General features: G+C 69.9%; 51 protein-coding genes and 1 pseudogene (2 of these 52 running past the window's edge). 13 read left to right on the top strand and 39 right to left on the bottom strand.

Annotated elements, in window-relative coordinates:
• The 3 genes from AB0M02_RS37415 to AB0M02_RS37405 all read right to left on the bottom strand — a co-directional run.
• Positions 1–1,728: the 5' portion of a sodium-translocating pyrophosphatase gene (locus tag AB0M02_RS37415; protein WP_364235944.1), read on the bottom strand. It extends 687 nt beyond the left edge of the window; only the first 1,728 of its 2,415 coding nucleotides appear in the window; the start codon lies at positions 1,726–1,728; its stop codon lies beyond the left edge, outside the window.
• Between the two features lie 359 nt (positions 1,729–2,087).
• Positions 2,088–2,528 carry an ATP-binding protein gene (locus AB0M02_RS37410; RefSeq protein WP_364235941.1) on the bottom strand — a complete coding sequence of 147 codons (441 nt, stop codon included), beginning with the start codon at positions 2,526–2,528 and terminating at the stop codon, positions 2,088–2,090.
• Positions 2,525–2,881 (bottom strand): STAS domain-containing protein, encoded by a 357-nt coding sequence (locus AB0M02_RS37405; protein WP_045740520.1) that lies wholly within the window; start codon positions 2,879–2,881, stop codon positions 2,525–2,527. The genes AB0M02_RS37410 and AB0M02_RS37405 overlap by 4 nt, the downstream gene beginning before the upstream one ends.
• Positions 2,882–2,992: 111 nt before the next feature.
• Here AB0M02_RS37405 and AB0M02_RS37400 point away from each other — a divergent pair, with 111 nt between their 5' ends.
• A complete protein-coding gene (locus AB0M02_RS37400; protein WP_364235938.1) occupies positions 2,993–5,359 on the top strand; it encodes a DEAD/DEAH box helicase in 2,367 nt (788 codons plus the stop codon).
• Here AB0M02_RS37400 and AB0M02_RS37395 read toward each other — a convergent pair.
• From AB0M02_RS37395 to ssd, 8 genes are all read right to left on the bottom strand, one after another.
• A complete protein-coding gene (locus tag AB0M02_RS37395) occupies positions 5,345–5,695 on the bottom strand; it encodes an Rv3654c family TadE-like protein (RefSeq protein WP_364235935.1) in 351 nt (116 codons plus the stop codon). The genes AB0M02_RS37400 and AB0M02_RS37395 overlap by 15 nt on opposite strands.
• Positions 5,692–6,054, bottom strand: a complete 363-nt coding sequence (locus AB0M02_RS37390; RefSeq protein WP_364235932.1) for a TadE family type IV pilus minor pilin — start codon at positions 6,052–6,054, stop codon at positions 5,692–5,694. The genes AB0M02_RS37395 and AB0M02_RS37390 overlap by 4 nt, the downstream gene beginning before the upstream one ends.
• Positions 6,051–6,179 (bottom strand): DUF4244 domain-containing protein, encoded by a 129-nt coding sequence (locus AB0M02_RS37385; protein ID WP_364235999.1) that lies wholly within the window; start codon positions 6,177–6,179, stop codon positions 6,051–6,053. Before AB0M02_RS37385 ends, AB0M02_RS37390 begins: the two co-directional genes overlap by 4 nt.
• Before the next feature lie 166 nt (positions 6,180–6,345).
• Positions 6,346–6,972: a type II secretion system F family protein gene (locus AB0M02_RS37380; protein ID WP_364235996.1), complete on the bottom strand. Its 627-nt coding sequence runs from the start codon at positions 6,970–6,972 to the stop codon at positions 6,346–6,348.
• 65 nt (positions 6,973–7,037) lie between these two features.
• A complete protein-coding gene (locus AB0M02_RS37375; protein WP_364235930.1) occupies positions 7,038–7,214 on the bottom strand; it encodes a hypothetical protein in 177 nt (58 codons plus the stop codon).
• Entirely contained in the window at positions 7,211–7,879 is a 669-nt protein-coding gene (locus tag AB0M02_RS37370) for a hypothetical protein (protein WP_364235927.1), read from the bottom strand. Before AB0M02_RS37370 ends, AB0M02_RS37375 begins: the two co-directional genes overlap by 4 nt.
• Positions 7,876–9,060, bottom strand: a complete 1,185-nt coding sequence (locus tag AB0M02_RS37365; RefSeq protein WP_364235925.1) for a TadA family conjugal transfer-associated ATPase — start codon at positions 9,058–9,060, stop codon at positions 7,876–7,878. Before AB0M02_RS37365 ends, AB0M02_RS37370 begins: the two co-directional genes overlap by 4 nt.
• On the bottom strand, positions 9,057–10,124 hold the full coding sequence (ssd, locus tag AB0M02_RS37360) for a septum site-determining protein Ssd (RefSeq protein WP_364235922.1): 1,068 nt from the start codon (positions 10,122–10,124) through the stop codon (positions 9,057–9,059). Before ssd ends, AB0M02_RS37365 begins: the two co-directional genes overlap by 4 nt.
• A 171-nt stretch (positions 10,125–10,295) precedes the next feature.
• Here ssd and AB0M02_RS37355 point away from each other — a divergent pair, with 171 nt between their 5' ends.
• Positions 10,296–10,661 carry an STAS domain-containing protein gene (locus AB0M02_RS37355; protein ID WP_364235920.1) on the top strand — a complete coding sequence of 122 codons (366 nt, stop codon included), beginning with the start codon at positions 10,296–10,298 and terminating at the stop codon, positions 10,659–10,661.
• A 321-nt stretch (positions 10,662–10,982) separates the two neighbouring features.
• Complete coding sequence (locus AB0M02_RS37350; RefSeq protein ID WP_364235917.1) at positions 10,983–11,786, top strand: HAD-IB family hydrolase; 804 nt, start codon at positions 10,983–10,985, stop codon at positions 11,784–11,786.
• 370 nt (positions 11,787–12,156) lie between these two features.
• Here the strand turns inward: AB0M02_RS37350 and AB0M02_RS37345 are convergent, their stop codons facing one another.
• On the bottom strand, positions 12,157–12,630 hold the full coding sequence (locus AB0M02_RS37345; protein ID WP_364235915.1) for a PH domain-containing protein: 474 nt from the start codon (positions 12,628–12,630) through the stop codon (positions 12,157–12,159).
• A gap of 20 nt (positions 12,631–12,650) precedes the next feature.
• Positions 12,651–13,382, bottom strand: coding sequence for an oxidoreductase (locus tag AB0M02_RS37340; RefSeq protein WP_364235913.1), 732 nt, complete (start codon positions 13,380–13,382; stop codon positions 12,651–12,653).
• Positions 13,383–13,590: 208 nt separating this feature from the next.
• Here AB0M02_RS37340 and acs point away from each other — a divergent pair, with 208 nt between their 5' ends.
• The 4 genes from acs (at position 13,591) to AB0M02_RS37320 (ending at position 19,826) form a co-directional block, all read left to right on the top strand.
• Positions 13,591–15,582, top strand: a complete 1,992-nt coding sequence (acs, locus tag AB0M02_RS37335; protein WP_364235911.1) for an acetate--CoA ligase — start codon at positions 13,591–13,593, stop codon at positions 15,580–15,582.
• Between the two features lie 245 nt (positions 15,583–15,827).
• The gene (locus AB0M02_RS37330; protein ID WP_364235995.1) at positions 15,828–18,215 is read left to right on the top strand and encodes an immune inhibitor A domain-containing protein; all 2,388 of its coding nucleotides are present in this window, start codon (positions 15,828–15,830) and stop codon (positions 18,213–18,215) included.
• Positions 18,216–18,338: 123 nt separating this feature from the next.
• Positions 18,339–18,833, top strand: a complete 495-nt coding sequence (locus tag AB0M02_RS37325; RefSeq protein WP_364235908.1) for a hypothetical protein — start codon at positions 18,339–18,341, stop codon at positions 18,831–18,833.
• A gap of 66 nt (positions 18,834–18,899) precedes the next feature.
• Positions 18,900–19,826: an alpha/beta hydrolase gene (locus AB0M02_RS37320; protein ID WP_364235905.1), complete on the top strand. Its 927-nt coding sequence runs from the start codon at positions 18,900–18,902 to the stop codon at positions 19,824–19,826.
• 513 nt (positions 19,827–20,339) lie between these two features.
• On the opposite strand, the gene AB0M02_RS37315 is transcribed toward AB0M02_RS37320, so the two are convergent.
• From AB0M02_RS37315 to AB0M02_RS37300, 4 genes are all read right to left on the bottom strand, one after another.
• Positions 20,340–20,705 carry a hypothetical protein gene (locus AB0M02_RS37315; RefSeq protein ID WP_364235903.1) on the bottom strand — a complete coding sequence of 122 codons (366 nt, stop codon included), beginning with the start codon at positions 20,703–20,705 and terminating at the stop codon, positions 20,340–20,342.
• The gene (locus AB0M02_RS37310; RefSeq protein ID WP_364235900.1) at positions 20,702–21,859 is read right to left on the bottom strand and encodes an SseB family protein; all 1,158 of its coding nucleotides are present in this window, start codon (positions 21,857–21,859) and stop codon (positions 20,702–20,704) included. The genes AB0M02_RS37315 and AB0M02_RS37310 overlap by 4 nt, the downstream gene beginning before the upstream one ends.
• A 2,936-nt stretch (positions 21,860–24,795) precedes the next feature.
• Positions 24,796–25,089 carry a WXG100 family type VII secretion target gene (locus tag AB0M02_RS37305; protein ID WP_364235898.1) on the bottom strand — a complete coding sequence of 98 codons (294 nt, stop codon included), beginning with the start codon at positions 25,087–25,089 and terminating at the stop codon, positions 24,796–24,798.
• 16 nt (positions 25,090–25,105) lie between these two features.
• Entirely contained in the window at positions 25,106–25,423 is a 318-nt protein-coding gene (locus AB0M02_RS37300) for a WXG100 family type VII secretion target (protein WP_364235895.1), read from the bottom strand.
• 215 nt (positions 25,424–25,638) lie between these two features.
• Between AB0M02_RS37300 and AB0M02_RS37295 the strand changes: the two genes are divergently transcribed.
• The 3 genes from AB0M02_RS37295 to rarD all read left to right on the top strand — a co-directional run bounded on the left by AB0M02_RS37295 (position 25,639) and on the right by rarD (position 29,027).
• Entirely contained in the window at positions 25,639–27,471 is a 1,833-nt protein-coding gene (locus tag AB0M02_RS37295; RefSeq protein ID WP_364235892.1) for a type VII secretion protein EccE, read from the top strand.
• Between the two features lie 76 nt (positions 27,472–27,547).
• Complete coding sequence (locus AB0M02_RS37290) at positions 27,548–27,928, top strand: phage holin family protein (RefSeq protein ID WP_364235890.1); 381 nt, start codon at positions 27,548–27,550, stop codon at positions 27,926–27,928.
• 142 nt (positions 27,929–28,070) lie between these two features.
• Positions 28,071–29,027 carry an EamA family transporter RarD gene (gene rarD / locus AB0M02_RS37285; RefSeq protein WP_364235888.1) on the top strand — a complete coding sequence of 319 codons (957 nt, stop codon included), beginning with the start codon at positions 28,071–28,073 and terminating at the stop codon, positions 29,025–29,027.
• A gap of 14 nt (positions 29,028–29,041) precedes the next feature.
• Here rarD and AB0M02_RS37280 read toward each other — a convergent pair whose 3' ends face one another.
• Both AB0M02_RS37280 and AB0M02_RS37275 read right to left on the bottom strand, forming a co-directional pair.
• Positions 29,042–29,761, bottom strand: coding sequence for a zf-HC2 domain-containing protein (locus tag AB0M02_RS37280; protein WP_364235886.1), 720 nt, complete (start codon positions 29,759–29,761; stop codon positions 29,042–29,044).
• 126 nt (positions 29,762–29,887) lie between these two features.
• A complete protein-coding gene (locus AB0M02_RS37275) occupies positions 29,888–30,682 on the bottom strand; it encodes an IclR family transcriptional regulator C-terminal domain-containing protein (RefSeq protein ID WP_364235883.1) in 795 nt (264 codons plus the stop codon).
• A gap of 198 nt (positions 30,683–30,880) precedes the next feature.
• On the opposite strand from AB0M02_RS37275, the gene AB0M02_RS37270 reads away from it, so the two are divergent.
• A complete protein-coding gene (locus AB0M02_RS37270; protein ID WP_364235880.1) occupies positions 30,881–32,020 on the top strand; it encodes an MFS transporter in 1,140 nt (379 codons plus the stop codon).
• Between the two features lie 173 nt (positions 32,021–32,193).
• On the opposite strand, the gene AB0M02_RS37265 is transcribed toward AB0M02_RS37270, so the two are convergent.
• The 20 genes and pseudogenes from AB0M02_RS37265 to mqnC all read right to left on the bottom strand — a co-directional run bounded on the left by AB0M02_RS37265 (position 32,194) and on the right by mqnC (position 54,076).
• Positions 32,194–33,153: a polyprenyl synthetase family protein gene (locus tag AB0M02_RS37265; RefSeq protein ID WP_364235993.1), complete on the bottom strand. Its 960-nt coding sequence runs from the start codon at positions 33,151–33,153 to the stop codon at positions 32,194–32,196.
• Between the two features lie 145 nt (positions 33,154–33,298).
• Positions 33,299–34,234 carry a pyridoxamine 5'-phosphate oxidase family protein gene (locus tag AB0M02_RS37260; protein ID WP_364235879.1) on the bottom strand — a complete coding sequence of 312 codons (936 nt, stop codon included), beginning with the start codon at positions 34,232–34,234 and terminating at the stop codon, positions 33,299–33,301.
• Between the two features lie 88 nt (positions 34,235–34,322).
• Entirely contained in the window at positions 34,323–35,861 is a 1,539-nt protein-coding gene (gene nuoN / locus AB0M02_RS37255) for an NADH-quinone oxidoreductase subunit NuoN (protein WP_364235877.1), read from the bottom strand.
• Positions 35,862–35,864: 3 nt separating this feature from the next.
• Complete coding sequence (locus AB0M02_RS37250) at positions 35,865–37,403, bottom strand: NADH-quinone oxidoreductase subunit M (protein WP_364235876.1); 1,539 nt, start codon at positions 37,401–37,403, stop codon at positions 35,865–35,867.
• Positions 37,400–39,328 carry an NADH-quinone oxidoreductase subunit L gene (nuoL, locus tag AB0M02_RS37245; RefSeq protein WP_364235874.1) on the bottom strand — a complete coding sequence of 643 codons (1,929 nt, stop codon included), beginning with the start codon at positions 39,326–39,328 and terminating at the stop codon, positions 37,400–37,402. The genes AB0M02_RS37250 and nuoL overlap by 4 nt, the downstream gene beginning before the upstream one ends.
• A gap of 11 nt (positions 39,329–39,339) precedes the next feature.
• Positions 39,340–39,639 (bottom strand): NADH-quinone oxidoreductase subunit NuoK, encoded by a 300-nt coding sequence (gene nuoK / locus AB0M02_RS37240; protein WP_364235873.1) that lies wholly within the window; start codon positions 39,637–39,639, stop codon positions 39,340–39,342.
• A complete protein-coding gene (locus tag AB0M02_RS37235) occupies positions 39,636–40,376 on the bottom strand; it encodes an NADH-quinone oxidoreductase subunit J (RefSeq protein ID WP_364235871.1) in 741 nt (246 codons plus the stop codon). Before AB0M02_RS37235 ends, nuoK begins: the two co-directional genes overlap by 4 nt.
• Entirely contained in the window at positions 40,376–40,984 is a 609-nt protein-coding gene (nuoI, locus tag AB0M02_RS37230; RefSeq protein ID WP_364235868.1) for an NADH-quinone oxidoreductase subunit NuoI, read from the bottom strand. Before nuoI ends, AB0M02_RS37235 begins: the two co-directional genes overlap by 1 nt.
• Before the next feature lies 1 nt (position 40,985).
• Positions 40,986–42,344 carry an NADH-quinone oxidoreductase subunit NuoH gene (nuoH, locus tag AB0M02_RS37225; RefSeq protein WP_364235991.1) on the bottom strand — a complete coding sequence of 453 codons (1,359 nt, stop codon included), beginning with the start codon at positions 42,342–42,344 and terminating at the stop codon, positions 40,986–40,988.
• 8 nt (positions 42,345–42,352) lie between these two features.
• On the bottom strand, positions 42,353–44,851 hold the full coding sequence (locus AB0M02_RS37220; protein WP_364235865.1) for an NADH-quinone oxidoreductase subunit G: 2,499 nt from the start codon (positions 44,849–44,851) through the stop codon (positions 42,353–42,355).
• The gene (gene nuoF / locus AB0M02_RS37215; protein ID WP_364235862.1) at positions 44,851–46,167 is read right to left on the bottom strand and encodes an NADH-quinone oxidoreductase subunit NuoF; all 1,317 of its coding nucleotides are present in this window, start codon (positions 46,165–46,167) and stop codon (positions 44,851–44,853) included. The genes AB0M02_RS37220 and nuoF overlap by 1 nt, the downstream gene beginning before the upstream one ends.
• A 38-nt stretch (positions 46,168–46,205) precedes the next feature.
• Positions 46,206–46,916: pseudogene (gene nuoE, locus AB0M02_RS37210) on the bottom strand (NADH-quinone oxidoreductase subunit NuoE); the annotation flags it as partial.
• Entirely contained in the window at positions 46,913–48,238 is a 1,326-nt protein-coding gene (locus tag AB0M02_RS37205) for an NADH-quinone oxidoreductase subunit D (RefSeq protein WP_364235860.1), read from the bottom strand. The gene AB0M02_RS37205 and the pseudogene nuoE, both read right to left, overlap by 4 nt.
• On the bottom strand, positions 48,235–48,954 hold the full coding sequence (locus AB0M02_RS37200) for an NADH-quinone oxidoreductase subunit C (protein ID WP_364235859.1): 720 nt from the start codon (positions 48,952–48,954) through the stop codon (positions 48,235–48,237). Before AB0M02_RS37200 ends, AB0M02_RS37205 begins: the two co-directional genes overlap by 4 nt.
• On the bottom strand, positions 48,951–49,622 hold the full coding sequence (locus AB0M02_RS37195; protein ID WP_364235856.1) for an NADH-quinone oxidoreductase subunit B family protein: 672 nt from the start codon (positions 49,620–49,622) through the stop codon (positions 48,951–48,953). The genes AB0M02_RS37200 and AB0M02_RS37195 overlap by 4 nt, the downstream gene beginning before the upstream one ends.
• 6 nt (positions 49,623–49,628) lie before the next feature.
• Positions 49,629–49,988, bottom strand: coding sequence for an NADH-quinone oxidoreductase subunit A (locus AB0M02_RS37190; protein WP_360189985.1), 360 nt, complete (start codon positions 49,986–49,988; stop codon positions 49,629–49,631).
• Between the two features lie 89 nt (positions 49,989–50,077).
• Entirely contained in the window at positions 50,078–51,373 is a 1,296-nt protein-coding gene (locus tag AB0M02_RS37185; RefSeq protein ID WP_364235855.1) for a geranylgeranyl reductase family protein, read from the bottom strand.
• 117 nt (positions 51,374–51,490) lie between these two features.
• The gene (locus tag AB0M02_RS37180) at positions 51,491–51,751 is read right to left on the bottom strand and encodes a hypothetical protein (RefSeq protein ID WP_364235852.1); all 261 of its coding nucleotides are present in this window, start codon (positions 51,749–51,751) and stop codon (positions 51,491–51,493) included.
• Between the two features lie 48 nt (positions 51,752–51,799).
• Positions 51,800–52,495, bottom strand: a complete 696-nt coding sequence (locus AB0M02_RS37175; RefSeq protein WP_364235850.1) for a demethylmenaquinone methyltransferase — start codon at positions 52,493–52,495, stop codon at positions 51,800–51,802.
• Between the two features lie 294 nt (positions 52,496–52,789).
• Positions 52,790–54,076, bottom strand: coding sequence for a cyclic dehypoxanthinyl futalosine synthase (gene mqnC / locus AB0M02_RS37170; RefSeq protein WP_364235848.1), 1,287 nt, complete (start codon positions 54,074–54,076; stop codon positions 52,790–52,792).
• 112 nt (positions 54,077–54,188) lie between these two features.
• Between mqnC and AB0M02_RS37165 the strand changes: the two genes are divergently transcribed.
• Both AB0M02_RS37165 and AB0M02_RS37160 read left to right on the top strand, forming a co-directional pair.
• On the top strand, positions 54,189–57,194 hold the full coding sequence (locus AB0M02_RS37165) for a DEAD/DEAH box helicase (protein ID WP_364235846.1): 3,006 nt from the start codon (positions 54,189–54,191) through the stop codon (positions 57,192–57,194).
• A gap of 1 nt (position 57,195) precedes the next feature.
• A protein-coding gene (locus AB0M02_RS37160; protein WP_364235844.1) for an SWIM zinc finger family protein crosses the window boundary here: on the top strand, positions 57,196–57,671 show its 5' portion. The gene runs 343 nt beyond the window's last position; the window shows 476 of its 819 coding nt (coding positions 1–476); its start codon is at positions 57,196–57,198; its stop codon lies beyond the right edge, outside the window.

Below are 57,671 nucleotides of genomic sequence, written 5' to 3'. Positions count from 1 at the left end.
GTTGATCGCCAGGCCGGAGAAGAGGAACACCACTGCCGAGCCGATCAGCAGGCCGACCAGGCTGCGCGGGTTCGAGATGTTCAGCTGGGCGAGGATCTCGTTGCCCACATCGGTCACACCGGCGTCGGCCAGGGAGCTGGCCAGGCTGTTCGTGTACGACCCGAACAGCGCCGTGGCGGCGAGGACCGCCGTGGCGATCGCGATGCCCTTGGTGATCGCCTTCGTGGTGTTGCCGACCGCGTCCAGCTCGGTGAGGATCTGCGCGCCGCGCTCGTCGACGTCACCGGACATCTCAGCGATGCCCTGCGCGTTGTCCGAGATCGGGCCGAACGTGTCCATCGCCACGATCACGCCGACCGTGGTGAGCAGGCCGGTGCCGGCCAGCGCCACCGCGAACAGCGACAGCGTCAGCGACGATCCGCCGAGCAGGAAGGCGCCGAAGACGCCCGCGCCGAGCAGCAGGGCCGAGTAGACCGCGGACTCCAGGCCGACGCTGATGCCGGCGAGCACCACGGTGGCCGGGCCGGTCTGCGACGACTTGCCGATGTCGCGTACCGGGCGCCGCTCGGTCTCGGTGAAGTAGCCGGTCAGCGCCTGGATGGCGGCGGCCAGCACGATACCGATCACGACCGCGCCGACCGCGACCCAGCGGGGGTCCTGCCCGCTGTTCACGATGTCCTCGGCGATGCCCGCGTCACCGAAACCGGCGAAGGTCGCCGGGAGGTAGGTGAAGCTGACGATCGCGACGGCGACCGCGGCCAGTGCGGCGGAGATGTAGAACGCCCGGTTGATCGCGGTGAGACCGTTGCGGTCACTGGCACGCAGCCGGGTGATGAAGACGCCGACGATCGCGATCACCACACCGATCGTGGAGACGATCAGCGGGAAGATCAGGCCGTCCTGCCCGAACGCGGCCGAGCCCAGGATCAGGGCCGCGACCAGGGTCACGGCGTACGACTCGAACAGGTCGGCGGCCATGCCGGCGCAGTCGCCGACGTTGTCGCCCACGTTGTCCGCGATGGTCGCCGCGTTGCGCGGGTCGTCCTCGGGGATGCCCTGCTCGACCTTGCCGACCAGGTCCGCACCGACGTCGGCGGCCTTGGTGAAGATGCCGCCGCCGACCCGCATGAACATCGCGAGCAGCGCGGCGCCGAAGCCGAAGCCCTCCAGGACGGTCGGCGCGTCACCCTTGAAGATCAGGACGACCAGCGCACCGCCGAAGAGGCCCAGGCCGACGGTGAGGAAGCCCACCACACCACCGGTGCGGAAGGCGATACCCATCGCCTTCTCCCGTCCGCCCTCTTCGCCGGCGGCCGCGGCCACCCGCAGGTTCGCCCGGGTGGCGAGGGCCATGCCGGCGCCACCGATGAACGAGCTGAACAGCGCGCCGACGATGAAGAAGAGCGACCTGCCGATCTTGACCAGCGTCTCGTTATCGGTCTCGTGAACCGGCAACAGGAAGAGCAGGACGACCGCGATCACGACGAAGATCCCCAGTGTTCTGAACTGGCGGATCAGGTAGGCCGAGGCGCCCTCCTGCACGGCGCCCGCGATCTCCTGCATCTTCGGAGTGCCGCGCGCGGTACGCAGCACCGATTGGACGAACATCGCAGCGAAACCGAGCGCCACAAGGGCGAATACGAGCGCGACGATGACGAATGTGACGTTTGAACCGCTGAGGGACACTCCACCGCCATCGGCGGCGAGGTTTTGCGAGGCCCCGGACATCAATGTCCTCCTGTACACCGAACCGCACCCGGACGGCGGACGAGACCTCCGGGCGCATTCCCCGGGGAGCGGGGAACGACCAGCCGGACCCGCGGACGCGGGACCAGCAGTAGCTGACAACTCGCGTACTGTATAGGCCTCGCGTGGCGATCGTCACATGCGCCACCAGCCGTGTCTCGGTGATGTTCGCCGCTGTGTTATCGCTGGGGCAGGCGGGTATAGGGCGTAGTTGATCTCCCGCCGCAGGTCGGCGGGCATGCTGAGTCCAGCTTGCTGGGTGGTTTTTGATCTCGGCTGCATCTCGGCGAATTTCGCCGGAGTGTTCCCGCTTCGGGGTGTCTCTGCGGGTCTTCGCCGGTTTAGCGGCGGTTTACCGGCCAGACCATGCGGACCTCGGTGCCGGGGCCGTCTTCCACCGGGCGCACCTGAAGGTCGTCGACAAAACCGGCGAGGAGGGCGAAGCCGACACCGGTGGTGAGGGCCTCGTCCGTCAGGGACTCGTCGGCGAGTTCGTCCGGGGGCAGCTTGGCCAGACCGACGCTCGCCTCGATCGGGGCGTGGTCGATGACCCGGACGGTGTAGGAGTCCGAGTCGGACATCTCGACGGTGACCAGATCGGGCAGGCCGTACTGGCGGTGCAGGGCCACGGCACGCGTGCACGCCTCACCGATCGCCAGCCGGACCTCGTCGAGCAGGTCCTCGGCGACCCCGGCGCGGCGGGCCACGGCGACGCCGACCAACCGGGCGGTACGCACGTGGACGGGCGCCGGCGAGAAGGAGAGCCGAACAGTCGCCATCACGAAGCGGGACCGCTGCCGTCGCGTTCTGTGGCCGCCTCGACAGTCGGGAAGATCGGGAAGACCTGGTCCAGCGCGGTGATCCGGAAGATCTTGAGCAATGGCTCCTTCGCACAGACCAGCCCGAACGTCCCGTGCGCGGTTCGCAGGCGCTTCAGCGCGCCGACGAGAACGCCGAGCCCGGTCGAGTCGAGGAACTCGACCCGCTCCAGATCGACGACGACGTCGCGTGCACCCGCGTCGACCAGCTCGATGAGACGCTCACGCAGGCGAGGGGCGGTGTAGACGTCCACCTCACCACCGACCTCGAGCACTGTGTGCTCAGCGACGGTACGGGTCGCCAGCGACAGCTCCATCGGTCCTCCTCCCTGATCTCCCCCCGCGAAATCTAACCATCGACCTGTACCCGGCGACGCGTGGCACCCACCGTCCTACCCGTTTGGGGTTCGGGCCATTCCGGTGACAGAGTGCTATGCGTGACCTCCACCGCCTTCGGTCCTGCTGAGCTGCTGCTTCGGCTGCGGGATCGCGGGTCCGCGGCAGCGGCGTCCCCGATCACCCACGTCGAACGGGTGCCCGCCCGGGCCGGACGAACCGCGCCGTGGCCCGCGTGGACCGATCCCGCGGTGCGCGACGCGTTCGTCGCGCGGGGGATCGCCGCACCCTGGGACCATCAAGCGGCAGCCGCCACCCTCGCCTGGGGAGGCACGCATGTCGTGCTGGCCACCGGCACCGCATCGGGCAAATCCCTCGCGTACCAGCTGCCCGCGCTCAACGCGCTGACAACGGACCCTAAGGCGACTGCGCTCTATCTGTCACCTACCAAAGCGCTCGCGGCCGACCAATTGCGGGCAATCACCCGGCTCGGGATCGATGGTGTTCGCGCCGCGACGTTCGACGGGGACACCGGGCGTGAAGAGCGAGAATGGGTACGGCAGCACGCACGGCTGATCATGACGAATCCGGATATGTTGCATCATTCCCTCCTGCCGGGGCACGGCCGTTGGGGTGTGTTCCTGCGTCGTCTGGCGTTCGTGGTCGTCGATGAATGTCACACCTACCGGGGCGTGTTCGGCTCGCATGTGGCACATGTGCTGCGGCGCCTGCGCCGGGCCGCGGAACGCTACGGCGGCTCACCCACCTTCGTGCTTGCCTCCGCCACGACGGGCGATCCGGCCGGCACCGCCTCCCGGCTGATCGGCATGCCGGTCACCGCGGTGACCGAGGACGCCTCACCCCGGGGAGCGGTGACGTTCGCCCTTTGGGAACCACCGCTGCTCCCCCCGTCGAAGTTGTCCATGCCCGCGGCTACGGAAGAGAACGACGGCTTCGTCGACGTCGAGTTGCCGCCGATCCGGCGGTCCGCGCTGCGGGAGACCGCCGACCTGCTCACCGACGCCGTGGTCGCCGGCACCCGTACCCTCGCCTTCGTCCGCTCCCGCCGTGGCGCCGAGCTGGTAGCGAGCATGACCCGCCGCGCCCTGGACGAGGCGGTGCCGGGCCTCGGCGATCGGGTCGCCGCCTACCGCGCCGGCTACCTGCGCGAGGACCGCCGTGCGATCGAACGCGCCCTGCTCTCCGGCGACCTGCTCGCGCTCGCCTCCACGAACGCCCTCGAACTCGGCGTCGACCTGGTCGGCCTGGACGCCGTGCTGATCTGCGGCTATCCCGGCACCCGGGCCTCGCTCTGGCAGCAGGCGGGCCGCGCCGGGCGGGCCGGCAACGAGGCGCTCGCGGTCCTGATCGCGCGCGACGACCCCCTCGACACCTACCTCGTGCACCACCCCGAGGCGGTCTTCGGCCGTCCCGTCGAGGCGACCGTGCTCGATCCCACGAACCCGTACGTCCTCGGCCCACAACTGTGCTGCGCCGCGTCCGAGGCCGCGCTCACCGACGCCGACCTGGACCTGTTCGGCGGCCCACCGGCGGTCGCCGCCGCACAGGCGCTGGCCGAGCAGGGTGTCCTCCGGCGCCGGCCGTCCGGCTGGTACTGGACCCACCGCGGACGGCCCGAGGTGGACCTGCGCGGCACCGGCGGCGCACCGGTCTCGGTCGTCGAGACAGCGACCGGCCGGCTGCTCGGCACGGTCGACCCCGCGTCCTCCCACGCCACCCTGCACACCGGCGCCGTGCACCTGCACCAGGGCGTGTCGTACGTGGTCGACGACCTCGACCTCGAAGACGCGATCGCCCTGGTCCACCAGGAGGAGCCGGACTGGACCACACACGCTCGGGACGTCACGAACCTCTCGGTGGTGAGCGTCCGCTCGTACGTGGACGCCGGCCCCGTCGGCCTGTTCCTCGGCGAGGTGGACGTGACGAACCAGGTCGTGTCGTACCAGCGACGGCGGATCGGCAGCGGCGAGGTAATCGACACTCGGCCCCTGGATCTGCCGGTGCGCGAGTTGCGTACGGTCGCCGTCTGGTTCACCGTCTCGCCGGACGCCCTGGTCGCCGCCGGGGTGGAACCGGCCGACTTCCCGGGCGCCCTGCACGCCGCCGAGCACGCCGGCATCGGCCTGTTGCCGCTGATCGCCACGTGTGACCGCTGGGACATCGGCGGCCTGTCGACGGCGAACCACGCGGACACCGAGGCGCCGACGGTCTTCGTCTACGACGGGCATCCGGGCGGCGCCGGGTTCGCGGAGAGGGCGTACGGCACGGCGGCCGAGTGGCTCCGCGCGACCCGCGAGGCGATCGCGTCGTGCGTGTGCGAGGCCGGGTGCCCGTCCTGTGTGCAGTCCCCCAAGTGCGGCAACGGCAACAACCCGCTGAACAAGGCCGACGCGGTGAAGGTCCTGGACACGGTGCTGGCCGCCCTACCGCCCGCCTGATCCACCCGGCACCGGCCCCGCTCGGGCCGCCGCGACGGCCGCACCCACCTCCACCCGGATGACGATCTCCAACCCGGTGACCGTGCAGGAGGTCATCCGGCCGCCGTTGGCGCGGGCGTAGCGAGCGGCCTCGGCACACGCGGCACTCTCCCCTTCGAGAGCACGCCGCCCACCGGCCAGGGCACCGAGGTCCGCCGCGTTGCGCGCCTCGTGCCGAGCAACCCGCACGGCTCCCACCGCCGCCCCGAACAGCCCGGCAGTTACCAGCACCAACCCGACAGCCAGCACGAAGATCGAGGCAGCACCCCGATCCGGCTCGGTCAGAACCCGGCTCACAGCCGGACCGGCTCGGGCTCGCGAGCGGCGACAGCCTTCGCCCGGACCGTGACGCCGGGCAGATCCCCACCGAGGACCCGCACCCGCGCCGACACCACCGCCGTGACCGACTCTACCCCGAAACTAACCGATATATCCGCATCCTCGGGAGCAGTAGCGGCCGCGACGGCCAGCGACGGCTCCCCGCGTGCCGCCGCCAGCGCCGCCTCCCGGGCCGCGTCCAGGCACTGCGCCTTGACCATCACGGCGGAGACGGCCGCCATCCCGACGAGGAGAAGCAGGACGAGCGCCGGCAGCCCGGCCGCGAGTTCGGCGGTGAACGCTCCCCGGTCCCGGCCGGGCCGCCGGCGCCCACTCACTTCAGCGCCCTGCCGATCAGGCCGGTGAGCGCCGTCTGCACGGAACTGCTGCTGATCACCTTGAGCAACACCCCGGCGAACGCCACCGCCGCGAGCGTGCCGACCGCATACTCGGCGGTGCTCATCCCGGCATCGGCCGCCTCGGCCCGCAACCGCCGAAAGCCGGCGACGAGTTTGTACACGTTGACCTCCTCGAATCGATCGATGCAGCGCCCGACACGCCACACCGCGGATCCCGGGACACAAGACAGCGCCCGGCGTTTCACAGCCGTCACCAAGGACGGCAACAACTCACAGCACGTCGCCCAGGACGGCGACCACGACCGGCCCCAGCCCGGCGAGCAGGAAGGCCGGCAGGAAGCACAGGCCGAGCGGCAGAACGATGAGCACCGCGGCCCGCTGCGCCGCGGCCTCGGCGGCAGCCGAGCGGTCGGCACGCAGGTCGCCGGCGAGGCGTTCCAGGGCACCGGCGAGCGCGCCACCACTGGCGCTGGAACGAACGGCCGCCGCCACGAGTCGATCAGCTCCGGCGACACCCACGAGGTGCGTCCAGGCCTCACCCGGTTCCGCACCGAGCCGCAACGACCGCGCGGCACGCTGGAGACGATCACCCAGCGGCCCGCCCAGGGCATCAGCCACCGCCGCCGCGGCGCGATCCACCGGCGCACCGGCCCGAAGAGCGGCAGCGAGCAGATCAGCGGCGAGCGGGAGATCGGACTGCGCCCGCAGACGATCACGCTTGACCTCGGCGGGTTCGCGGCGCCGCAGGTACCGCTCGGCGCCGATCCCGGCCACCAGCCCGGCCACGAGGCCCCACCAGGTGCCCACGAACCCGGCGACAGCCATTCCCGCCAGGCTGGCCAGCAGAAGCCGGGTCCGGTCAACCGAGCGGCGAACCCTCGGCAGCCGATATCCCACCGACGCGGGTGGTAGGACCAGGACCACCGCCGCCAGCACCGCGCAGAACGCCACGACCAGGGCTGTCACCGGTGCACCGCCGCTTTCGGCTCCGGCCGTGGCACCTCGGCCTCGGCGAGCGCCACACACCCGCTCGTAGCGAAGTCCACACCGATCAGCGCCGCCGCACAGCACTCCCGCAGCGGAACCCGAACCGGCCCGCCCTGCCGCAGAAGCTCAGCCGCACCGCACTCCCGTTTCACGGGACGGGCCCGTCGACGAGGTGCCCGGCCCACCGCAGCCCGGCGCACTGCAGCGCCACCGCCGCCACCGCGCACCCCTCACCCACCGGTGTCCGGAACAGCACATACAGCGGATCCGCCCCGATCGCGTAGCCCAGCGCGATCCCGCCCAACGGCAGTCCCGCCAGGAGCATCGCCGTCGCCTGTGCACCGGCCGCCTGTGCCGCCGCCGCCCTGGCCGCCCGGTCCGACGCCCGCGCGTCCGACTCGATCCGGTCGAGCAGATCGGCAGCCGGCGCACCGGTCTGCTCAGCAAGCCGCCACACAGCCCCCGTCAGCCCAGCGAGCCGCCCATCCCCGCCGACCACACCCACCGGAATCCCGGCTCGAAGATCAGCGACGACCGAGCAGAGCCCGTCCAGAGCCGCCGCCCTGTTCGCCGCAGCCCGCCGGGCAGATCGCCGACGCGCAGCCTCCCGAGCCCCCAGCCACGCATAGGCAGCCACCACCACCCCGGCCACCGGCCCGCCGACCGACAGGGCCGCCGCCACCGCCACTCCCCCAGCGCCCAGCGACAGGTGGCGCCGGGGGAGGGCGGGCAGCGACCAGGAAGCCAACCGCCGAGGACGACAGGCCCGAGGCCACAGCACCACCACAACCGCCACGACGAGAGCCACCCAGCTCATGCGGACCCCACCGGAGGGCGCAGCGCCGCCGGCACCGCCACCCCGCGCTCCACCAACATCCGCCCCAGGACGGCCGCACCGGGCCCGGCACCACGACCCACCTGCCACGCCGGCACGACCCCGGTCACCCGTTCCGAGCCGGAGACCACCGGCTCGAGCACGCTGATCGACTCCAGCACGCGTCCCCGGTCGGTACGGCGTACCTGAACGACCACCTGCAACGCCGCCAGAACCTGGGCGTGCAGGGCCGCCCGCGGCAGCCCGCCCAGCATCCCGAGCGCTTCGAGCCGGGCCGGCACATCACCGGGCGCGTTGGCGTGCAGCGTCCCCGCGCCGCCCTCGTGCCCCGTGTTCAGCGCACCCAGCAGGTCGACGACCTCCGCGCCCCGGCACTCCCCGACCACCAGCCGGTCCGGCCGCATCCGCAGCGCCTGCCGGACCAGATCCGTCAGCCCGACCGCGCCCGCACCCTCAACGTTCGCCGTACGCGCCTGCAACGCCACCACATGCGGATGAACCGGCCGGAGCTCCGCCGCGTCCTCGACGAGCACGATCCGCTCCGACCGCGGAACCATGTTGAGCAGCGTCGACAGCAGAGTCGTCTTCCCGCTGCCCGTGCCGCCCGTCACCAGGTACGCCAACCGCGCCCGCACCACAGCCGCCAGCACCGGAGCCGCCGTCACCGCCACCGTCCCGCACGACACCAGGTCGTCCAGGCTGAACGGCCGCTGCCGGAACGTCCGCAACGACAGGTAGGGCCCACAGGTCGCCACCGGAGGCAGCACCGCGTGCAGGCGGGTCCCGTCCGGGAGGCGTGCGTCCGCGTACGGCTGCCCGTCGTCGAGCCGCCGCCCGCAAGCCGCCACGAGGCGCTGCGCGAGTCTCCGTACGTCATCGGGGTCTTGAAAACGAACGGCCGCGCGTTGCAATCCCGCGCCTCGATCCACCCAGACCTGCATGCCGTTGACGAGCACGTCAGTGACCGAATTGTCCGCTAAGAGCGGTGCCAGCGGCCCCGCACCGACCAGCTCGCCCCGCACCTGGTCGGCCAGCCGCAGCACAGCCGTGTTACCGAACACCCCGGTCTCGCCGCGGACCGCGTTCACCACCGCCGCCGGTGTCGCCTCCACCCCGTCAGTCGCGAACCGGCGCCGCACCCGACCCACCACCTGCGCGTTCATGCCGCAGCCCCGGTCCGGACGAGCTCCCCGATCAGCCGCTGGCAGAGTTCCGCGAGAGGGCCCTTGCCGTCGGCCGCCGGCGCCGTCCCGTGCTCCAGCGCCTGGCAGATCGCCCGCTCCGGCCGCAGCGTGCCGGCGAGCGGAAGTTTGAGCGCGCGGGCGACGTCCCGTGCTCGCAACCGTCCCGGCGCGGGCCCGCGCACCACCAACGCCACGTCCTCGCAGTGCGGAGCGACCGCCGCCGCCGTCCGCCTCGCCGACGCCGTGGCCCGCAGCTCGGCCGGAACCACCAGCAGCGCCCGATCAGCCGACTGCAGCGCGATCACCGCCGCGTCGTCCAGCCTGCGCGGCAGGTCCGCGACGATCACATCCCGCCCACGCCGGGCCGCGTCCATGGCCGCCGCCATCGCCTCTGCAGGTATGCCGGGAAGCTCCTCCCGGTCGAAGGAGAGCAGCACGAGGTCGCCCCGGCGCGGCAGCGCGCCGAGCAGTTCCGGCGGGTCCACCCTGCCGTCCGCACCGGCCAGCGCACGCCAGCGCAGACCGTCCAGCTTCTCCCAGCCGAGCGCGAGGTCGAGCCCGGCACCAAGCGGATCCGCGTCGAGCAGCAGAGTCCGGTGGCCGGCGCGCACCGCGGTCGTCGCCAGCCCCGCCGCCAGGATGCTCGCACCGGCACCGCCCCGGCCGCCGATCACCGCGACGGTCCGGGCGGTCACGGTCGCCTCCGGCCGCCCGGCGAGCTGTTCGGCCACCCACGACTCCGCGGCCGGCAGGATCACCAGGTGCTCGGCACCGATCAGATCGGACACCTTCCAGACGTCGTCGGCGATCTCCGCGCGCCCCACCACGATCACTCGCCGCCGGCGTGGCAGGCGGGCGCGCAGACTGGCCACCACCTGGTCGGCCCCGATCAGCACGAGCGGCGCGCCCGGATATCGGGCCCGCGCGGCCGCGGGGTCGGGCGCGACGTCGACCTCGGTGCCGCCGGCAGCGGCGAGCCGGAGCAGATCGTCGAGCAGATCCGGGTCGGCGGTCACGACCAGGGGACGGCGCGGGGCGGGCATCGCTACCTCCAAGCTTGGGGCGCCCACCGTCGCCGCGCGGCCTCGGACCGCGCCACCGGACCTCGCCAAGCTGTGGAAAACCGACCCGCTTGTGGACAACCCGCACTGAGCCGGTTTCTCTGGTAACGCGTTGGGTATCTTGGTCAGCCGACACGGACCGATGGAGTTGGAATGGAAAACTCGATCCGGACCACGCTTGCCGACGACGGCACGGTTACCGTCGCCGTGCTGGGAGAGATCGATTTCTCGAACGCCGACGAGGTGGCCCAAGGCATCCGCGATGCCGTTCTTGACTGGTCGCCGCAGACCGTCCATGTGGACCTGCGCCGCGCCACGTTCATCGACTCGACCGGGCTGGGCGCTCTGATCGAGGGCTATCGGGCCGCCACCGAGCGGGACATCGACTTCGCCGTGGTCAACCCGAGCGAGACGTTCCGGCGAGTGCTCACCGTGACCGGACTCTCGGACTTCTTCGGCCTGATCGAGGTCGACACGACCACCGAGGGTGCGGAGCCGTCGCAGGCCACCGGAGCCTGAGTGGGAACGACCCCCGTCGGGGGAGACGGGGGTCGTCCTTGGATTCGGCTCCGGGGGGGTCGAGCCGAATCAACTCGGCTGATCGCGGGGGGCGCGACCGCCGAGGGCCGGTTCACTTGCGTTGACAGGACGCGACGGTAACAACACGCATCCCAGTCGCAAACACAAGTCTGCCTCAGAATTGGCCTCGGCGTCGAGTACCGAATGTTACCCGATGCCATGCCTCCTGCCCGTCTGACCGTTTTCACAGCCCGTCACCATCGAGTGCGAGGCGTGATCGGGTCAGCCGCGACGAGCCCCGTGCGGCTACACTTTCGGCCCGTGGGCCTGAGCGCCGCGTTTTTCGACCTCGACAAGACCGTCATCGCCAAGTCCAGCGCCCTGGCCTTCGGACGGCCTTTCTACCGTGATGGCCTGATCAGCCGCCGTGACGTCGTGAAATCCGCCTATGCGCAGCTGATGTTCCGGCTGGGCGGCGGCACCGACGAGCAGGCCATGGCCCGCACCCGCGACTACCTCGCCGCCCTCTGCAAGGGGTGGAAGGTCGAGCAGGTCCAGCAGATCGTCGCCGAGACACTCAACGATTTGATCAACCCCTATGTCTACGCCGAGGCCGCCGCGCTGATCGCCGAGCACCAGGCGGCCGGTCGCGACGTCGTGCTGGTCTCCGCGTCCGGCGACGAGATGGTCCGCCCGATCGGCGCGCTGCTGGGCATCACCGACGTCATCGCGACGCGGATGGCCATCGTCGACGGGCGTTACAGCGGCGAGGTCGAGTTCTACGCCGCCGGTCCGGCCAAGGTCGTCGGCGTCCGCCAGCTGGCCGCCGAGCGCGGTTACGACCTGGCCGACTGCTTCGCCTACTCGGACTCCAGCAGCGATCTTCCGCTCCTGGAGGCGGTGGGTCACCCGAGTGCCGTCAATCCGGATCGCGCGCTGCGCCGGGTCGCCGTGGAGCGTTCCTGGCCGGTGCTCGAGTTCCGTCACCCGGTCGCTCTGGGCAGGCGGTTGCGCGATCGCCCGGCGGTTCCGGTCGCTGCCGCGGCACTCGGCGTGGGGGTGGGCGTGGCCATCGGCTTCGCGCTTTACGGGCGCCATCGCCGGCTGCGGGCAGCGGTCGCTTAATTTTGGGTACGCGACGACCGACCAGCTCTCGAGAGTCACCGCGACCAGCTGCAACACCGGGCCGCCCGGCGACCGCCGGGACACCTGCACCCTTTGGTCTGAGTAATTGGGGTTACGCCACCTTTGCCTGATGAAACCTGGCGATCATGTGGCAAGCGGCGTAGAAAGGAGTCGCGGACCCGGAACCTCGGGAACCGTGCACGGCCACCGGGAACCCACGCGCGATCAGCCACGGCAGGCACGTTGCGGCGGGACCTCTGTCAATGGGCAGCTGGACCGTCGACAACGACCCAGGTGCACGCTTGTTAACCCGGTCCGGACGCGCAAAAGCCGGCGCCCCTCAAGGGACGCCGGCTCTTCCTGTTCCGACCTACTTGCCCCAGGCCAGATGCCGATTCCGCAGCTCGTGGTAAACCGCGCGGAACAGCGTGGGCCGCGAGTGGAAGTCCACACCCTGCGCCCACAGCTCGGTGTTGACCGTCCCGCCGTCGAGGCGCTCGATCAGCACGGTCAGCCCGCTGTCGATCTCCCACCGGCCGAGCCGATGGGACGCCTTGTGCAGCCGCACGCCCTCGATCTCCGCCCACGGCACGACCCGCGAGCGCAGCAGGCCGCGGATGAGCACGCCCTCGGTGCCCACGTACACACCGTGCTGCAGGATCCGCCAGGAGCCGATCACCCAGACCACGGCCAGCACACCGGCCACCGCGCGCATGCCGTGACCGATGAGGTCGAACGTCTGGACGGTGGCCCACGTCAGGAAGACGAGTGCGGCCGCCTCCCAGGCGATCACCAGCCAGCGGCCGGCGCCGGGCGTGTACGGGCGGATCCAGTCTTCAGCCACGCAGTGAAGTATGCCGCCGCTCAGACGGTCGCCAGGACACTGTCTCCGATGTCCGCGATTTCTCCCGCACCGGCCGTGACCGCCGACGCGTAGTGGCGCAGCCAGGACCGCACGCCGTCCGGTGTGCCCGTGGCGTAGGCGCCGGCCGATCCCACGTACTCCGGCTCACGCTGGAGGTGACCCACCTCGACCGTGACCAGGCCGCGAGGATCGAATCCCCGCCCGATCAGCGTGAGGCGCGCCGCGGCGCGGGCCACGACGCCGGCCGGGCCCGCGAACGGCCGGAGCGTGAGCAGCTCGGCGTGCACGATCGCGGCGAGCAGCAGCGGCGGGGTCTCCTCGTTGCCGGCGACGAGACCGGCCAGCGCGTCGATCCGCTCCGCGCCGCCGGTGAGCCGGCCCAGGTCGTGGTCGTGGACGACACCCCGGGCGGCGAGGACGTGCAGCTTGGCGAGCACCTGACGGGGCGCGCGGGGCCAGAGGTCGACGAGCCCGCCGAGTGCCTCGGCGACCCGCAGCGCGCCCTGCACGACCGGGTCGGTGACCGTGCCACCGCGTACCTCGTCGAGGTCGTAACGGTTGCCCTCCAGCGCCGCACTGGCGACCGCGGCGCGCAGGCTCGCCTCCGCGGCGACCTGTCCGCCGTGCCGGCGCAGGGCGCGGTGCCGCATCGCGGCGTCGACGGAGTTGCGGGCTTCGGCGAGAGCGGGCGCGACGTCAGCGAGGTCGAGCAACGGAGCAAGTGGATCCACGTGAACACGGTAACCGGTAAAACAGCGGAAACACGGGGTGCACAAACCCGCTTGGAACTGGCAAGATTCGCGCAAGAGCGAGCATCGACTCGTCAGTCGGCGCGCGTACGACACCATCGGGCGCGCTCCGCCGCGCAAGCCTTCGCCGGACCCTCCGGCAGAACTAGTGTGCAACGAAAAGACCCGGTCAGGCAGAGGAGCCGCCTCCATGAGCGAGACACTGGAGAACTTGTACTCGGAGACGCGGCAGTTCCCGCCGCCAGCGGACCTGGCGGCAGACGCCAACGTCAAGGCAGAGGCGTACGAGGAAGCCGCGTCGGACCGGCTCGCGTTCTGGGCGCGTCAGGCCGAGAGGCTGACCTGGGCCAAGCCGTGGGACCAGATCCTGGACTGGTCCAACCCGCCGTTCGCCAAGTGGTTCGTCGGCGGCAAGCTGAACATCGCGTACAACTGCGTGGACCGGCACGTCGAGGCCGGCAACGGCGACAAGGTCGCGATCCACTGGGAGGGCGAGCCCGGTGACGAGCGTGCGGTCACGTACGCGGAGCTGCTGAAGCTGGTCAGCCAGGCCGCCAACACGCTGACCGACCTCGGCGTGACCGCCGGCGACCGCGTGATGATCTACATGCCGATGATCCCGGAGGCGGCGGTCGCGATGCTCGCCTGCGCCCGGATCGGCGCCACCCACAGCGTGGTGTTCGGCGGGTTCTCGGTGGACGCGCTCGCCACCCGGATCAAGGACGCCGCCGCCAAGGTCGTGATCACCTCCGACGGTGGGTACCGGCGGGGCAAGCCGTCGGCGCTCAAGCCGACCGTCGACGAGGCGGTGGCGCGCACCGAGGGCATCGAGCACGTGCTGGTCGTCCGGCGTACCGGTCAGGACGTCGAGTGGACCGACAAGGACAAGTGGTGGCACGAGACGGTCGAGCAGGCCAGCACGGAGCACCACGCGCAGGCGTTCGACTCCGAGCACCCGCTGTTCATCCTGTACACCTCCGGCACCACCGGTAAGCCGAAGGGCATCCTGCACACCACCGGTGGCTACCTGACCCAGGCCTCGTACACGCATCACGCCGTCTTCGACCTCAAGCCGGAGACCGACGTCTACTGGTGCACCGCCGACATCGGCTGGGTGACCGGGCACTCCTACATCGTCTACGGCCCGCTCTCCAACGGCGCGACCCAGGTGATGTACGAGGGCACGCCGGACACGCCGGACCGCGGCCGGTTCTGGCAGATCGTCGACAAGTACAAGGTGTCGATCCTCTACACCGCGCCGACGCTGATCCGCACCATGATGAAGTGGGGCGACGACATCCCCGCCAAGTACGACCTGTCGTCGCTGCGGGTCCTCGGCAGCGTCGGTGAGCCGATCAACCCCGAGGCCTGGATGTGGTACCGGGAGAACGTCGGCCGCGAGCGCACCCCGATCGTGGACACCTGGTGGCAGACCGAGACCGGCGCGATCATGATCTCGCCGCTGCCCGGCGTGACCGCGACCAAGCCCGGTTCGGCCATGACCCCGCTGCCCGGCATCACCGCCGACGTGGTGGACGACCAGGCGCAGTCGGTGCCGAACGGCGGTGGCGGCTTCCTCGTCCTGCGCGACCCGTGGCCGTCGATGCTGCGCACGATCTGGGGCGACGACGAGCGGTTCCTGGAGACGTACTGGTCGCGCTTCGGCGCCGGCTCCGGCCAGGGCTCCTCGGACGAGTGGATCTACTTCGCCGGTGACGGGTCCAAGAAGGACGACGACGGCGCACTCTGGCTGCTCGGCCGGGTCGACGACGTCATGCTGGTCTCCGGCCACAACATCTCGACCACCGAGGTGGAGTCGGCGCTGGTGTCGCACCCGGCGGTGGCCGAGGCGGCCGTGGTCGGCGCGACCGACCCGACCACCGGGCAGGCGATCGTCGCGTTCACCATTCCGCGCGGCAATGTGGTCACCGACGGCGAGGCCGGCGAACAACTGATCAAGGATCTTCGCAACCACGTCGCGAAGACGCTCGGCCCGATCGCGAAGCCGCGTCAGATCATGCTGGTTCCGGAACTGCCGAAGACCCGGTCCGGAAAGATCATGCGGCGGCTGCTGCGTGACGTCGCCGAGAACCGCTCGCTGGGCGACGTGACCACGCTGCAGGACTCCGCCGTTATGGATCTCATCTCGTCCGGCCTGAAGACCGGAAAAGCCGAAGACTGACGATCTTCTATAAGAGCTGGCGGCGCCCTTGTGCCGCCAGCTCTTTGCCGTCTATGCCGGTTTCGGTGTTATGCCATGGTCATATCACGTAACTGTTGTTCATCAATCTGTCTGCCGTCTCGCACCCATCGGTTCGTTTGCATACGTTCACCTACAGTCCCGAACCCCGGGGCCGTTTGACGCCGGCGCGCTGCACACAGCGCCCGGCCGCATAAACGGAGGTAAACGTAGTGCGCAAGGTGGTCGTGGGACTGCTCGGCGCCGCAATGGTCACCACCGTCGGAACCGCGGTTCCGGCAGCGGCCCTCGCGGCACCGCCGTCAGATCCGGCGCCGGCGGCTCAGGTCGAGCAGGCGGCGCCGATCGATGACCTGCCAAACCCGCTGGAGGACAAACGCCGGGCGCTGCGTGAGCAGGCTGTCTCGGAGGTCGTCAGCGGCAAGGCCCAGGTCGAGACCCGAAACGGCAGCAAGGTCGTCAATCTGGGCAAGACGTACGGCAACGGGGGCTTCGGCCACCCGGGCAAGAACCAGTACGTCGAGCTCGCCCGGGAGCAGACCGACCGGATCTTCGTGATCCTGGCCGAGTTCGGCAATGAGCGGCACCCCGATTTCCCGGACAAGGACACCACGGCGGCGTTCGCCGGACCCGCGACCTTCGAGGGCCCGCTGCACAACGCCATCCCGGAACCGGACCGCAAGGTGGACAACTCCACCATCTGGCAGAAGGACTACTCGGCCGACTACTACCGGAAGCTCTACTTCGGCACCGGTAAGGACACCGAGTCGGTCAAGACCTACTACGAGACCCAGTCGTCCGGGCGTTACAGCGTCGACGGCGAGGTCACCGACTGGGTGAAGGTCCAGTACAACGAGGGGCGGTACGGCCGCTCCAACGACAACCCGGCCGAGAACGGTGACGACCCGGCGGTCTGCGCCAGCAGCAACTGCCAGAACGTCTGGGCCCTGGTGCGCGACGCCGCCAACCAGTGGGTCGCCGACCAGAAGGCCCGTGGCCTGTCGGACGCCGAGATCGCCGCTGACATGAAGTCGTTCGACAAGTACGACCGCTACGACTTCGACGGCGACGGCAACTTCAACGAGTCCGACGGCTACATCGACCACTTCCAGATCGTCCACTCCGGCGGCGACCAGGCCGACGGTGACCCGTGGCAGGGCGAGGACGCCATCTGGAGCCACCGGTGGTACGCGTACGTCACCGACGCCGGTCGCACCGGCCCGTCCGGCAACCTGCTCGGCGGCACCCAGATCGGCAGCACCGGCATCTGGATCGGTGACTACACCGTCCAGCCGGAGAACGGCGGCCTGAGCGTCTTCGTCCACGAGTACGGCCACGACCTCGGCCTGCCGGACGACTACGACACCAGCGGCCTCGGCGACAACAACAGCGAGTACTGGACGCTGATGGCGCAGAGCCGGCTCGGCGCGAAGAAGGACCAGGGCATCGGTACCCGCCCCGGCGACCTCGGCGCGTGGAACAAGCTGCAGCTGGGCTGGCTGAACTACCAGGCCGTCGACGCGGGTGACAAGAAGATCGTCAACCTCGGGCCGCAGGAGTACAACACCTCGAAGAAGCAGGCCATCGTGGTCAACCTCCCGGACAAGGAGGTCACCCGTGACCTGGGTGCGCCGTTCGCGGGCACCAAGCAGTTCTTCTCGGGCAACGCCGACGACCTGAACACCTCGCTGTCGAAGTCGATCGACCTCACCGGGAAGTCGTCCGCGAGCGTCTCGCTCAAGGGCCGCTACTCGATCGAGATCGACTACGACTACCTGTACGCCGAGGCGTCCACGGACGGCGGGGCGAACTGGACCAAGCTGGACGGCACCGTCGCCGGTGCTCCGTTCATCAAGGACGGCAGCAACAACCCGGCGGTCAGCGGCACGTCCGGTGGCGCGTGGGTCGACATCAACGTTCCGCTCAACGCGTACGCGGGTCAGAAGATCGACTTCCGCCTGCACTACGTGACCGACGGTGGTGTCTCCGAGGGCGGCTTCTTCGGTGACGACCTGACCGTCACGGCGGACGGCGTGGCGTCGGTGGACGGCGCCGAGGGCACCTCGACGTGGACCCTCGACGGCTGGACCATCGTCGGCGCGACCACGACCGACCTCTTCCCGAACTACTACATCGCCGGTTACCGGAGCTACACCTCGTACGACAAGTACCTGGAGACCGGGCCGTACAACTTCGGGTGGGCCAACACCAAGCCGGACTGGGTGGAGCACTACAACTACCAGACCGGTCTGCTCGTCTCGTACTGGGACACCTCGCAGGCGGACAACAACACCAACGTCCACCCCGGTGAGGGTCGCAACCTGTACATCGACGCGCACCCGAAGCCGATGCTCAACCCGACCGGTGTTCCGTGGCGGTCCCGTGTCCAGGTCTACGACGCTCCGTTCAGCCTCTACCCCACCGACGGGATGACGCTGCACCTGAACGGCGCTTCGTCGGTCATCAAGGGCCAGTGGGGCGACCCGATCTTCAACGACAAGGACAAGTACTTCTACGAGGAGCTGCCGAACCACGGCGTCAAGCTCCCCGCGGTCGGTGTCAAGATCGCAGTGCTGACCCAGCTCGGCACCTCGATGACTGTCGCGGTCTACTGACGCGACAACCCGCACCACAGCGGCGCCCGGGGAGTCTCTCCCCGGGCGCCGTCCCACTTCAGGGAACCGTCGCGGGCCGTCATTCGTCCCATCTCATACGTCTTGCGCGGGAAGGATGAACAGATGCGCGATTCCGCCACGTTCCGGATCGGCCTGGTCATGGCCGCGGGTGCCGTCCTCGCCGGCTGCGCCGGCACCACGGGGTCCTCCACCGCGACACCGACCGACTCCGCCACGGCCGCCTCGTCGGCACCTGTCCTGGAGTCCAGCCCGTCCGCGCCCTCCACGGTGCCGACGTCGCCCGCGCCCACCACGGTCTACACCTCACCACCCGCGTCCGGGCTCCCCACGCTCACGAAGCCGACCAAGCCGCCCCGGGAGCCCACCGACAACCTGCCCAGCACCGGCTGGGTCGCCGGAATGGTCACCCGTGGGGGTAAAGGTCCCTGCTACGGCCTCGTCGCCGACGACGGCACGCAGTACGCGCTGTACTCCACCGCCGGCACCGAGCTCACCAAGGGCGACCGGGTCAAGGTGAACCTGGAGACCACGTTGCTGCGCATCTACTGCGGCCCGGGGAAGCTGATGTCGATGGTCGAGGCCCAGAAGATCCAATGATCACAGTCGGGCTCCGCTTCGCCGGTGCCCGACTTCCCGCGTGACAACGACACATAGGCTGACGACATGGGCGGTCGGGTGGACGAGTCGGTGGTGTTGACGGAGGGGCCGTGGAGCCACCGCTTCGTCGGCGCCAACGGGAGCCGGTTCCACGTCGCGGAGGTGGGCACCGGCCCGCTCGTTCTGTTCCTGCACGGCTTTCCCGAGTTCTGGTGGGCCTGGCACGACATCATGCTCCGCGTCGCCGACGCGGGCTTCCGGGCCGCCGCAATCGACCTGCGCGGCTACGGCGCCAGTGACAAGCCGCCCCGCGGCTACGACGGGTACACGATGGCCGCCGACGTCACCGGCTTGATCCGGGCCCTCGGCGAGCGGTCGGCGACGGTGGTCGGCGCGGGCGCCGGCGGCATGATCGGCTGGGCGGCCGCCTCCTTCCACCCGAAACTGGTCAACCGCCTCGTGGTGCTCGGCGCGGCACACCCGCTGCGGCTGCGCGCGGCCCTCTTCGCCGACCCGCGTGGCCAGCTCTCCGCGTCCTCGACGGTCCTGCGCTTCCAGGTGCCCCGCTTCGAGCACGTCCTCACCCGCGACGACGCCGCTCTCGTGGGCGAGCTGATGACTCAGTGGAGCAGCCCACGGTGGGCCGTGACGCCCGAGTTCGGTGATTACTCCGGGCGCTGCCGGCAGGCCATGCAGATCCCGCAGGCGGCCTTCTGCGCCCTGGAGGCGTACCGGTGGGTGGCCCGCAGCGCGCTCCGGCTCCAGGGCTACCGGTTCGTCAAGCTGATGCAGAGGCCGTCCGGCGTGCCGACGCTGCAACTGCACGGCGAGCTGGACACCGCGGTGCTCCCCCGGACCGCACAGGGCTCCGGCCGATACGTGACCGCGCCGTACGAATGGCGCCTCATCCCCGAGGCGGGACACTTCCTGCACCAGGAAGCCCCGGACGTGGTCACCGGCGAAATCCTCCGCTGGCTCAAGACGCCGTCCTGATAAGTCGCTTATTGATCACTTAAGTGATCTTTAAGTGGACCCCGCCCGCGCCCTCGGTTCTCGTAAGGTCTTCTTCGGCCAGCCGGGCGCCCCAACGCCCGGCCGGCAGGCAGGTAACGGAAGACCGCTCGCCGATCCCCCCACCACGGCGCCCCGATTTCGGCACCTGCCCTACGCCGCTCCGATTTCTCCGATCCCCGGTCGGAGCGGACGGTTGCCCCGGGCCCCACCGGGCAAACGAAAAGGCTCCCCGTCACGCCACGGGGAGCCTTTCGCTTGTCTTCACCGCCTTGCGGCGGCCCTGCCGCCCTGGGGCACTGCCGACCTGCCGACCTGCCGCCGTGGGGCACCGCCGCCGTGGGGCACCGCCGCCGCGAGGCACTGCCGGCCTGGGGCACCGCCGCCTGGGGCACTGCCGGCCTGGGGCACTGCCGGTCCGCCGCCTTGCCGGTCCGCCGCCTTGCGGCCCTGCCCCCTGGCCTGTTGCGTTGCCGCCCTGCCGGCCTGTTGCCTTCAGACGCGGTGCTCGTACCGGTCGTGCACCTCGTGAGCCGGCGCCCAGCCCTGGTAGACGCCGTAGTCGAACTCCTCGAGGCCCAGGTGGCGGGCCACCGGAGCACGGCCACCCGTGTACTCCAGGCGCAACCAGCTGTCCGCCTCCGCGAGGACGACGAACGGCTCACCGCGCCAGGTGCAGATCGTCCGGACATAAGCGATTTCGTCGTACTCCTCCGGCTCCAGCACCCGGACGTAACGCCCCGGCTTGACCTCCTGGAAGCCCTCGGCCGGGCTGCTCGCATAGATGCGCACCCGATCCCCGTCGGGCGCCGCGTCGTACTCCCGGCCCTGCCAGGTCACCACGTAGCCGTCACGCATCACTGCTCACCCACCCGGCGCCACAGCGGCCCGTCCGCGTCGAAGATCGCCATCATCCGCTCGTTGCCGTCGGCGTCGATGCGCCACAGCTGAGCGCCGTGCGGGAGCCGGACAGTGTCCACCTTGAACTCGGCGATGACGTCGTTGCCCTCACCGGGCGCGAAGCCGTTGCCACGGAACGGCGGCCGCTCGATCACCCAGCCGTCCATCGCCCGCAGCGCCTGCTCGTTCTGCCCGCCGTAGGGAATTCGGTACAGACTCGGCCGGTAAGCCGGCCACCGCAGCACGAACGCCTCCTTGACGTCCGGCTGGAACGGCGACGAGTCATAGTTGAGCCCCAGAGCCCCGAACAGCTCGCTCGGCGTCCGCAGATGCTCGACCTCCGAGGCCCGGTGCACGAACCCGGCCACCCGGTCGTACCCACGGTCCAGGTAGTAATCGACCTGCTCGGCGGAGATGGTCTTCTGCATGACCGTCGCCTGCTGAGCCTCGTCGCTGGCCGGTTCCGGCGCCGGCACCGGAGCGGCCAGATCGTCGGCGACCGGCCCGTCGGCAGGCTCCGCCCCGAGACCCGCCTCGGTGGCCCAGTTGGCCAGCGCGATGATCTGCGCACCCGGGTACTTCGCACCAACCGGCGTCCCCGGGTTGACCGCAAATGACCATGCCGGGTCGGGCCAGTTCCGAATCAGCTCATAGAAGCGGACCCCGACCGTCCGAGTCGGCTCGCCGAAGTGCTCGGAGAGCCGGTCCTTGCTGGTGAAGACGATCAGGAAACGCTCGCCCTCGACCTCCTCGGGCAGGAACGCGAAGCCCGACTCGCCCGGCGAACTACCCGGCCGCGAGTGGTTGGCGACCGGCACGAGCACGTTCGCCAGCAGCAGCGTGGAGAGGAAGACGTCGGTGTTACCCGCGTCGGCGGCCTCCCGCAGATCCCGCTCCACGTCGTTGGCCGGAACAAAGTCCGCCGCGACCTGTTCCCGCTGCGGCGCACCACCCGACAAAGTCCGCGACCCGGTAGCCGACCCGGCGACACCGAGACCGGACGAGGCGGCAGCCCCGTACCCACTCTGCGCCAACGGCAGAGCCTGCGTGGCAAACGCGTTGGAACCGAGCGACGGGTTCGCATAGGCCGCAGCCGGGCTACCCTGCGGCGGCATCCCAGGAATCGGCGGAGCCGGCGGCGCACTGTACCCAGCCACCACCCCAAACCCCGAAGCCGAACCACCAGGAACCGCGGACCCGAAGCCCGGAGCCGGACTACCAGGTGTCGGGGAGCCGAAGTTCGAAGCCGGACTTCCAGGAGCCGAGGACCCGAAGTTCGGAGCCGGACTGCCAGGAGCCGACGAGCCGAAACTCGGAGCCGGACTGCCAGGAGCCGACGAGCCGAAACTCGGAGCCGGGCTACCCGGAACCGGGGAACCAAAACTGGGTGCCGGGCTGGCCGAAACCGGACTGTAGCCGGGTCCGGCGTATCCGGAGGCCGGGCCGCCCGACGTCGGGCTGTCGGCGCCAAACCCGGACGACGAGGTCGGCGGCGGGTAGCCGGCGGGCGCCGGATAGCCCGGGCCCGAACTGGAAGCCGGGTAACCGGGCGCCGGAGCACCCGAGACCGGCGGGGTCATGCCGCGGTCGATGCCGGGCGCGCCCGGGATGACGGGCGGCAGCAGAGCGGGCCTGACCGGCGACTCCTCGCCCCCGACCGGGTGCGGCTGGATCGACGGCGGAGGCCCAGACGGCCCGAACCGATCCGACGGCGGAGGCCCGGACGGGTTGAACCGGTCCGACGGCGGTGCCGGTTCGGTAGGCGGCTGGCGGTTGGCGCCGAGCGCCTGAGCAGCGGCCGCCATCGAGGTAGGCCGCTCCGAGTCCGACGGCACCTGCCGCCGAGGCAGCGCGTTGCCGGGGCCGCCCTGCGCGCCACCACCCTGCGCACCACCCCCGTGCGCAGCCAGCGCCTGCGGAGAAGCCGGCCCCTGCGGGAACGACGAAGAAGCAGCAGACCCGGGCACCGATCCAAACCCCGACGCCGAAGCCGCAGCAGAACCCGGCGCCGATCCAAACCCCGACGCCGCCGCAGAACCCGGCGCCGAACCGAACCCGGGTGAGGAGGCCGGCGCGGCACCCGGCGAGGAGCCGAAGCCCGGGCCGGACGCGGGCGCGCCGTTGCCAGCCGACTTAACCGGGACGAACCCAGGCATGCTGGACATCTGCCCCGCACCCGATGACTGGCCAGGCTGACGGCGCGGCAGGGCCTCCCTGGCGGGAGTCGCCGGCGCCGGCGCGGCAGCAGCGGGAGGAGCCGGGGTGGCACCGCTGGGGGCCGCCCAGTTCGGCGTGAAGGGCGTCTCGGCCGGGTCATAGGGCTTGACGTGTTCGGGCACGGGCGGCGTGTTGGCCATCGGGGTACGAACCGGCAGCGGCGCCTTCAGGTCCTGCATCGGCCCGCGCGGGTCGTCGTCGGACCGGAACGGCGTCCCGGCCTTGTCCCAGCCCGGCGTAGCCGATCCCGCACCAGCGCCACCAAACCCGGCACCTGCGCCACCGAACCCAGCGCCCGGTCCCGCACCGGCGGCACCGAACCCAGTGCCCGGTCCCGCACCAGCGGCACCGAACCCAGCGCCCGAACTCGCACCGGCGGCACCAGCCCCGGCGCCCGAGCCGGGACGGCCCGGAGCCGGCCCGCCCGAAGACGGTGCCGCACCGGGCGGAGGTCCGAAGTCACGCGGAATCGCCGGAGGCTGATAGCCCGCCGGCGGCTCATCAGGCGCAGGCGGGGACGACCACGACGGCAGCCCACCCGAACCCGCCGGCGGCAAACCCGGTGCAGACGCGGCCGAACCCGGAGCGGAAGTAGGAGTCCTGGTCGGCAGCCCACTCGGCGCCGGCACTCCAGGCGCCCGAACCGGCAGCCCACCGGGCCCGACCGGCGGCTGGAACCCGCCCTGCCCACCGGGCCCACCCGGACCCTGCGGCCCACCCGGACCGCCGAACCCGCCAGAGCCGGGGCCACCAGAGCCGAAGCCGCCAGTGCCGGGCCCACTAGTGCCGGGGCCGCCAGAGCCGGGGCCACCAGAGCCGGGGCCACCACCGAAGCCAGGCTGAATTCCGCCCGGGCCGTGCGACATCCCGCCTGGACCGCGCGAAGGAGGGCCGCCGGGGACAGCCGGGGCGAAGCCGGTGCCCGGTCCGGAGGCCGGGGGTGCGCTCATCGGGGACGACGGGGCGCCGACCGGAGGAATGGGTGCGACCGCCGGGGCGATCGGCTGACCAGGTGCCGGGCCACGGCCGGCGCTGGCCGCCAGGGGTGACGGTGCGCCCGCGCGGTCGTAGGTCGGGCCGCCGGGTGCGTCGCCGTTGCGGCTCGCGGCCAGCGCCGCGGCGCCGATTTCCTGGATCTTGGAGCCGCCCTGGGCCTCACGTCCCGGGCCGCGGGTCGGCAGGCGCAGGTCGCCCCGGGCCAGCTGCGCGACGAACCAGGCGGGCAGGTATCCCTCGATGGGCAGGCCGGGGTTGACCGCCAGCCACCATTCGAGGTTCGGCCAGGTGTTGGCTAACTCCGCATATGGCACTCTGCGGGATGAACCGGTGTAATCGGACAGACAGGAGCGCAGCGCCTCCTGCGAGGTGAACGCCAGTACATGCGTTCGCCCACCGGTGCTCCATGTTCCCCAGCCGAGCGGTGCCAGGCCGGCGAGAGCCTCGGCCGAGACTGGTAACAGGAGGTCGACACCAGCGAGAATGCGGAAGTAGGACTCCTGGTCATCGGTGCGCAACGCATCGCGCATCGCAACCTCGGCGTCCGTAGCCGGTTCCCACTCGGACACGTCCACCTCTCCCCACGCGTGCCAACGAGCCAACTCAACGCGTATAACCTACAAGGTCAGGCCGTAATCACAATGGGCGGCGGCGTGCTGACAGTCGAGTCGCATGAACAGCTCACCCAACGCGAGATCTCACAGGCCCCGCGGACGGCTCCTGATCGCTTTCCGCGATCATCTGACAACTGATGGTAGCCGTGGATTTCGGCCTGGCCATTACGCGAACGGGCGACCCCGCATCCGACAAAACGGACCACCCGGCCACCCGCCCGGCGTCATCGGAACCGCTGAGTGGCCGCCCGCTCGGTCTCGGCGTAGTCCTGAACCGAGTCGTCCAGCGCGACCCTGATCTGACGCAGGATGCTCTGCAGGTCCTCGGAGGCCGCGCGCCAGGACGACTGTCGCTGCGAATACGCCTCGCGCGCCGCACCCACCCACGTCGCCACCAGCGGGCCCGCGTCGCGCTCCAATTGATCGAGCTGCACCCGCAACGTCGCCAGGGCCTTGTCGATGTCGGCACTCGCCTGCCGCAGCGCGCCGAACCTGACCAGCAGAAGACCGTCGTTCATGATTTCTCCCCGTGTCTCAGAGGGGCAGCGTGTAGGTGCCGGCGGCCCGCGCGACGCGAGCGGCGGCCTCGGTGTCGGTGACCTGGTAGCTCGCGCCCGCCGAACGGATCGCCTCGGCCGTCTCCGCGAGCGCCTGGTTGAGGCGCTTGAGATCCGCCGCATATTGCACCCGGACCTGCTCGAACGCCGTGGCGCCGAGGCCTCGCCAAGCACCGTTGAGGACCGACAACTCGGTCATCAAGGTATTCAGCATGCTCTGCAGTGCGACATTCGCCTGATCGAATTTCCCCGCGGTGCTCGCCATCACCGCGGCTTCGGCCTGTGTCTGCGCCATCCGGAAGTCACCCCTCTCCCGTGCCGGATCCGATGTGGATTCGGCCGACCCATCGACGCGAGTCATTTCGGGCGACGGTAACGGCCCGATTACTCGACGCGGTAGTGCCGCATCACAGCCTGTGGATAACCCCGATCCTGTGGATAACTCGAATACCGCGTCGGCACTGCCATACGATGACTGTCGATGCCCGCTCAGCGGACGGGGGATCAGTGATGAGAGCCCGATCAGCCGCTGTCCTGAATAGACAGCGCTTCGGCGTACGCATGAATCAAATCGTCCTCACCCAGGCCGCATTAGCCCTCCTGCTCGCCGGTGCCGCTCTCGGCGGCGCACCGCTCCTCCTCACCGCGCTCTGCACCGTGCTCGTCATCGCTCTGACCTGGGCCCGCGCCCACGGACGCTGGGTGTTCCGCTGGCTCGCCGCCTATCTGCGCTTCGCCGTCCGCCGCCGCGCCGCACGGATCAGCTCGCCCGCCGCAGTCCTGACCTTCGCCGCGCCCCGCACGCTCGTGTCCACGATTGATCTGGCCGGCACCCCCACCGCGGTGCTCACCGACGAGCTCGGGCTCACGATCCTCGTCGAGTTGACCGAGCCGACCACCGAGCTGCCACCGCTACGAACGCTCCTGACCGACAACGATCAGCCTCCGACGAGGCTTCAGCTGGTGCTGACGGGCGTTTCCGCGCACCGCGGCCCCGGTCCGGTCGCCGGTTCCTACCGGGAGATCGGCGGCGGTCTCGCCCAGCTCAGCGCCGTGTTGGCCTATCGCGTCCTCCGGGCCGACGGCTGGTCCAGCGACGATCTCCGGCGCACGCTGACGACGCGGGCACGCCGGCTGGTGCGGCGCCTTCAGCCATGGGCGCCGCGGCCTTTGGACAAAGCTTCAGGGGTACGAGTGATCGCACACCTGGCACAGGCCGACACCACCCCGGTGGCGCGCGAGTTCTGGCCGGGTGTCCGCCTCGGCGGCCTCCTGCAGGCGACGTTCCAGTGCACTCCGAGTCCCGGCGCCACCCTCCCCTCGCACCTCATCCCCCACCTGTTGCTCCTGCCCGCCACCGCGACCACCCTGACCGTGACCACCGATCTCTCCCCCGGCGGCACAACCTCCCTGATGATCCGGCTCGCCGCACCCGGCGCCACCGCGCTCACCAACGCCGCCCAGTTGCTCCGGAACCACCTGGCACCCCTCAGCATCGACGTCCAGCGGTGGGACGGTGCGCATCTGCCCGGCCTAGCCGCAACCCTGCCCCTGGCCCTGAGTCCCGACGTGGACGATTCCCTCCCCGACTTCGCGATTCCACCCGTACCCGCGGGCCTGCTGGTGGGACGAAACCGGCAGGGCGAACCCGCACCCGTCCCCTTCTTCCGTCCAGACCCGACACTCGCCCTCGTGGCCGGCGGCCTGGCCTGCGCACAAATGCTGACCTTCCGGGCACTGGCCACCGGCGCGCGGGTGACCGTACGCAGCAACCGCACCTCGTCCTGGTCCGCCTTCACCCGCGCGACCGGCAACGCGATCACCGTCCTACCGCCCGGCCGCCCGGTGAACGCGTCACCCGGCTCCCCGCTCCACCCGACCCTCGTCGTCCTCGACACCGGCACCGCACCGGCACTGCCCGCCGGCACAGCCGAGGCCCCGGCAGAGAAGGATCCGGTGACGATCTGGCCCGGACTCACCGAGACGTCGTCAACGCCACCTCCACGCCCGAGGCCACTCAGCGCCCCGGCGCCCGACCCGGATGATCGATGGCGGACAACCCTGGTCGTCCGCGACACTCTCGCCGAGACCGATCTCCGCACCGCGACCAGTGCCGACCTCCTCATCCTGCAGCCGTTGAGCACCGCCGAGGCGGACCTCCTCGGCGAAGCTCTCCAACTCGGCGAGACCGCGACCCTGCTGACCCGGATGCGGCCCGCGATGGTCGCGATGGTGAGCCGGAGCACGGTCCGCTGGGCGGCCCTGGCCCCGACACCGACGGAGAAGGCGCTGATCGGCGACCTGACTCGGCCATCGCTGAGCGATAAGTCTCGATATGACTGATTTTCCGGCGACGGGTGGATGAAGATCGCGGAGTGTCGTACCCGCAGGTGGTCCGGCCGTGGCACCATGCCTGGCCATGGGCATCCTCATCCGGCTGGCGATTACAGCCGTCTCACTGTGGATCGCGACCCTGGTGATCGACGGAATCGACCTCACCGCTGACTCCGCTGCCGGCAAGGCCGGCACGCTGCTGGCGGTCGCGGTGATCTTCGGTCTCGTCAACGCGATCCTGCGGCCGATCATCAAGCTGCTCGGTTGCGGCCTCTACGTCCTCACGCTCGGGCTGATCGCGCTCGTCGTCAACGGCCTGCTCTTCATGCTCACGAGCTGGATCGCCGGCGAACTCGACCTCGGCTTCCACGTGGACGGTTTCTGGCCCTCCGCGGTTCTGGGCGCGCTGCTGGTCGGTGTCGTCAGCTGGCTGCTCAACATGCTGGTCCCGGACGGCGACAACTGACCGTCGAAGCAAGTGGTGGGGGCGTCCTTCGGGGCGCCCCCGCCGTCTTTGCCGGAAATGCAGGCCACCTGGCCGGAATTGGCCTCGTGAGCTAACACATATGCAAGGACCGCTCTCCCACCCTGGCCTTACGGTGGTGGGCATGAGCGACGAGCGGCGTGGATATGTGTATGGCCTCACCGCGTACACTATGTGGGGTTTCTTCCCGATCTACTTCAAGCTGCTCCAGCCGTCCCCAGCGCTGGAGATCCTCTCCCACCGGATCCTCTGGTCCGTGGTGTTCGTCGCCCTTCTCCTCACCGCCATGCGCAACTGGCGTTTCCTCAGCCGGCTGATCCGCACCCCGCGCAAGCTCGGTGGCGCCGCGGTGGCCGCCGTGCTGATCGGCGTCAACTGGGGCACCTACATCTACGCGGTCAACTCCTCGCGGGTGGTGGAGACCGCGCTGGGCTACTTCATCACTCCGCTGGTCGTCGTGCTGCTCGGCGTCTTCGTGCTGCGTGAACGCCTGCGAACCTGGCAGTGGGTCGCGGTCGGTGTCGGCGCACTCGCCGTCGCCATCCTCACGGTCGACTACGGGCGGCTGCCGTACATCGCACTGACTCTTGCTGCCTCGTTCGGCTGCTACGGACTGATCAAGAAGCGCATGTCGCTGCCGCCGGCGGAGGGGCTGTTCGTCGAGTCGGCGGTGCTGGCGGTGCCCGCGCTGGCGTACCTCACCTGGTTGAACATCGACGGCGGCGCGCAGTTCGGGCACGTCTCGGCCACGCACACCGCTCTGATGCTCTTCGCCGGCGTCGCCACCGCCGTTCCGCTGCTGCTGTTCGCCGGCGCGGCCAACCGGGTGCCGCTGGTCGGTCTCGGCATCCTGCAGTACGTGGCGCCGATCATCCAGCTCGCGGTCGGTGTGCTGCTGTACCACGAGCCGATGCCGCCGGCCCGACTCGCCGGGTTCGGGCTGGTGTGGATCGCGCTGGTCATCTTCACCGTCGACGGCATTCGCAGCGCCCGTGCCCGCATCACGGCCAGGGAACGTGCGGCGGCCGACGCGACGGCCGCCACCGCCGGATCGGCCGCCGCCGCCCTGCCCTCCCGCTGACCGCGGGAGGAACCTCAGTTACCCGACGAGAAGCCCGGCAGGTCGTACGCCAACATCGCCTTGCCGTCGAAGCGGACGACCTCCAGGCGGGCCAGACTGCCCTCACCGAAGTGTGTGGCGCCCGGCATCTTGAACGTGGTCCCCGGCTGCGCGAGCCACGAGCCGAGCTGTTCCTTCTGCTCGTCCGGCCCGTACGCCATCAGCCGGAACGTGTACGCCATGTCCGCCGACTTGCTATACGAACAGACCATCTCGACGTTCGTCCCGCCCGCCGTGCTCGTCAGCCGCACCGTTGCGGTGATCGGCGAGACGTCGTCCACCGGCGTCATCGCGACCGCGGGTCCGGGCGGCGGTGCCACCGGCGCGTTGCGATCCATGCTCCACGCCACGACGCCGCCACCGATGAGAAGAACCAGCACCGCCGCGACGGCAGTGCTGAGCACGCGGATCGGGAACGCCTTCACCCTTGGTCGGCGACGCGGATGCGGGTGCGGGTGGGAATGAGGGTGAGGATGGGGGTACGGCGCGGCGGGCGAGCTGAGACTGGGATCCAGCAGCCGCGCGAACTCTTCCGCGTCGAGCCGATCGAGCATGTCCGGGACCCGGGACAGGTCGGCCACGGCCTCTCTGCAGAACGAACAGGTCGCCAGGTGGCTCTCGTACGCGGCCCGTTCCCCCGGCGACAGCGCGCCGAGGACATAGGCGGCGTCGTCGTGCCCGTCCTCGCACCGCATGCGTACCGCCTCCAGCCGGCTCGTTCGTCCCGGTCTGTGGTACGCGGCTTAGGACTGTAAGGTTCAACGATTCCTTAACGGTCCTCGTCAAAACGTGGCGGCCTCGATGCGGAGAGCCACGGTCCATCAAGCGGTCGCCGACTCACCCCCGGACAGCGCCTCCGCGACGTTGCGCGCGGCGGCCGTGAGCTTGGCTCGGACCACTCGTGCCGAGGTCAGCATCTCGGCGGCGGGCATCGAACAGGCCAGCACCAGACGGCGTTCCATGTCCCGATCGGCGACGACGACCACGGCGGCCGAGGCGAGCCCTTGCCGGAACTGTCCCATCTCGATCTGCATGCCCCGCCGCTCGCCGGCGGCCAGATCGGCCTCGAGCGCCTCGGGCGTGGTCAGCGTCGCCGGGGTGAACGCGCGCATGCCGAAGTCCCGCAGGTACCTCGAGCGCTGGTCCGGGGTCAGCGTGGCGAGCAGAGCCTTGCCGAGCGCCGTTGCGTGTCCGCCCTCGTCGAAACCGGGTGCGATGTCGTCGAGGAACGGCGACCGGGCGCCCTCCGCCGAGGCGGTCACGGCGATCCGGCCGCCGACGAACCGGCCCAGGTAATGGCTGTAGCCGGTGTCGAGAGCGGCACGTCGCAGCGCCTCGCCGACAGCGGGTGGACCACGGAACGCGGAGACCAGCTCCCGGTATCGATCGGCGATCTCGAGTCCGACGATGTACGTGCCGTCCTCCCGGCGGATCACGTAGCCCTCGTAGGCCAGGGTCCGCACCAGGTGATACGTCGTCGCGACCGTCAACTCGCACCGCCGGGCGATCTGCTTCACGGTGAGTCCGCGCGGTGCACGTCCGACCGACTCCAGCACGCGCAGGGCACGCGACACGCTCCGGATGAGATCTGACGGCTCCGCTAGGGGGTCACGCACAGCTACCTCCGAGGCCAGGGACTTACACCATATGAAGAAACGTTCGTGGGGGGAATGCCAAAAGCATGTGGATCACGATCGATTTACACAGCGGGTGTGATCGATGGAACTGTCCGCAGCCGTGCGAGGGCTCGATGACTTAGTCTGCGTGCGATGCCAGAGCGCCGAAATCAGCCAGTTGTAACCGGTTTCACCAGGGTGAATGCGAGACGGGCCACGGTCGGGGCGCTCGCCGCGACGATTGCTGTTTCGATACCGGTCTTCCTTCTCGGCGGCCTGGCCGTCCAGATCGGCGACGAACTCGATTTCTCCCCGGCCGGCCTCGGTCTGGCGGTCTCCGCCTACTTCGGAGCGAGCGCGCTCGCCTCGCTGCCGGCCGGCGCTCTGGTCGAGCGTTACGGCGCGACACGCATCGCCCGTGCCGGCATCGCCATCGCCGCGGCCGCCCTCCTCGGCGTCGCGGTCGCGGCACACTCGCTCTGGTCGCTGATCGCCGTCCTGGTCCTCGGCGCGGGCGCCAACGCGATGGGACAGCTCGCCGGGAACACCAGCCTGTCACGGCACGTGCCGGTACGACGGCAGGGCCTGACCTTCGGCATCAAGCAGGCCGCCATCCCGATCGCCACGCTGCTCGCCGGCGCCGCGGTCCCGGCGGTGGCGCTGACCCTCGGCTGGCGCTGGGCGTTCGCGCTGGCCGGCGTGCTCGCCGCGGCCGCCATTCCGCTCGTGCCCGCCGAGGCCCGGCAGCCACGCAAGCCGCGGGAGGCGGGACAGGCCACCGGCGCGCTGGCGGTCATCGGCGTCGCCGGCACCCTCGCTTCCGGCTCGGCGAACGCGCTCGGCACGTTCCTGGTCAGCTCCGCCGTGGAGCGGGGCATCGAACCCGGCACCGCGGGCCTGGCCCTCACGCTCGGCGGCGCGGTCTGCGTGCTGGCCCGGATCGCCGGCGGCTGGCAGGCCGACCTGCGCCCGGACCGGCAGGTGGGCGTCATCGCCAGGCTGCTCGCCTGCGGAGCGGTCGGGCTGCTGCTCCTCTCGGTACCCGAGGTGCCGCTGGTCGTGGGCGTGGTGCTGGGCTTCGGCTTCGGCTGGTCCTGGCCGGGACTGGTGAACTTCGCCGTCGTGCGGATGCACCCGCGGGCACCGGCGGCGGCCACGTCGATCACGCAGACCGGCATCTACGCCGGCGGATGCCTGGGCCCGCTCGGGCTGGGCGCACTCGCGGCCGCGGCGGGATACCCGGCGATGTGGACGGCGGGAGCGATCGCGATGGTCACCGCCGGCGGCCTGATGCTGCTGGGCAACCGCCTCCTGAAACGCCACGCACCCACACCGTGAGCCGACTGGGAAAGCCACGCCGGTCAGCGCGCAGAGAACCGCCCCAGTCAGCCCGCCGCAAACCGGCGGCCCGCTCAGCGTGCCGCAACCGGCGGCCCGGCAGGTGCGCGGGAAACGGCGGCCCGGCGGGCGCGCGGGAAACGGCGGCCCGGCGGGCGCGCGGGGAGCGGCGCTCAGCCGGTCCGGTCGGCGATGACGTCGCAGAGGGCTTCCATCGCGCGGCGTGGCTCGCCCTCGGGGAGGGGTGCCAGCCGCGACCGGGCCTCCTCGGCGTAGGTCCGGACGGTCTCCCGTGCGCGCTTCATCGCCGCAGACTCGCGCAGGAGTGTCAGCGCCTCGGCGTGCAACGCGTCGTCGGTGATCGGGCCGGCTGCCAGCAGCTCGCGCAAGCGCACCGCGGAGGCGTCGGTGTCGTCGCCGGCCAGTGCGTAGAGCACCGGCAGGGTCGGCACGCCCTCGCGGAGGTCCGTCCCGGGGGTCTTGCCGGACTGAACTGATTCGGACGCGATGTCGAGGAGGTCGTCGGAGAGCTGGAACGCGATGCCGATGGTCTCGCCGTAGCCGGCGAGTGCCTCCACGTGCTCCGGGCGGGCACCGGAGAAGAGACCGCCGAAGCGCACCGCGGTGGCGATCAGGGACGCCGTCTTCTCGGTGATGACGTGCAGGTGGTGATCGATCGGGTCGGTGCCGCGCGGGCCCACCGTCTCGGCGATCTGGCCGTGCACCAGGCGGGCGAACGTCTGCGCCTGCAGGTGCACCGCCTCGGTGCCGAGTTTGGCGGCCAGGTCGGCGGCCTGCGCGAAGAGGTAGTCACCGACGAGGATGGCCACCGAGTTGCCCCAGCGCGCGTTGGCACTCGGCGCACCGCGCCGGACGGCGGCCTCGTCCATCACGTCGTCGTGGTAGAGCGTGGCCAGGTGCGTCAGCTCAATCACATTCGCCGCATCGACGATCTCCGGCGCGGTCGGATCGCCGAACTGGGCGCCGAGCGCGACCAGCAGCGGGCGGAAGCGCTTGCCCCCGGCCTCGGCGAGATGGCGTGCGGCCTCGGCCACGAGAGGGTCGGCGCTGGCCAGATGGCCGCGCAGCGCGTCCTCCACAGCGGCCAGAGTCGCCGACACCGACGCGTCCATGGCCGGATCGACGTCGAGGCCCAGCGACGACAGCGCCAGATCGGGCAGTGCCGACTCGTGCGGGGTCAGATCACCGGTGCTCACCACGCTTTCACGATGCCATACCGGTGTGACGGTTTAAGTGCCAGGGTGGAGCGCAACAAGATCAAAGACCGCTGCCCCGGCGGACGGCGGCGCGGAGGGCGCGGTACTCCGACCACGGGACCGCCGGGCGGGGCCACTCACGGCGCCGCAGATAGGCCTTTGTCGCGGCCTGGGTGGCCCGGAGGATGCGCAGCTGATCGAGGGCGCTGCCGTTGTGCTTGGCGCCGGGCTCGACGAGCCGCTCGGGCCGCAACAGCCAGCCCCGCTCGTCGGAGACCAGACGGCCGCGCACGCTCGCGTTGTAGAGGTTCCACAGCTTCTCGTCGTGCCGGTGCACCAGCAGGCTCGCCGGTCCGGCGGCGACCGGCACGTCGTCCGGCACCGCGAGCCGGAAGCCCTCGTCCTCCGCGCTCGCCGTCGTCCGCAGCAGGACCGGCGCGCCGGACTCGTCCACCGCGGTCAACACGACCGACGCGAAGTCCGCGAGCACGGCCGCACCCAGGAGCTCACCGGCCGCGTCGGTGGCGGACGGCTCGGGCAGGGGACGCTGCACGACCTCGGTGGGAGTCACCGTGATGAGCAGCCGCATATAGTAGAAATCGGTCATCAGCGTCACCGGCCAGTCCAGGTACGACTGCGAGTGCGGCTGCCGTTCCAGCAGTCGCCGCCAGAGCGTTTCCAGGTCGCCGGTGGGCGTGACGTGGACCTCGTCGAGGCAGATGGCGTTTCCGCGTACCAAAATCTGGTTGGGCTGCTTCAGACCGCTCGCCGTGGGGTCGGAGAAAAGCAGTGCCACGCGCTGGTCCCGACGGACGTTGAACGCCTTCTGCGGGTAACCCAGGGACGTCGTGAGCAGGATCGTCCCGTCCTTGCGCACGATGCCGGACGTCGGCCAGGCGACGGGTGCACCGCTCTTCGTCAGGGTCGCGAACTCGCAGGTCCGGTACGCCTCGATCGTGTCGACGAGGGTGGATCCGGCAGGCAGAAGATCAGACACGGCGGTGATCTTAGATGGACATCATTGACGTTCCGTTACACGACGCGAGCCCCGACCGAGGCCGGGGCTCGCGAGGTCGATCGAGATGTCAGCGGATGAAGTTCGATGCTTCCTGAGTCAGGTCGATCAGCGGGGCCGGAGCCACACCGAGGGCCACCGTGACGATCACACCGAGGCCGAGGACGGCCGAGGTGAGGAAGCCCGGGATGGAGACGGCCGGAGTCGACTCGCCCGGCTCGGAGAGCCACATCAGCACGACGACCCGCAGGTACGGGAACGCCAGCAGCATGCTGGTGATCACGCCGAACACCACGAGCCAGCCCTGACCGCCCTCGACCGCCGCACCGAAGACCGCGAACTTGCTGGTGAAGCCGCTGGTCAGCGGAATGCCGGCGAAGGCGAGCAGGATGAACGTGAAGACACCCGCCAGCAGCGGGCTCTTCCGGCCGATGCCGGCCCACCGGGAGAGGTGGGTGGCCTCACCGTCCGCGTCGCGCACCAGGCTGATGACGGCGAACGCCGCCAGCACCGAGAACCCGTAGGCGACGAGGTAGAACATCGTGCTGCTCAGGCCCTCCTCGTTGAGCGCGAGCACGCCGACCATGAGATACCCGGCGTTCGCGACCGAGGAGTACGCCAGCAGGCGCTTCAGGTCGGTCTGGGTGACCGCCAGAACCGCGCCGACGAACATGGTCAGCACCGCGATCGTGCCGAGCACCGGCTGGAAGTCCCAGCGAACGCCCTCGAACGCCACGTAGAGCACCCGCAGCAGGGCGCCGAACGCGGCCACCTTCGTGCAGGCCGCCATGAACGCGGTGACCGGGGTCGGCGCGCCCTGGTAGACGTCCGGGGTCCAGACGTGGAACGGGGCGAGCGCCGCCTTGAACAGCAGCCCGATCGAGAGCAGCCCGAGTCCGGCGTAGAGCAGGACCTGGCTCTTCTGCGGGTTGGCGACCGCGGCGTGCACCTCGCCGAGCTGGATACCGCCGGCGAAGCCGTAGAGGAAGGCCACACCGAACAGGAAGAACGCGGAGGCGTACGAGCCGAGCAGGAAGTACTTGAGCGCCGCCTCCTGGCTGAGCAGACGCCGCCGGCGGGCCAGCGCGCAGAGCAGGTAGAGCGGGAGCGAGAAGACCTCCAGCGCCACGAACATGGTGAGCAGGTCGTTCGCCGCGACGAACAGCAGCATGCCGCCCAGGGCGAACAGGCTCAGCGGGTACACCTCGGTGGCGCCCGGCTGGCCGGCCGCCTGCTGAACGTCCTTCTTCGACCCGACCGTGATGGCCGCCTGCGGGACGAAGGCGCCACCCTTCTCGATCGTCCGCTCGCCGATCAGCAGCAGCGACACACCGCCGAGGACCAGGATCGCGCCCTGCAGGAACAGGGTCGGCCCGTCGACGGCGACCGCGTTGCCGATGGTCTTGATGTGCGTGCCGCGCGCCATGATGACGGCGACCAGCGACGCGACGACCGCAACCAGGGACACGCTGAGCTGTACGGCGTTGCGCGCCCTGCGCGGCACGGCGACCTCGAGCACGACGCCGACGCAGGCCGCACCGAGAAGGATCAGCATGGGAAGCAGCGCCCCGTAGTCGATCGGGGGCAGCTGCAGTGTCAACTCTTCCATGGCCTACCGGCCTGCCTTTCCATCAGCGACCACCGTCGGAGCCGGATCGGTCGTGCCGACGTCCTGCAGGGTCGCCTGCACCGCCGGGTTGATCACATCGGTGACCGGCTTCGGGTAGAAGCCGAGCACCAGCAGGAGCGCGATCAGCGGGGCGACCACGACCTTCTCCCGCAGGGTCAGGTCCTTGGACATCGCCGGCACCTCGGCCAGCGCCGGGTTGAGCGTGCCCTGTGTGGTGCGCTGGATCATCCACAGCACGTAGGCGGCGGCCAGGATGATGCCCAGGGTCGCGATCACGGCGTACGGCTTGTTCGTGCTGAACGTGCCGATGAGTACCAGGAACTCGCTGATGAACGGTGCCGTGCCGGGCAGTGCCAGCGAGGCCAGACCGGCGAAGAACAGCACACCGGCCAGGACCGGCACCAGCTTGCCCGCACCGCCGAAGTCGCTGACCAGCGCCGAGCCGCGCCGGGCCACGAACATGCCGACCACGATGAACAGCAGGCCGGTGGCCAGGCCGTGGTTGACCATGTAGAGCACCGCGCCGGTGCCCGCCTGGGTGGTGAAGGCGAAGATGCCGATGCCGATGAAGCCGAAGTGGGCGATCGACGTGTACGACACGAGCCGCTTGAGGTCGTTCTGGCCGACCGCGAGCAGCGCCGCGTAGATGATGCCGATGACCGCCAGGACCATCGCCGCCGGCGCGAACCAGCGGGACGCCTCCGGGAAGATCGAGAGGCAGTACCGAAGGATGCCGAACGTGCCGACCTTGTCCATCACGCCGACCAGCAGCGCGGCCGCGCCGGCCGGTGCCGCGCCACCGGAGTCCGGCAGCCAGGTGTGGAACGGGAAGAACGGCGCCTTGATCGCGAACGCCACGAAGAAGCCGAGGAACAGCCAGCGCGCGGTGTTCGTGTCGATCGACCCGGCCGCCTCGGTGAGCTTCGTGAAGTCGAAGGTGTGACCGCCGTACACCCAGAGCCCGATGACCGCGGCCAGCATGAAGAGGCCGCCGACGAGGCTGTACAGGAAGAACTTCACCGCCGCGTACTGCTTCTGGCCGCTGCCGAACGACCCGATGATGAAGTACATCGGGATCAGCATGACCTCGAAGAACACGTAGAAGAGGAAGACGTCCGCCGCGGCGAAGACGCCGATCATCGTGAACTCGAAGGAGAGCAGCAGCGCGAAGTACGCCGGTGCGGACCGCCGGCTCTGATCGACGTCATGCCAGGAGGCCAGGATGACGATCGGGAACAGGATGGCGATCAGCATCAGCATGACGAGCGCGATGCCGTCCGCGGCGAAGGTGAACCGCGCGTCCCAGGACGGGATCCACTGGTAGGACTCGTAGAACTGGAACCGGTCGCCGTCGATGGTGAACGCGGCCCACATCGCGATGCTCAGCACGAGCACCACGAGCGACCAGACCAGCGCGACGATCTTGGCCAGTTCGGCCTTGGCCCGCGGGATGAAGGCCACGACGCCCGCCCCGACCAGGGGCAGAACCGTCAGAACGGATAGGAACGGAAAGTCGCTCACGCCAGCCATCCCATCTGGATCGCGATGAAGGCGCCGACCACGAGCATGGCGCCGGTGAGCATCGACAGCGCGTACGAGCGGACGAAGCCGGTCTGCAGGCGGCGCAGCCGGCCGGACCCGCCGCCGACCGCCGCCGCGATGCCGTTGACCGCACCGTCGATGCCCCTGCCGTCCAGGTAGACCAGGGCGCGGGTGAGGTAGATACCGGGCCGCTCGAACACCGCCTCGTTGAACGCGTCGGTGTAGAGGTTGCGCCGGGCGGCGGTGACCAGCACCCCGGCCGGCTGCGGCTCGGTGGCCGTGCCGTTGCGGAACAGCGCCCAGGCCAGGCCGACGCCGAGGACCGTGACCACCAGCGACAGGATGGTGATCATGGTGTGCGAGAGGACGCCGTGCGCCGCCTCGCCCTCCTCGCCGAGCACCGGGGCGAGCCATTCCGGCACGCTGGTGCTCATCAGCCAACCGGCGCCGACCGAGCCGATCGCCAGCAGGATCAGCGGGATCGTCATGATCGGCGGGGACTCGTGCGGGTGCTTGATGTCGTCGGTCCAGCGGGCCGGGCCGTGGAACGTCAGCACGAACAGCCGGGTCATGTAGAAGGCGGTCAGGCCGGCGCCGATCAGCGCGGCCATCCCGAACACCCAGGCCTCCCAGGCGACCTCGCGCTCGAAGGCGGCCGCGATGATCGGCTCCTTGGAGAAGAAGCCGGACAGCGGCGGGATGCCGATGATCGCCAGCCAGCCGGTGGCGAACGTGACCCAGGTGATCCGCATGTGCTTGGAGAGCGCCCCGAACCGGCGGATGTCGACCTGGTCGTGCATGCCGTGCATGACCGAACCGGCGCCGAGGAACATGTTCGCCTTGAAGAAACCGTGCGCCAGCAGGTGCACGATCGCCAGGGCGTACGCGCCGCCGCCGAGCCCGACACCGAGGAACATGTAGCCGATCTGGCTCACCGTGGACCAGGCGAGGACCCGCTTGATGTCGTCCTTGGCCGCACCGATGACACAGCCGATCAGCAGCGTCAGCGCACCGACGCTGACCACGATCAGCTGCAGCGTGGTGTTGGCCGAGAAGATCGGGTTCGACCGGGCGATCAGGTAGACGCCCGCGGTGACCATGGTCGCCGCGTGGATGAGCGCCGACACCGGGGTCGGGCCCTCCATGGCGTCCGGCAACCAGGCCTGCAGCGGGAACTGGCCGGACTTGCCGCAGGCACCGAGCAGCAGCAGGATGCCCATGATCAGGACGGTTCCGGCGGCGAGCGACTCGACACCGCCGAAGACGTCCGAGTACTGGGTGCTGCCCAGCTCGGTGAACATCAGGAAGATGCCGATGGCCAGGCCGGCGTCGCCGACCCGGTTCATCAGGAACGCCTTCTTACCGGCGGTGGCCGCCGACGGCCGGGTGTACCAGAACGAGATCAGCAGGTACGACGCCAGGCCGACGCCCTCCCAGCCGAAGTAGAGCATCACGTAGTTGTTGCCCAGGACCAGCAGCAACATCGCCGAGACGAAGAGGTTGAAGTAGGCGAAGAACTTCCGCCGGCCCGGGTCGTGCTCCATGTAGCCGACGGCGTACAGGTGGATCAGCGAGCCGACGCCCGTGATCAGCAGCACGAAGACTCCGGACAGCGGGTCGAACAACAGGCCGAAGTCGACGTGCAGGCCGCCGACCACGATGAAGTCCCAGAGACTCAGTTCGGCCGAGCGGTGCTCGGCGTCGAGGCCGGCCAGGCTCGCGAAGTAGACCAAGCCGAGCACGAACGAGGAGGCAACCGCGAGGACACCGAGCCAGTGACCCCACTTGTCGGCACGCTTGCCGAGCAGCAGCAGCACGGCGGCGCTGGCGAGTGGGATCGCCACGAGCAGCCAGATGCTGCTCAACACTCCCGTCGCGGGGGCAAACTCCACTGTCTGTTCCACGTGAAGGCCCTTCAGTACTTAAGGAGGTTCGCGTCGTCGACGCTCGCCGAGCGCCGCGTACGGAAGATCGACATGATGATGGCGAGGCCGACCACGACCTCGGCCGCCGCGACGACCATCACGAAGAACGAGATGATCTGGCCGTCCAGGCCGCCGTTGATCCGGCTGAAGGTGACCAGCGCGAGATTCGCGGCGTTGAGCATCAGCTCGATGCACATGAACAGCACGATCGCGTTGCGGCGGATCAGGACACCCGCGGCACCGATGGTGAAGAGGATGGCCGACAGGATGAGGTAGTAGTCGGGAGTCACTTCTCGGTTCCCTTCGGCGCCACCTCGGAGGCGGTCAGCTCACGGACCGGCAGGATCGGCGAGATGCTGCGCTCGGCTCCGTTGCCGTCCGGCAGCCGGGCCGGCGCGGCCACCGACATGGTGTTCGCGTAGACGCCGGGGCCGGCCTTCGCGCCGGGGTAGTTGCCCGGGCGGAAGCGCTCCTTCATCCGGGTCAGCTGGTCGAGCTTCTCCTCCTTCTCCCGGACCACGTGCGCCAGGATCATCGCGCCGACGGCGGCCGTGATGAGCAGCGCCGAGGTCACCTCGAAGGCGAAGACGTAGCGGGTGAAGAGCAGTGCGGCCAGGCCCTGGACGTTGCCGTTCTGGTTCGCCTCGGCCAGACCCACGACCGTGGTCCCGCCCAGCGAGCGGGCCAGACCGGTACCGATCAGGGCCGCGAAGCCGATGCCGAGGGCGACGGCCGCCAGCCGCTGACCTCGTAATGTCTCGATCAGTGAATCGGATGCGTCCCGGCCGACCAGCATCAGCACGAACAGGAACAGCATCATGATCGCGCCGGTGTACACGATGATCTGCACGGCACCGAGGAACGGCGCCGCGTTGACCACGTACAGGAAGCCCAGGCAGAGCATCGTCACGACGAGCCAGAGGGCCGAGTGCACCGCGTTGCGGGCCATGACCATGCCGAGGGCGCCGATCACCGCGAAGGATCCGAGGATCCAGAAGGCGACCTGTTCGCCCACCGATACCTCCATCACGCCACCCCTTCCTTGGGCGCGACGCCGGGCGCGGTACCGGTGGCGTCGGCGGCGTCGTTGGTCGCCCACGGAGCCCGCTCCGCGCCGATCGAGGTGCCCGGGTTGGTGAGCGCGCCGATGTAGTAGTCCTTGTCGGTCTCACCGAGGCGCATCGGGTGCGGCGGCTGCTCCATACCGGGCAGCAGCGGGGCCAGGAGCTCCTTCTTCGTGAAGATCAGGTCCTGGCGGTTGTCGCGGGCCAGCTCGTACTCGTTGCTCATGGTCAGCGAGCGGGTCGGGCAGGCCTCGATGCAGAGCCCGCAGAAGATGCACCGGGCGTAGTTGATCTGGTAGATCTTCGCGTACCGCTCACCCGGCGAGAACCGCTGCTCGTCGGTGTTGTCGCCACCCTCGACGTAGATCGCGTCGGCCGGGCAGGCCCAGGCGCACAGCTCACAGCCGATGCACTTCTCCAGGCCGTCCGGGTGCCGGTTGAGGATGTGCCGGCCGTGGTAGCGCGGCGCGGGCTTCGGCGGCGAGAACGGGTAGTCGGTCGTGATCACCTTGCGGAACATGTGCGCGAAGGTCACGCCGAAACCCTTGAAGGAGCCGGTGAAGGTGCCCACGTCACACCTCCTTCGATTCGGAGTCGCCGCCGACGGTGGCCGGGGCGCGTTCGGCCACGGCGCGGCGGGCACGCGGGCTCGGCGGTATCTGGAGATCGATCGGCGGGACCGGGAAGCTGCCCGGTGGCCGCGCGGCCAGCTCCTCCTCCAGCGACACCGGCGCCGCCTTCTTCTTCGTGGGCCAGAACCAGAAGACGGCCAGGACGACGAGCGCGATGACCCCGGTCGAGATCCATCGGATCTCGTCGGTGAGCTCGCCGCTGCGGGCGACCTTGAAGTAGGCCAGGAAGAGGATCCAGATCAGGTTGGCCGGGATCAGCACCTTCCAGCCGAACCGCATGAACTGGTCGTAGCGCAGCCGGGGCAGGGTCGCCCGCAGCCAGATGAAGCCGAAGAGCAGGATCAGCACCTTCATGAACCACCAGAGCAGACCCCAGTAGCCGGCGTTGGCGCCTTCCCAGACCGCGGTGATCGGCCACGGTGCGCGCCAGCCACCGAGGAACAGCGTGGTGCAGAACGCCGAGACGGTGATCATGTTGATGTACTCGGCGAGGAAGAAGAGCGCGAACTTGAACGACGAGTACTCCGTGTGGAAGCCGCCGACCAGCTCGGACTCGGCCTCGGGGAGGTCGAACGGCGCCCGGTTGGTCTCACCGACCGCCGCGATCATGTAGATGATGAAGCTCGGCAGCAGCAGGACCGCGTACCACCCGGGCGCGGTCAGGTCGACGCCGAAGATGTTCACCGGCTCGCCGCTGGCCTGCGCCGCCACGATCTGCGAGGTGCTCATCGTGCCGGCGGTCATGAACACCGCCACGATCGACAGGCCCATCGCGACCTCGTACGAGATCATCTGCGCGCTGGACCGGAGACCACCGAGCAGCGGGTAGGTCGAGCCGGACGCCCAGCCGGCCAACACCACGCCGTACACGCTCATCGAGGAGCAGGCGAGCAGCACCAGCACCGAGACCGGCACGTCGGTGAGCTGCAGCGCGGTCTGGTGACCGAACATGTTCACCATGCCACCGAGCGGCATCACCGCGAACGCGGTGAAGGCCGTGGTAGCCGAGATGACCGGCGCGATGAAGTAGACCACCTTGTCGGCGGTCTTCGGGATGATCTCCTCCTTGAACGGCAGCTTCAGGCCGTCCGCGAGGCTCTGCAGCGCGCCGAAACGACCGCCGACCTGGTTGGGACCGGGCCGGACCGCCATCCGCGCCACGACCTTGCGCTCGTAGACGATGGTGAACAGCGTCAGGATCAGCAGCAGCGCGAAGACGCCGACCAGCTTGATCAGCGTGATCCACCAGATGTCGTTCTCAAACGTCTCCAGCGTCGGATCGACGGCGTGCGCCGCCAGCAAGGCGTTCATCGGTTGGCCTCCTCGGCCAGGATCGGACCGGGCACGCCGGCCGTCAGCTTGACCACCGCACCGGCGGTGACGCCGAGGCTGCGGCGCACCGTCGAGCCCGGCGAGTTGGTGGGCAGCCAGACCACGCGCGGCGGCAGGTCGGTGATCGCGGCGGGCAGCGAGACCACGCCGCGGTCGGTGCCGACCGTGACCAGGTCACCGTCGACGACCCCCAGCTCCTCGGCCAGGTCCTTGCCGATCCGGGCGACCGGCGGCCGGGCCGTACCGGCCAGCACCTGGTCGCCGTCGAGCAGCGAACCCAGGTCGATCAGCTGGTGCCAGGTGGCGAGCACGGCCTCGTGCTCACCCGGCGTCGGCAGGCCGGCGGCCTCGACGGTGGGCTGCGCCGGCCGGGCCGTGCTGCTCGCCGGCATGTGGCCCAGCTCGCGGCGGACCGCCATCACGTCACCGGTGTTCAGGCTGACGTCGAGCAGGGCGGCGATCGCCTCGAGCACCCGGCCGTCGGTCATCGCGACGCTGCTGAGCACGGCGTCGAACGACCGCAGGCGGCCCTCCCAGTCCATGTACGTGCCGGCCTTCTCGACGGCCGGCGCGATCGGCAGGACCACGTCGGCCCGCCGGGTCACCGCGCTCTGCCGCAGCTCGAGGCTGACCACGAACGGGACCGCGTCGAGTGCCTCCTCGGCCAGGCGCGGGTCGGCCAGGTCGGCCGGGTCCACGCCACCGACCAGCAGGGCGCCGAGCGTACCGTCGGCGGCCGCGGCGATGATCCGGTCGGTGTCCCGTCCCGGTGTGCCGGGCAGCACGCCCGCGTCGATCTTCCACGCGAGCGAGAGTTCGGCACGGGCCGCCGCGTCGGTGACCGGACGGCCGCCGGGAAGCAGATTCGGCAGGCATCCGGTGTCGAGCGCGCCACGGTCACCGGCCCGGCGGGGCACCCACGCGAGGCGGGCGCCGGTGCGGGCGGCGAGGTCGGCCGCGGCGCTGAGCGCACCGGGCACGGTGGCGAGCCGCTCACCCACGATCAGCAGGGAGCCGGGCGCGCTGAGTGCGGCGGCCACGGCCGGATCGCCGGCGAGCAGCCGGGCCTCGTCGCCCGGAACGGCCGCGACGAGCGCGGCGCCGAGCTTTTCCAAACCCCGGGAGACGTACGGCGAAAGCGCGGTCACCTTGAGCTTGCCCTTGACGAAGCTCTTCCGCAGGCGCAGGAAGAGGATCGGGCACTCCTCCTCCGGCTCCAGTCCGGCGATCACGACCGAGGGAGCGCTGTCCACGTCGGCGTACGTGACCTCGGAGGCACCGGCCACCGAGGCGGCCAGGAAGTCAGCCTCCTCGGTCGTCGAGAGCGGCGAGCCGGAGGCGCGTACCGGGCGGGTTCGGAAGTCGATGTCGTTGGTGCCGAGGACGGTCCGGGTGAACTTCGCGTAGGCGTACGCATCCTCCACCGTGAGACGACCGCCCGGAAGGACCCCGACGCCGCGTTCCCGCGCGGCCTTGAGGCCCTCCGCCGCCGCCAGCAGCGCCTCGCTCCAGGAAGCCTCGCGCAGCGTACCGGTGGCCGCGTCGCGGACCAGCGGCGTGGTGATCCGGTCGGTCGCCGTCGTGTACCGGAAGCCCCAGCGGCCCTTGTCGCAGTTCCACTCCTCGTTCACCGCCGGGTCGTCGCCGGCCAGGCGGCGCAGCACCTTCCCGCGGCGGTGGTCGGAGCGCTGCGAGCAGCCTGCCGCGCAGTGCTCGCAGGCGCTCGGCGAGGAGACCAGGTCGAACGGGCGGGCCCGGAACCGGTACTGCTCGCCGGTGAGCGCGCCCACCGGACAGATCTGGATGGTGTTGCCGGAGAAGTACGAGTTGAACGGTACGTCCCCCTCGCCCTCGCCGACCTGGCCGTCGCCGGTGCCCTCGCCGCCGAAGAAGTCGTCGCGGTAGACGTTGATCTGCTCACCGGAGGAGCGGTCCATCAGGTCGATGAACTTGTCACCGGCGATCTCCTCGGAGAACCGGGTGCAGCGCTGGCAGAGCACGCAGCGCTCCCGGTCCAGCAGCACCTGGCTGGAGATGTGGATCGGCTTCTCGTACTCCCGCTTGTGCTCGTGGAACCGGGAGTCGGCGCGGCCGGTGCTCATCGCCTGGTTCTGCAGCGGGCACTCACCGCCCTTGTCACAGGTCGGGCAGTCCAGCGGGTGGTTGATCAGCAGCAGCTCCATGACACCGGCCTGCGCCTTGGCGGCGACCGGCGAGCTGAGCTGGGTCTTGACCACCATGCCCTCGGCCACGGTCTGGGTGCACGAGGCGACCGGCTTGCGCTGGCCCTCCACCTCGACCAGGCACTGCCGGCAGGCGCCGGCCGGGGCGAGCAGCGGGTGGTCGCAGAACCGCGGGATGGCGATACCCATCCGCTCGGCGACCCGGATTACCAGCTCGCCCTTCTCCGCCGTGACCTCTACACCGTCGACGGTGAGCGAGACCGTGTCGGCCCTCTTCTGAACGTCGGTCATCAGTGCGCTCCTACAAGGGACTTCTCGGAGAGCCGCGGCGCGGTGCGGCCCTCGATGTAGCCGAGGTAGTCGTCGCGGAACCACTTGAGCGTCGACACGACCGGGGTGGCCGCGCCGTCGCCGAGGCCGCAGAACGACCGGCCGAAGATGTTGTCCGCGGTGTCCTGCATGGTGTCCAGGTCGGCGTAGGTGCCCTGGCCGGCGAGGATCCGCCGGTAGGTGCGGACCAGCCAGTAGTTGCCCTCGCGGCACGGGGTGCACTTGCCGCAAGACTCGTGGTGGTAGAACTCCAGCCACCGCCACGTGTTGTAGACCGGGCAGTCCTGGTCCGAAAAGATCTGCATGGCCGTGGTGCCGAGGATCGACCCGGCCGCCGCGACACCCTCGAAGTCCATCGGGGTGTCGATGTGCTCGGCGGTCAGGATCGGCGTCGACGAGCCGCCCGGCGTCCAGAACTTCAGGTTGTGACCGGGCTTCATGCCGCCGGCCAGCTCGATCAGCTCGCGCAGGGTGATGCCGAGGCCGCATTCGTACTGACCCGGGTTCACGACCCGGCCGGAGAGCGAGTAGATCATCGGGCCGGCCGACTTCTCGGTGCCCATGCTCTTCCACCAGTCGGCGCCGCCGAGCACGATGTACGGCACGCTGGCGATGGTGCCGACGTTGTTGACCACGGTCGGGCTCGCGTACAGGCCGGCGATGGCCGGGAAGGGCGGGCGCAGCCGGGGCTGGCCGCGGAAACCTTCCAGCGAGTCGAGCAGCGCGGTCTCCTCGCCACAGATGTACGCACCCGCGCCGCTGTGCACGACCAGGTCCAGGTCGAAGCCGGTGCCGAGGATGTTCTTGCCGAGGTAGCCCTTGGCGTACGCCTCCTGCACCGCGTGGCGCAGCCGCCGAGCCGCGTGCACGGCCTCACCGCGGATGTAGATGAACGCCCGGTTCGCCCGGATGGCGTAGGAGGCGATGATCGCGCCCTCCACCAGCGAGTGCGGGTCGTACGTCATGAGCGGCAGGTCCTTGCAGGTGCCCGGCTCGCCCTCGTCCGCGTTGATCACGAGGTAGTGCGGCTTGCCGTCGCCCTGCGGGATGAAGCCCCACTTGAGACCGGTGGGGAAGCCGGCGCCGCCACGACCGCGCAGGCCGGAGTCCTTGATCAGCTGGATCAGGTCGTCCGGGTGCACGTCGAGCGCCTTGCGCAGCGCCGCGTAGCCGTCGAGCCGCTCGTAGACCCCGATCTGCCAGGCGTCCGGCGACAGCCAGCGCTTGGTCAGGACGGGGGTGAGCTTCTGGAGGACCTCCGGCCGTGGCTGGGTCACTTCGCCTCCTCGTTACCGCGGGCCGGCTTGGTCTTGGTGATCGGGCTGTCCGGGTCGAAGCCGGCAACCGCGACGCCGTGCTCCTGCGCCAGGCGCACGCCGCGCAGCGTCGGCGCACCGGCCACCCCTTCGGCGACAGCGCCGTCGCGAGGGTCGGCGAAGCCGGCCAACTGGTACTGCATCTCCTTCAGGGAGCAGATCCGGGCGCCGCGGCTCGGGGCCGGCCGCTCGCCCTTGCGCAGGCTCTCGACCAGCTCGACAGCGCTCGCCGGCGTGGCCTCGTCGACGGTGAAGTCGTAGTTGACCGTCACCACCGGGGCGTAGTCGCAGGCCGCCAGGCACTCGGCGTGCTCCAGCGTGATCTTGCCGTCGGCCGTGGTCTGGTCGTGACCGACGCCGAGGTGCTCGCTCAGCTCGTCGTAGACCGCCTGGCCGCCCATCACGTTGCACAGGGTGTTGGTGCAGACGCTGACCAGGTACTCACCGGTCGGCCGCCGCTTGTACATCGTGTAGAACGTGGCCACCGCGCCGACCTGGGCCTTGTTGATGCCGAGGATCTCCGCGCAGAACGCCACACCGGTCGGGCTGACGTGGCCCTCCTCGGTCTGCACCAGGTGCAGCAGCGGCAGCAGGGCCGAGCGCTCCCGGCCCGCGGGATAGCGGGCCAGGATCTCGAGCGCCGGCTCGAGCAGCTTCTCCGCGAGCGGAGCTGCTGCGGCGGAGAACTCCACCGTTGTGTCGGTCATCAGCGGTCACACCCACCCATCACGGGGTCCAGCGAGGCGCCGCCGGCGATCACGTCGGCCAGCAGCGCACCCTCGGCCATCGCGGGGATGGCCTGGAGGTTGACGAAACTCGGCTCGCGGTAGTGCACCCGGTACGGGTGGGTCCCGCCGTCGGAGACCGCGTGAACACCGAGTTCGCCACGCGGGTGCTCGACCGCGACATAAACTTGGCCGGGCGGAACCCGGAAGCCCTCGGTCACGAGCTTGAAGTGGTGGATCAGCGACTCCATCGACTGACCCATGATCTTTGCGACGTGCTCGAGAGAATTACCGAGCCCGTCGAGGCCGAGCGCGAGCTGCGACGGCCAGGCGATCTTCTTGTCCGAGACCCAGATGGGTCCGGGCTTGAGACGGTCCAGCGTCTGCTCGACAATCTTCAGCGACTCCCGGATCTCCGCCACCCGGACCAGGTACCGGCCCCAGACGTCGGCGGTGGTCGCGGTCGGCACGTCGAACTCGTAGTTCTCGTACCCGCAGTACGGCATGGTCTTGCGCAGGTCCCACGGCAGACCGGCGGAACGCAGCACCGGGCCGGTGATACCGAGCGCCAGGCAGCCGGTCACGTCCAGGACGGCGACGCCCTGGGTGCGCTGCTGCCAGATGACCTGCCCGGAGAGCATGGCCTCGTACTCCTTGAGCCGCTTCGGCATCATCTTCAGGAAGTCGCGGATCTTCTTGACCGCGGACTCCGGAAGGTCCTGGGCGAGCCCGCCCGGCCGGACGTAACCGTTGTTCATCCGCAGGCCGGAGGTCTCCTCGAAGATGTCGAGGATGTACTCACGCTCGCGGAAGCCGTACAGCATCATCGAGATCGCGCCCAGCTCCATGCCGGTGGTCGCCAGCCACACAAGGTGCGAGGCGATCCGCTGGAGCTCCATGAACATGACGCGGATGGTGTTGGTCCGCTCGGTGATGTCGTCGGTGATGCCGAGCAGCTTCTCCACCGCGAGGCAGTACGCCGTCTCGTTGGACATGTTCGAGAGGTAGTCCATGCGGGTCACGAACGTGACGCCCTGGGTCCAGTTGCGGTACTCGAGGTTCTTCTCGATGCCGGTGTGCAGGTAACCGACGACCGGCCGGCACTCGGTGACCGTCTCGCCCTCGAGCTCCAGCACCAGGCGCAGCACGCCGTGCGTGGACGGGTGCTGCGGACCCATGTTGACGACGATCTTCTCGTTGCTGAGCGGGTCGACGTTGGCGGTCAGCTGGTCCCAGTCGCCGCCGGTGACCGTGAAGACCCGGCCCTCGGTCGTCTCGCGCTCGCTCGCGTACTCGGATGTCGTCACTGGTAGACCCTCCGCTGGTCGGGCGGCGGGATCTCGGCGCCCTTGTACTCGACGGGCACGCCGCCGAGCGGGTAGTCCTTGCGCTGGGGGTGGCCCTCCCAGTCGTCCGGCATCAGGATCCGGGTGAGGTTCGGATGGCCGGGGAAGACGACGCCGAACATGTCGTAGATCTCCCGCTCCTGCCAGTCGGCCGTCGGGTAGACCTGCGTGACGCTCGGTACCGAGACACCGTCCGCCACCGCGACCTCCAGGCGGACCCGCCGCCGGTACGTCATGGAGGTCAGCTGGTACGTCACGTGGAACCGGCGCTCGTCGGAGCCGAGGTAGTCGACCGCGTCGACCGACGAGCAGAGTTCGAATCGCAGCGACTCGTCGTCGCGCATCACCTGACACACCTCAGCGATGTGTTCAGCGCTGATGTGCAGTGTGAGCTCCGCCCTATCCACGACCACCTTCTCGATGGCCTCGGAGACGGCCGGATAGGCTTCTTCCAACGCGTCATAGACGTCGTCGAAATAGCCGCCGTACGGCCGCGGGCTGTCAAAAACAGCAGGTCGCGGGCGGACCAGACGACCGAAACCGGATACGTCTCCGGTGCCTTTGACTCCGAACATGCCCTTATCCGGGCTGGGCGGAGTCTGCGCGGGTGCACCAATATTCGCACCGACGGGTGCGGTAGTCGGAACACCACCCTCAGTTCCGGATGCCATTGTCATTTGCCCACCTCCCGCAAATGCGGCTGGAGCTTCATCCAGTTCTCGATCCGCAATTGCTCTTCACGGCCTTCCTTGACGGCCTGGGTCCATTCCGCCCGCCGGGTCTTGTCCACCCGGTACGACGACGGCATGGCACCCGGAGCGACCACCGGAACGCGGCCCTCGGCCTCGCGGGCCGCGAGCATCTTCCGGCCGTTCGGACCGAGCGGCTGGGCCATCACCTTCTCGCGCATCTTGAGGATCGCGTCGATCAGCATCTCCGGCCTGGGCGGGCAGCCCGGCAGGTAGATGTCGACCGGGATGATGTGGTCCACGCCCTGGACGATCGCGTAGTTGTTGAACATGCCGCCGGACGAGGCGCACACGCCCATCGAGATCACCGAGCGGGGTTCCGGCATCTGGTCGTAGATCTGGCGCACGACGGGAGCCATCTTCTGGCTCACCCGGCCGGCGACGATCATCAGGTCGGCCTGGCGGGGCGAGGCGCGGAACACCTCCATCCCCCAGCGACCCAGGTCGTAGTGGGGGCCGCCGGAGGCCATCATCTCGATGGCGCAGCAGGCGAGGCCGAAGGTGGCGCCCCAGAACGACGACTTGCGAGCCCAGTTGGACAGCTTCTCCACGCTCGTCAGCAAGATGCCGGACGGGAGCTTCTCCTCGATACCCATGTCACATCAGTCCCAGTTGAGGCCGCCACGCCGCCACACGTACGCGTAGGCGATGAAGACGGTGAGGATGAACAGGACCATCTCCACGAACCCGAACAGGCCGAGTGCGTCGAAGGACACGGCCCACGGGTAGAGGAAGATGGTCTCGATGTCGAAGATGATGAAGAGCATCGCGGTCAGATAGAACTTGACCGGGAATCGGCCCCCGCCGATCGGCTGCGGTGCCGGCTCGATGCCGCATTCGTAGGCGTCGAGTTTGGCCCTGTTGTACCTCTTCGGTCCGACGATCGGCGCGACGGACACGGAGAACAACGCGAAGAGGGCGCCGAGGATCAGCAACCCGACGATCGGGACATAAGGGTTGATCGTCATGTTCACTCCCGTACGACTGTTAGCCGCTTCACACTAGTTACTGTGCTTCTGTAGTCCTTTGGTCGGGGTGCCCTAATTCGTCATCAGACAGCGGGCGCGACCTTCGTGAGGCCGTTGATGATGCGATCCATGGCGTCGCCACCCCGTGGGTCGGTGAGGTTGGCCAGGAGTTTGAGAACGAACTTCATCAGCAGCGGCTGGGGCATGCCGTACTTCGTCGCCATCCGCATGATCTGCGGGTTGCCGATCAACTTCACGAATATCCCGCCGATCCGGTAGTAACCACCGAACCGCACGCTCAATTCGGCCGGGTAAGCCTGGAGGGCCTTCTCCCGCGCCGGACCGGCCGGTCGGGCCAGCGCCTGCACCGCCACCTCGGCGGCCATCTCGCCGGACTCCATCGCGTACGCGATGCCCTCGCCGTTCATCGGGTTGACCATGCCGCCGGAGTCACCGACCAGCATCACACCGCGGGTGTAGTGCGGCACGCGGTTGAAGCCCATCGGCAGCGCGGCGCCGAGCGTCGGACCCTCCGCGTTGGCCTCGTCCCGCAGACCCCAGTCCTCCGGCGTGCTGCCGAGCCAGTCGGTCAGCAGGTGGCGGTAGTTGGTCTTGCCGAACGCGTCGGACGAGTTGAGGATGCCGAGCCCGACGTTCACCCGGCCGTCGCCGAGGCCGAAGATCCAGCCGTAACCCGGCAGGAGCCGGCTCGGGTCCTGCGCGCTGCGCAGCTCCAGCCAGGACTCCAGGTAGTTGTCGTCGGCCCGGACCGCGGACCGGTAGTAGCGGCGGACGGCCACGCCGAGCGGGCGGTCGTCGCGCTTGGCCAGCCCGAGGGCGAGCGGGAACTTGCCGGAGACACCGTCGGCCGCGATCACCAGCGGCGCCCGGAACTCCACCGGCTCCTTGTCCGGCCCGATCTTGGCCTGGACGCCGATCACGTAGCCGTCCTGGTCGAGCACCGGGCCGGTGACGTTCACACCGGTGCGCAGCAGGGCACCGGCCTCCACGGCGCGGTTGGCCAGCATGTCGTCGAAGTCGAGGCGCGTGCGGACCAGGCCGTAGTTGGGGAAGCTGGCGAGGTCCGGCCAGTCCAGTTCCAGCCGGACGCCGCCGCCGATCACGCGCAGACCACGGTTGTGCAGCCAGCCGGCCTTCTCCGAGGTGTCCACACCCATCCGGATCAGCTGGCGCACCGCGCGCGGCGTGAGGCCGTCGCCGCAAACCTTCTCACGCGGGAACTCGGTCTTCTCGAGCAGCACGACGCGCACGCCGTGCCGGGCGAGGTGGTAGGCCGCAGCAGATCCGCCCGGGCCGGCACCGACCACGATCACGTCCGCCTCATCGGCGACGGTCGCACCTGGTCCGTGGTCGCTCACGGCACACCTCCGTCTCGCGCGAGGCTCGTGAATTAGTTCACAAGCATGCCTCGATCGGAGTGTAGGCCGACAATCGAAGATCTTTGCGCTTAGGTTGCCCTAACTGTTTCGTCCGGACTATCGTCCCTGCTCAGGGGCCTCAAGGACCCGATCGGCCACGCCGAGCGCCGGTCCGTCGAGGTGTTCGCGGATGGTCCCGCCCATCGCTCGGTCGAGGGCCACGATCAGCTCTTCCACCAGGTCCTGGGCCAGAAGTGGATCTTGAGCGGCGACCATCCGGAGGCGGGTGGCCAGTTCGGTGGCGCGCCGCTCGCCGGCCTCGCCCTCGTCGATCGCGATGTCGATGTCGGTGTCCTCAAGATGCCCGATCTTCGTCATAAATCGAGCTAAACAGCAGGTTCGCGGCTTTGCTGCCGAATGGGCTATTTATACCCGGGTGGCGCGATGCAGGGCGGCGATGCCCCCGCTGAGATCACGCCAGCCGACCCGGTCCCAGGGCCCCGACTCCGCGATCCGGGCGGCAAGACCACGCTGGTCCGGCCAGGCGCGGATGGATTCCGCAAGATAGACGTACGCCTCCGCGTTGCTCGCCACGGCACGCGCCACGGCCGGCAGCGACCGCATCAGGTACTGCAGATAGACCGTCCGGAACAGCGCGTTCGTAGGGTGACTGAACTCGCACACCACGAGGCGGCCGCCGGGCCGGGTCACGCGGGCGAGCTCACGCAGCGCAGCGGCGGTGTCCACCACGTTCCGTAACGCAAAGGAGATCGTGACCGCGTCGAAGGTCTCGTCGGCGAACGGCAGTTTCAACGCGTCGCCGGCCAGCAGCGGCACGTCCGGCCGGGTCCGCCGCCCGGCACGCAGCATGCCGATCGACAGGTCGGCGCCGACCGCGAACGCGCCGGAGACGCCCAGTTCCTCGGTGGAGACGCCGGTACCCGCACCCACGTCCAGGACGCGCTCGCCCGGCCGCAGCGCCAGAGCGGCACGTGTGGCCCGCCGCCAGCCCCGGTCCTGGCCGAAGGAGAGCACGGTGTTGGTGAGGTCGTAGCGCTCGGCCACGCCGTCGAACATCTCGGCGACCTCGTGCGGCTGCTTGTCCAGATCTGCGCGTGTCACGCGCCTTACTCTGCCACCCCGGGCAAACAGAACGGGCGGGATGGTCACCCATCCCGCCCGGCTCCTCTTGCGTTATATATACGACCGCCATCGGTCGGGTCCGAACTCCCGTCACCGACGCTGACCGCGGCGGGCGACGACTAAGCGTTTCCGTTGCCTTACGACAGCAACGTAACCAGCCGGGAACTGCCGGGACAGTCAACCGGCGGGCTCGTTACGAAGGAGCAACCGAGCCTCACCGGTCCGACGAGCCGAACCTGGCCGAACGGCGGAACGTCACCCCCCGAACGGGGGTTATTTGGCCTCGACCAGCGGCAGTTGGGTGCGGCCGGCGCCGCCACCCGGTATGGCGATCGAGGAGAAGTGCGAGACGACGCGCTCGTCCGTCGGGTCCTCCGCCGCGGTGTGGTGCACGGCCATGTGCCGGTACCACGTGTCGCGCTGTGCCGGGATCCGGTCGGCGGTGCGGATCATCGAGATCAGGCCCTGGAGGTTGGAGCGGTGCCGGGCGCCGGCCGAGGAGATCACGTTCTCCTCCAGCATGATCGAGCCCAGGTCGTCCACGCCCATGTGCAGCGAGAGCTGGCCGATGTCCTTACCGGTCGTGAGCCAGGAGGCCTGCAGGTGCGCCACGTTGTCGAAGAACAGCCGGGAGACCGCGATGAACCGCAGGTACTCCATCGTCGTGGCCTGGGTGCGGCCCTTGAGGTGGTTGTTCTCCGGCTGGTAGGTCCACGGGATGAAGGCGCGGAATCCCCCTGCTGCCGCCCCACCACCCGCCCTTGACCGGACTGAAGACTCTCCACCGTCGTGTGACCGCTCGACGGCGTCGTCACGGTAACCGTTGGCGACGGCGAGGTCCTGCACCTCACGGATCATGCGGATGTGCTCGATACGCTCCGCGTTCGTCTCGCCCGTACCCATCATCATGGTCGCTGTCGACGAGAGCCCGTTGCGATGCGCGACCGCCATCACCTCGAGCCACCGCGCGCCGCTCTCCTTGAGCGGGGCGATCGCCTTGCGCGGCCGCTCCGGCAGCATCTCGGCGCCGGCGCCGGCGATCGAGTCCAGCCCGGCCGCCTTGATCCGCAGGACCGCGTCCTCGATCGAGACGCCGGAGACCTTGGCCATGTGCAGGATCTCGCTCGGGCCGATCGAGTGGATGGCCAGCTGCGGGTACGCCGTCTTGACCGAGGAGAAGAGCTCCTCGTAGTACTCCACCCCGAAGTCCGGGTGGTGGCCACCCTGGAGCATCACCTGGGTGGCGCCGAGCTCGACCGCCTCACCGCACCGGTGCAGGATCTCGTCGGTCGGGTGCGCCCAGCCCTCCTTGTGCTTCGGGGCCCGGAAGAACGCGCAGAACTTGCACGCCGTGACGCACACGTTGGTGTAGTTGATGTTCCGGTCGATCAGGTACGTGACGATGCCGTCCGGATAGCGACGGCGGCGCACCGCGTCGGCAGCCTCGCCCAGCGCGTGGAACGGTGCCTGCGTATAGAGCAGCAGCGCCTCCTCGGGCGTGATCCGCCCGCCGTCGGCGCCGCGCTGCAGAATGCTGTCGATCTCCGGGTTCGCACTCACAACCGGAAGCGTACGTCCACCCGATGTCAACCGTCAGCGGCGCGGGTCACCGGGAACGGGCAGTCACCCCCCTCCGGCCGCTAATCTCGACGGGTCGTTCCAGGGGGTGGAAGTGCTCGTCGTACATGGCGGCTGGGTGCCCGGCGCGGGCCGTCCGGGCCGGCTGGTGCTCTGGGCCGAGGATCCGGCCCGGCCGCTGACCTCGGCCTCGCGCGCGAAATCACGCCCGCATCCGTTCGCCGCCGGTGCCGAGGCGCTCGGCACCGCGCTCGGCGAGATCGCCGACGTCCTGGAGCCCGGCTCGGCCATCGTCCGGCTGCCCGGCACCACTCGCGGACCGCTGCCCTCACCGGAGACCGGCGCCGAGGCGGCGACTCGCGGGATCCGGCTCGCCGACTGGACCGTCCCGGTGCTCTGGGTGCCCGGCCGGCTCGCCACCGCCGTACTGGGAATGCTGGGTGACCCCGATCCGAGCGCGCCCTGGGCCGCCGGGTCCTCCCTGCGCTACCTGGCCCTGCTGGCAGGCTTCGCCTGCGACCTGGCCGGCCGTGGCCGGATGCTGCCCCAGCTGGTGATCGAGGAGAAGGTGCCCGCCGCCCGCTGGCGTCCGGTCCTGACCGGGGCGGACACCGCCACCTACCGGGACTTCGCCGCCGGGATGCCGCCGGTGGCCCGTGCCGTGGACGCCGAGGACGGGCACCCGGTGGGCCGGACCGTGCGGGACGCGCTGGAGTCGCTGCTCGACGGTGCCGCTCGCGCCCTGCTGCCGGAGCGGCTGCTCGCCGGTCAGCGGCCCGGCCCGAAAGCCGCCCTGCCGGACCGCTGGATCTCGGCGCTGACCGCGGACGATCCGGCACTGCCCGGTGCGGCGGCGGGTGACGTACGCGATCTGCGCCAGGCCCTCGACGACTGGATGCGCGCCGCCAACGAGGCGAACGGCCCGATCCGGGTCAGCTTCCGTCTGATCGAGCCGGAGCCGGGCGAGGACGACTGGGCGCTGGAGTTCGCCGTGCAGTCGGCCGAGGATCCGAGCCTCTATCTGACGGCAGCCGCGCTCTGGGACGGCGAGCGCTTCCCCGGCCTGCCGAAACGTCCCGACGAGACGCTGCTCGCCGGTCTCGGCCGGGCGGTGCGGCTCTTCCCCCTGCTGCACGTCGCCCTGCTCGAGCAGCGCCCGGACGCCATGCGCCTGAGCACCGGGGAGGCATATGAATTCCTCCGCCAGGTCGCCCCGCTGCTGCAGGCGGCCGGCTTCGGCGTGCAGCTGCCGTCCTGGGCCGGCCGGAAGGGCGTCGGCCTGAAGCTGACCACCCGGTCGAAGTCGAAGGGCACGTCGTCGCGGGCGCTGGCCGACTCCGGCTTCGGCCTCAACGAGCTGGTCGAGTTCCGCCTCGACCTGGTGATCGGCGACGGCATGGTGAGCGCCGAGGAGCTGGCCGAGCTGGCCCGGCTCAAGGTCCCGCTGGTCCGGGTGCGGGGCCAGTGGGTCGAGCTGGACGACCGGCAGCTGAAGGCGGCGCTCAAGGCGGTGAGCCGGCGCCGGGAGGGCGAGCTCACCGCCGCCGAGGTGCTCCAGCAGGTGGTGGACGGCGGCGAGGAGGATCTGCCGCTGGTCGAGGTCGACGCCGACGGCACGCTGGGTGACCTGTTGTCCGGGCAGGCGGCGGACCGGCTCACGCCGATGCCGACGCCGATCGGGTTCCAGGGTGCGCTCCGGCCGTACCAGGAACGTGGTCTTTCCTGGCTGCACTTCCTGAGCCGGCTCGGGCTGGGCGGGATCCTCGCCGACGACATGGGCCTCGGCAAGACCGCGCAGACGCTGTCGCTGCTGCTCGCCGCACCGGACAAGACCCTGCTGGTCTGCCCGATGTCGCTGGTCAGCAACTGGCAGAAGGAGGCGGCCCGGTTCGCACCGGCGCTGCGCGTCTACGTCCACCACGGCGGCACCCGGCAGCGGGGCGCCGAGTTCGACGCCGCGGTGGACGGCGCCGACCTGGTCATCACGACGTACGGCACCGCGCTGCGCGATCTCGAGGCACTCCGCACGGTCACCTGGGGCCGGCTGGTCTGCGACGAGGCTCAGGCCATCAAGAACAGCGGCACCCGGCAGTCCCAGGCCGTACGCGCGGTGCCGGCACGCACCCGGATCGCGCTCACCGGCACACCCGTCGAGAACCACCTGGCCGAACTCTGGTCCATCATGGACTTCTGCAACCCCGGGCTGCTCGGCCCGGCGAAACGCTTCCGCCGTCGGTTCCAGGAGCCGATCGAGGTACGTCAGGACGCCGACGCCACCGCCGCGCTGAAACGGGCGACCGGCCCGTTCGTGCTGCGCCGCCTCAAGACCGACAAGACGATCATCTCGGACCTCCCGGAGAAGAACGAGATGAAGGTCTGGTGCTCGCTCACCCCCGAGCAGGCCACCCTCTACCAGGCCGTGGTCGAGGACATGATGGCCGAGATCGAGAGCACCGAGGGCATCCAGCGCCGCGGCAACGTGCTGGCCGCGATGATGAAGCTGAAGCAGGTCTGTAACCACCCCGCGCACCTGCTCAAGGACGGTTCCCGGCTGCCAGGACGCTCCGGCAAGCTGGCCCGCCTCGAGGAACTCGCCGACGAGATCGTCGAGGACGGCGACAAGGCGCTGATCTTCACCCAGTACGCGGAGTGGGGCTCGCTGCTCCAGCCGTACCTCGCCGCCCACCTCGACCGCCCGGTGCTCTGGCTCCATGGTGGACTCAGCAAGGCCCGGCGCGACGAGCTCGTCGAACGCTTCCAGAACGAGGACGAGCCGATGCTGTTCCTGCTCTCGCTGAAGGCGGCCGGCACCGGCCTGAACCTGACCGCGGCGAACCACGTCGTCCACTTCGACCGGTGGTGGAACCCGGCGGTCGAGGACCAGGCGACCGACCGCGCGTTCCGCATCGGACAGTCGCGCAACGTGCAGGTGCGCAAGTTCATCTGCACCGGCACGCTGGAGGAGAAGATCGACGGCATGATCGAGCGGAAGAAGGCGCTGGCCTCCTCGGTCGTCGGCACCGGCGAGCAGTGGATCACCGACCTGAGCACGGATCAGTTGCGTGAGCTCTTCTCCCTCGACGCCGCGGCGGTGAGTTGACATGGCCGGCCGGTTCTTCGAGCCCTCCCGCCCGATCGAGGTCGACGGCGGTCTGGCCGTGCGGTCGAAACGCGGCAAGATCGGCGAACAGTGGTGGTCGCGCCGCTTCGTCGACGTCCTGGAGGAGGTCTGCGACGCCGGGCGCCTCGCCCGCGGCCGCAACTACGCCCGCAAGGGCCAGGTGATGGACTTCGCGCTGAAACCGGGACGGGTCACCGCGCGGGTGCAGGGTTCGCGGCCGCAGCCCTACAGCGTGACGATCACGATCAGCCACTTCGACGAGGCGCAGTGGACCGAGATCACCGAACAGCTCGGTGCCCGCGCGCTGTATCGCGCCGCACTGCTCGCCGGTCAGATGCCGCACGAGATCGTCGAACTGTTCACCGAGCACGGCCTGCCGCTGTTCCCGTCCGAGTTGGACATCAGGTGCTCGTGCCCGGACTGGGGCGTGCCCTGCAAACACGGCTCGGCCGCCCT

The organism is Actinoplanes sp. NPDC051861 (assembly GCF_040681145.1).
In the GTDB taxonomy this organism is placed as follows: Bacteria; Actinomycetota; Actinomycetes; order Mycobacteriales; family Micromonosporaceae; genus Actinoplanes.
This window is presented reverse-complemented; position numbering and strand designations above follow the sequence as displayed.

What these genes read in the sequence shown, in the direction of transcription:
- AB0M02_RS37405 (WP_045740520.1), bottom strand. Translation starts at nt 2,881, where the DNA reads ATGGAGCTGTCGCTGGCGACCCGTACCGTCGCTGAGCACACAGTGCTC.
- AB0M02_RS37385 (WP_364235999.1), bottom strand. Translation starts at nt 6,179, where the DNA reads ATGAGCACCGCCGAGTATGCGGTCGGCACGCTCGCGGCGGTGGCGTTC.
- AB0M02_RS37370 (WP_364235927.1), bottom strand. Translation starts at nt 7,879, where the DNA reads ATGAGCTGGGTGGCTCTCGTCGTGGCGGTTGTGGTGGTGCTGTGGCCT.
- AB0M02_RS37365 (WP_364235925.1), bottom strand. Translation starts at nt 9,060, where the DNA reads ATGAACGCGCAGGTGGTGGGTCGGGTGCGGCGCCGGTTCGCGACTGAC.
- ssd (WP_364235922.1), bottom strand. Translation starts at nt 10,124, where the DNA reads ATGCCCGCCCCGCGCCGTCCCCTGGTCGTGACCGCCGACCCGGATCTG.
- AB0M02_RS37355 (WP_364235920.1), top strand. Translation starts at nt 10,296, where the DNA reads ATGGAAAACTCGATCCGGACCACGCTTGCCGACGACGGCACGGTTACC.
- acs (WP_364235911.1), top strand. Translation starts at nt 13,591, where the DNA reads ATGAGCGAGACACTGGAGAACTTGTACTCGGAGACGCGGCAGTTCCCG.
- AB0M02_RS37325 (WP_364235908.1), top strand. Translation starts at nt 18,339, where the DNA reads ATGCGCGATTCCGCCACGTTCCGGATCGGCCTGGTCATGGCCGCGGGT.
- AB0M02_RS37320 (WP_364235905.1), top strand. Translation starts at nt 18,900, where the DNA reads ATGGGCGGTCGGGTGGACGAGTCGGTGGTGTTGACGGAGGGGCCGTGG.
- AB0M02_RS37310 (WP_364235900.1), bottom strand. Translation starts at nt 21,859, where the DNA reads ATGCCGCCGCAGGGTAGCCCGGCTGCGGCCTATGCGAACCCGTCGCTC.
- AB0M02_RS37305 (WP_364235898.1), bottom strand. Translation starts at nt 25,089, where the DNA reads ATGAACGACGGTCTTCTGCTGGTCAGGTTCGGCGCGCTGCGGCAGGCG.
- AB0M02_RS37300 (WP_364235895.1), bottom strand. Translation starts at nt 25,423, where the DNA reads ATGGCGCAGACACAGGCCGAAGCCGCGGTGATGGCGAGCACCGCGGGG.
- AB0M02_RS37295 (WP_364235892.1), top strand. Translation starts at nt 25,639, where the DNA reads ATGAGAGCCCGATCAGCCGCTGTCCTGAATAGACAGCGCTTCGGCGTA.
- AB0M02_RS37290 (WP_364235890.1), top strand. Translation starts at nt 27,548, where the DNA reads ATGGGCATCCTCATCCGGCTGGCGATTACAGCCGTCTCACTGTGGATC.
- rarD (WP_364235888.1), top strand. Translation starts at nt 28,071, where the DNA reads ATGAGCGACGAGCGGCGTGGATATGTGTATGGCCTCACCGCGTACACT.
- AB0M02_RS37280 (WP_364235886.1), bottom strand. Translation starts at nt 29,761, where the DNA reads ATGCGGTGCGAGGACGGGCACGACGACGCCGCCTATGTCCTCGGCGCG.
- AB0M02_RS37265 (WP_364235993.1), bottom strand. Translation starts at nt 33,153, where the DNA reads ATGGACGCGTCGGTGTCGGCGACTCTGGCCGCTGTGGAGGACGCGCTG.
- nuoN (WP_364235877.1), bottom strand. Translation starts at nt 35,861, where the DNA reads ATGGAAGAGTTGACACTGCAGCTGCCCCCGATCGACTACGGGGCGCTG.
- AB0M02_RS37235 (WP_364235871.1), bottom strand. Translation starts at nt 40,376, where the DNA reads ATGGAGGTATCGGTGGGCGAACAGGTCGCCTTCTGGATCCTCGGATCC.
- AB0M02_RS37220 (WP_364235865.1), bottom strand. Translation starts at nt 44,851, where the DNA reads ATGACCGACGTTCAGAAGAGGGCCGACACGGTCTCGCTCACCGTCGAC.
- AB0M02_RS37200 (WP_364235859.1), bottom strand. Translation starts at nt 48,954, where the DNA reads ATGACAATGGCATCCGGAACTGAGGGTGGTGTTCCGACTACCGCACCC.
- AB0M02_RS37195 (WP_364235856.1), bottom strand. Translation starts at nt 49,622, where the DNA reads ATGGGTATCGAGGAGAAGCTCCCGTCCGGCATCTTGCTGACGAGCGTG.
- AB0M02_RS37180 (WP_364235852.1), bottom strand. Translation starts at nt 51,751, where the DNA reads ATGACGAAGATCGGGCATCTTGAGGACACCGACATCGACATCGCGATC.